Here is a 57671-nt window from a genome sequence, read left to right on the forward strand (position 1 = left end):
GGAGATAAAATCGTTATCCTTGGTGGTGAAAACTACCGTATTGGTATGGGTGGTGCTGCTGTATCATCGGCCGATACTGGTGAATTGGATTCAGGGATTACACTAAACGCCGTTCAGCGTTCTAATCCAGAGATGCAAAAACGTGCTGCCAACGCCATTAGAGGTATGGTGGAAAGCGATGAAAACCATATCGTTTCTATTCATGATCACGGTGCTGGTGGACACCTTAACTGTCTTTCTGAATTGGTAGAAGAAATTGGAGGTAAAATCAACTTGGATGCACTTCCTGTTGGCGACCCTACCCTATCTGACAAGGAAATCATCGGAAACGAATCTCAAGAACGTATGGGATTGGTAATTGCTGAAAAGCACTTAGAAAACCTTCATAGAATTGCAGACCGTGAGCGTTCTCCAATGTACACTGTTGGTGATGTGACAGGAAATGATAGATTTACATTTGAGTCGGCTACTAAAGGTAATAAGCCTATGGACTTGGCTTTAAGCGATATGTTCGGTAGCTCTCCAAAAACGTATATGTACGATACAACAATAAATCGTACTTATAATGATGTTAGCTATAACAAAGAAGATTTTTACAACTATTTAGATCAATTATTACAATTGGAGGCTGTAGCCTGTAAAGATTGGTTAACAAATAAAGTAGACCGTTGTGTTGGCGGTAAAGTAGCCAAACAACAGTGTGCTGGGCCATTGCAATTACCACTTAACAACTGTGGTGTAATGGCATTGGATTTTAAAGGTAAGGAAGGTATTGCTACTTCTATTGGACACTCTCCTATTTCTGGATTGATCGACCCAATAGCAGGTAGTAGAAACAGTATCACTGAAGCCTTAACGAACATTATTTGGGCACCACTTAAAGATGGGTTAAAAAGTGTAACACTTTCAGCTAACTGGATGTGGCCTTGTAAAAACGAAGGTGAAGATGCTCGTTTATACGAAGCGGTAAAAGCTGTTTCTGAATTCTCTATCGATTTGGGCATTAACGTACCTACAGGTAAGGATTCATTATCAATGAAGCAGAAATATGCTAACGAAGAGGTTATCTCTCCTGGAACTGTTATTATTTCTGCTGCTGCAAACTGTAATGACATCAATAAAGTTGTTGAACCAGTATTGCAAAAAGATGGTGGCAACATTTACTACATCAACTTGTCGAAAGACAACTTTAAACTAGGAGGTAGTTCATTTGCTCAGATATTGAATAAAATTGGAAATGAAGCTCCTAATATTAACGATACTGCTTACGTAAAAACTGTTTTCAACACTATCCAACAATTAATTAGAGATGGTCAAATCGTAGCTGGTCACGATGTTGCTTCAGGAGGTTTGATTACCACTTTGTTGGAAATGTGTTTTGCAGATGTAAACCTTGGAGCTGAATTAGATCTTACAGTTCTTAACGAACAAGATTCATTCAAAATCTTGTTTGCAGAAAATGCTGGTATCGTAATTCAAGCCATAGACAACACTATTGAAACTGCTTTGAAAAATGCAGATGTTGAGTTTTTCAACATTGGATCTGTTACAAACAGTGATATCTTAAGTATCATTAACAATACAGATGTGTTTACCATGTCTGTTTCTCGTCTACGTGATATGTGGTACAAGACCTCTCACTTGTTAGACAGAAAACAAACAGCCAATAACTTGGCCGATGCTCGTTTTGAAAACTATAAAGCACAACCATTACAGTATTATTTCCCAAGCCACTTTACTGGTAAAAAACCAGAAATTGACGGTTCTCAACCAAGACCTAAAGCAGCTATTTTAAGGGAAAAAGGAAGTAACTCAGAGCGTGAGATGGCAAATGCCATGTACTTAGCTGGGTTTGATGTAAAAGACGTTCATATGACCGATTTAATTTCTGGTCGTGAAACGCTTGAAGATATCCAATTCATTGGTGCTGTTGGAGGATTCTCCAATTCCGATGTATTAGGTTCTGCTAAAGGATGGGCTGGTGCTTTCCTTTACAATGAAAAGGCCAACACAGCACTTAAAAACTTCTTTAAACGCGAAGACACTTTATCTGTTGGTATTTGTAACGGATGTCAGTTATTCATGGAACTGGAAGTAATTAACCCTGACCATGATGTTCATGGGAAAATGCACCATAACGATTCGCATAAGCACGAAAGCTCATTTACTTCAGTAGAGGTACAGGAAAACAACTCGGTAATGCTTTCAACACTAGCTGGAACTACTTTAGGGGTTTGGATTTCACACGGAGAAGGTAAATTCAACTTACCATTAAGTGAAGATCAATACAATATTGTAGCCAAGTATGGTTATGAAGCATATCCTTCAAACCCTAATGGATCTGACTTCAACACAGCTATGATGTGTGATAAAACTGGTCGCCACTTGGTAACTATGCCACACATTGAGCGCTCTATTTTCCAATGGAACTGGGCTAATTACCCTAACGGTCGCAAGGACGAAGTTTCGCCTTGGTTAGAAGCTTTCATTAATGCAAGAAAGTGGATTGAATCTCACAAATAATCTTAAGAATAAAAAGCTGCCTAAATAGGCAGCTTTTTATTTCTACTGCTATAGTCTTTATTATCAGGGTTTTTATTAAATTTATATAACTCTACTCTACCGGTTTTCATAAACAATCTACTCGACATTCATCAAACTAATCCGAAAACTCATGAAACCTGTAGAAAAGTATTTTGAAACTCATAGCCCAGAGTACTTGACCGAAGATGCCGAATTCACAGACATGCATACCATGGAAGTTACCAAAGGCAGAGACGCTATCGGGAAAATGCTCCATTATATGTACCATGAAGCCTTTGACGCTCAAGCAATAGTTGAAAACACAATTGTAACCGATGATAAAGCTCTCTTAGAAGCTACATTTAAAGGTCGACATATCGGGGAATTTTTGGGAATCCCTGCTACAAAAAAAAAGGTAGAAGTACCTTTGATAGTGAGTTACGATTTAGAAGGCAGTCTTGTAAAAAAAGCTAGGATTTATCTATTAAAAAGTGTCTTAATCAAACAACTTATAGACGAAGGTTAATTTCTACAATCTAAAATTAATTATTGAACTTTTTGATTTAAAACCACTTAAGAACACTCTTTTTATAAAGTTTCACTGGATTTGTCTTTGTATTGTAAAATGAGTTAGAATTTCATACTTTGCAGTATACCTAACTTGAACAGTACATATGACCGAAGTAACCCGTCTTTTCGACTTTCCATATTACCAATTGGAAACCTATAATTTAGACAATGCCCTTAACACAAAATACAATGGAAAATGGGTAAAAACATCTACAAAGGAATATATCGACAAAGCCAATGCGGTCAGCAGAGCTCTTCTAAAATTGGGTGTTCAAAAAAATGATAAAATAGCTATCATCTCTACCAACAACAGAACAGAGTGGAATATCATGGACATTGGTATTCTACAGGTTGGTGCACAAAATATACCTATCTATCCTACAATATCTTCCGAAGATTATGAATATGTTCTTAATCACAGTGAATCGAAGTATTGTTTTGTATCTGATGAAGAAGTTCTTGCTAAGGTAAATGCCATAAAAGGTAATACTCAACTAAAAGATGTTTATTGCTTTGATCATATTGAAGGTTGTAAACATTATTCAGAACTGTTCGAATTAGGAAAAGACACAAGTAATCAAGCTGAATTGGATCAACGAAAGTCTGAGGTAAAGCCTTCAGATCTTGCTACGATTATTTACACATCTGGAACAACAGGAAAACCTAAAGGTGTCATGCTTTCTCATAATAATTTAGTGAGCAATGCCTTGGATAGCATTCCTCGTCTTCCTGAAATAAATGATCAAACAAGAGTGTTGAGTTTCTTACCTGTTTGTCATGTATTCGAACGCGTTCTTATCTACATTTACCAATATGCAGGCGCTTCGATTTATTATGCTGAAAGCATTGATAAAATTGGTGATAATACAAAGGAAGTACAACCTCATTTAATGAGTGTCGTTCCTAGGCTTCTTGAGAAGGTTTTCGATAAAATATATGCAAAAGGCCAAGAGCTTAGTGGTATTAAGAAAAAACTATTCTATTGGTCCGTTGAATTAGGAGAACAATACGAACCTTATGGTAAAAATGGGGCTTGGTATGAATTCAAACTAAGCATTGCCCGTAAACTTGTATTTAGTAAATGGCAAGAAGCCTTAGGCGGTAAATTAAATACTATGGTTTCTGGTAGCGCCCCGTTACAACCCCGTTTATCACGTATTTTCTGTGCCTCTGGTATTATGGTTATGGAAGGCTATGGATTAACTGAAACCTCTCCCGTAGTTTCTGTGGGTAAATATGCCAACCATATGTTTAAAATAGGTACCGTTGGAAAGCCAATTAGAAATGTAGAAGTCAAAATTGCCGAAGATGGCGAAATTCTAATAAAAGGGCCTAATGTAATGCAGGGCTATTATAAAGATCCTGAGCGTACGGCTTCAGTAATGACTGGAGAATATTTTCACACTGGAGACAAAGGACTCATTGATAATGATGGCTTCCTAAAAATAACAGGGCGTAAAAAGGAAATGTTCAAAACTTCAGGAGGAAAGTATGTTATTCCTACTTTATTAGAAAACGAACTCAAACAATCTCGTTTTATTGAACAGGTAATGGTTATTGGTGAAGGCGAGAAAATGCCTGCTGCATTTATTCAACCTAACTTTGACTTTATCCGAGAATGGATAGACCGTAAACAGAAAAATATCGGAAAAACAGACTCAGATATTGCTGCTTCCCAAGAAGTAATCGACCGTATTCAGCGCGAAGTTGATTCTTGTAATAAACACTTTGGTAAATGGGAACAAATAAAACGTTTTGAGCTTACACCAGATGTGTGGAGTATTAGCGGAGGACAACTTACACCAACAATGAAAATGAAAAGGGATGTTATTAAATCCCTTTACAAAAACCTTTATGATAAAATTTACAAATAAAAACTAGAATACGCGGGTAAGATTAAAACCAAAAAATATATCACCTTCTCCCCAATCTCCAGATGCTTCTGTTAAAAAGGCATTAGTATTCATTGGTTGGGCATTGGAAAACAACAATTGGAATACATGACCACCTGTTTCGATATCCACTCCTATTGACAAAGGATTTCTATAAGGGGAATCACTAGCTCGACTAAAATTATAGCCATAATCAGCATTAACAGACCAACGGTTTCCTAATTTGTATCGACCTCCAACTCCCAATGCAAATTGAGAATTAGATTGATCATCCATAACAACATAATTATTATGAATAAATGTAGGCGCCAACTCTAAGGATAATTTAGTATTCACTTTTCTTGACACCAATAATTGAGTAGTATACCCCAAACGATCCACAAACTCTAATTTCGGAAGGTTATCTTTCTCCAAAGCTGTATTTATGGTCAAAGAATTATACCCAACTACTGTAAAGGGAAATTCGCCATCCTCTTGGGTAAGTAGTCTATACTTTAAAGCTCCTTCATAAGTTTTTTGATAGGAACTACGTGATAGACTTATGTTGAAACCATCACAAATACCATAAATAAAGTTCAATCTCGTTAGAGCATCATCCAATCCAAAAAAGGTATCTAAACCATATTTCACACTTCCAAAACGATGGGCCACATTAAAAATTAGTTCCTTTTTTGTAGCCAATTTAGTAGATTCAAAGTTTACTATTTTCAGTCCTTTGAACACAGCTGATTCGGGTATAGTCCAAGTACTATCAGAGTCAATCTCATCAAGTAAATCGTCTTGGGATAAAGAAATAAAAGGAATTAAAATTAGTATTAGAAAAAGGCAAAGGTTCTTCATGTTGGGCAATAAAAAAGACAAGCCATTAAAGTACTTTAATGGCTTGTCTGAGGTTAAATATTCTTATTGTTTAATAAATCGTTTGGTCGTAACCTTGTCATTAGACATTAGCCTAACAATGTAAACACCTTTATTCCAGCTACTCACATTAAGCTCAGCTTGAGAAGAACTACCTAAAAACTGGCTATGTACCAATTTACCTAGCACATCATAAATCTCAACAGACGTATTATCCATATTACCAGGTAATTCTAAGTTCAATGTGTTTCTCACGGGGTTAGGAGAAATAGTGAAGTCTGAATAATGTCTATCTTCAATACCCATAGTTCCTTGAACAGTTATCGTACCAAACATTGTGCTCTGATGATAGTTACACTGATAATCATTTTCCCCCTCAGTATTAAAGACTACACTATACGTATCCCCTGGGTTCATATTTCCACTATCAAAAACTTGAGTACTCCCTGATAAACTTGTGACTGTGTGAGGAATAGCATCCGTTACTGTCCAAGTAACTGTATCTCCTACATCAATTGTCAAGCTTGCAGCTGCACCATTGACATTTAACTCCCAATCAATAAAATGCTCTGTTTGTGCTTGCAAAGCAAAGGCAGTTAATAAACATAAAAAAAGTAGTTTTGTCTTCATAAAAATTATTTTTCGGTTATTTGGGTTAATGGTTAATTGTTAATGGTTAAAACAGTACATTGATCTAACTTCACTACTTCCAACAAATCATCATATCCAATGCAACGCCCTTTCACGCTAACATACTCATTAATTTGAAATGACGAATTTAGGCTTCCTTCAAATTGACAAAACACTAAAGTATTCAAAGTCAAATCCATTAGGTTCAATTCAGTAATTTTACCGTCAACCCTAATAGTTTTGTTTAAATACTTCTTCATAGCTAAATCGTTTTGAGATGCGAAAGCACTATGCAATTCCTGAGTATTTACAGTAAATTCGGGAACTTCTTCAGAAATGTTACGGTGGTCTTGGTATATGTAATTGTAAAAAACAACCACACCTATCACGAATAACAATCCGACAATAAATATACGCTTTTTATTCATTTAGCCTAAATTTATTCGTTAAAGTACGAAATATTTACCATAAATTTAGGCGTTTTAAAACAAAACCATAATATGATTTTTTCATGAAAACCCACTTTATTTTAGTCTCTGTTATAAGTATTACCTTTATGCTAAATTGCTCCAGCAATAGCGAATCAGATTTAATTGAAGACAATAATACACCTGAATTGGTCACCTATAATGGTGATATAAAAACTATAATTGACAATAATTGTATCGTTTGCCATAGCAACCCTCCACAAAATGGAGCCCCTATGCCCCTTACAACCTACGCAAATGTTAAGGAAGCTGTATTAAACCGTGACCTTATTGATCGCATATCTAGTACAGATCCAGCCTATTTAATGCCATTGGGCGGACAGCGTCTACCTCAAAATTTGATAGATACGGTTATTCAATGGGAGGAAGATGGGCTGCTAGAAGAATAACTCAAAAACCTTATACCATGAAAACCATATTATTTCTTATCGTTTTTTCTCTGTGTTTTTCCAGTACTATAGCTCAGGAAAAATATCTTACAAAAACAGGTACTGTGGGATTTGAAGCATCGGTACCCACGTTTGAACCCGTAGCAGCAAAAAACAAAACTGTAACAGCCATTTTTGATACTAGCAATGGGGAAATTGCTGCATTGGCACTTGTTAAAGGGTTTAGGTTTGAAGTTGCCCTGATGGAAGAACACTTCAATGAAAATTATGCTGAATCCGACAATTATCCGAAAATTACATTTAAAGGAACCATTAAGAACTTTAATATCGGTGAATTGAACAACCAATCTGAATACACGATTGACGGTGATATTACTTTTCATGGACAGACCAAATCCTATCAAGATATCCCAGTTACCATTTCACAGAATAGAAACCAATTAACTATAAAAGGAAGGTTTACGAGTTACGCCTCCGATTTTGATATAAAAATCCCTAAAGTAGTACGTAGCAAAATCGCCGAAGAAGTTAATGTCTATTTTGAATTTGTTATGACTCCTAAATAGTAGTTCCTATTTACATAAAACAAAAAAAGCTGGGACATGCCGGCTGTTTTTTTATCTGTTTTTTGAGACTAATGAGAATGTTCTGCCTCTCCTTTTTTCATTTCTGCTATGAGATAATAGGCATTATTCATAGCAAATAAACTTTTAGGTTCTACAGGCTCTAAAAAATTTATTTCGACCCATTTCCCATCTCTGGCACCAAGTATAACCTCTACAGGCTCAAAACTCCATTTATCATTTTCCTTTACAGCTTTGAACGCATAATAACGTTCCCCTTCTTTAACCATAGCACTTTCTGGAAAAACTTGAGTCATTATGGTATCAGCTTTAATCCTTCCTTGGATATACATTCCAGGAATAAGGTTTTCTGTTTTATTTTTAATTTCAGCGTGAACATGCAAAGCCTTAGGGTTATCTTCAAAAGTTTTGCTTACAGAATAAATTTCCGCTATCAGTTCCTTATCAGGAACAGACTGTACACTAAAGCTAACACTTTGCCCCTTTTTAACTTTATGCACATCCTTTTCGAAAACCATTAAATCGGCATGGATATGATGTGTATTTACAATTTCAAAAAGTTCGGTTTGTGGTTCAACATACTGCCCTGTTTTCACCTCTACTTTTTGTACAAACCCTTCAATTGGACTTTTTAAAGCAACACGTTGATAAATGGTTCCGTTTTGAACTTTTACAGGATTAATGTTCAACATTTTTAATTGAGCAGACAAACCGCTTACCATTGCTTTAGATGCCAAATATTCCGCTTCACTTCTTTGGAAATTAGCTCCTGAACCTACACCTTCTTCGTACAGCTTCTTTTGACGTTCAAAATCTTTTTTCAGAAAAATACTGTTACTGAACGCATTCAAATATTCTGTTTGTATTTCAATAATATTGGGATGGGATAAATAAGCTATTGCTTGGTTTTTGTTTACTTTATCCCCCTCAATAACTTCAATTGAGACCACATTTGCTCCAACCACAGAAGTGACGGACGCCTCATTTTGAGGAGGAACCTCCAAAGTTCCGTTGGCCTCTATGTAACTAGACATATTTCGATTTGAAATTGTATCAATTTGCATTTGAAGGGCTTCAAATTGCTGTTGACTCAGTAAAATTTCTTCTTCATCATGGTGGTCTTTTTCTGTTTCTTCTGAAACTTCATTACCATGATAGTGTCCATCTTCATTAGAATGATTCTCCTTGTTATTGCACGCAAGTACAAATAAAACAAGCGTTAGGACTATTATATGTTTCGATGTATTCATTGTTATTGTTTAAAATATTGTAACTCAAATAAACTGTCAAAATATTTCGAAAGAGACTCAATAGCATCTACTTCCGAACGAATTGCATTTTCCATTAGTTGAATAAAACCTATATAATCTATGGCTCCTTCACTATACGCCAACAAAGCTCCCCTACGCTGCTCTAAAGCTAAGGGTAAGACGTTTTCTTTGTAATATAACCATGTATTCTTCCACTTCTCGTATTGCTGCTGTGCCTGAATAAGAGCTATCTTAACCTCCCGCTGCTTTAACTCAAGATTAGTCTCGGCCATTTGCTTATCAATTTTTGCAGTTTTAACATTAGCTCTTTTAGTTCCTGACAAAAATGGGATTGATAAACCAGCTTGATAACTATAGAATCCCGAATTCCCGCTTATCTCTTGAATTCCTCCTTGAAAATTTAACTTTGGCAACTTATCGGCTTTAGCTGTATTGTAAATTGCTGCAGCTACATCAACTCTATTTTGAGCCATCAAAAAGGCAGGATGACTTTCTATTTCTGAATTGAGAGATATAGAATCTTGTACCATAGAATTTTCTGTAACCGAATAAAACTCATCCGAAAACAACCAAAGATTAAGTTGCTGTAGCGCTATAGCATACTCTCTATAAGCTTGGTCTTTTCGCAATTTGACTTGAAACGATTGATTCTTAGCTGTAGAATATTCCAACTTAGAAATAGCTTCCAATTCATAGTTAAGACTCACTGCCTTTTCGAATTTGGTGTAAATTGAATCCAACTCCTTATACAAATCATATTTTAACCGCTGTTCGTAAGCATAGGCCCAAGCTTTTTTTACTTCCAATTCTAATTGCAAACCTGACAATTCATACCCTTTTTGAGCCAATTCAATTCGTCGGTCTTGTAGTTTTCGTTTTGCCCCAATACCAAACACATTTATTTGAGATTGACCAACACCTAAAATGGTATAAACTCCCACATCTCCTTTAATTTCTTCTCCTCCAGTAAATATTTGAGTTGAACCTAAATCAAAAGCCGTTTGTTTTAATTGTTCCTGCTTTTCAATTTCCAGCTGCTTTACTTTCATCAAAGGGTAATTCTCTTTAGCCATAAGCACAGCCTCGTCAATACTAATCGTATTTAACGAATCTATACCTTCTTGTGCACTAATATTTAAAGACCATAACCCAATTAAAATTACTGAAACAAAAGCCAGCTTATTCTTTGAAGTAATTGCTCTTTTTTCTGTTTTCTTTTCAACCCACTGATAAAGTATAGGCAATACAATAAGGGTTAATAAAGTCGCTGTAAATAAGCCCCCTATTACTACTGTTGCAAGAGGGCGCTGTACTTCTGCTCCAGCCGAAGCAGAAATAGCCATAGGTAGAAATCCAAATATATCGGTCAATGCCGTTAACATAATCGGTCGAATACGTCTTTTGGTTCCTTCTATAATTCTATCATTAAGATTTGTTACTCCTTGTTCTTTTAATTCATTTAACCCACTAATCATGACCAACCCATTCAAAACAGCAACTCCAAAAAGCACTATAAATCCAACTCCTGCTGAAATACTAAAAGGCATCCCCCTTAACCATAATGCAAGTACTCCGCCTATAGTCGCCATCGGTATTGCAAAATAAATCATAAGGGTTTGTGGCAATGATTTTAGAGCAAAATAGATTAATATGAAAATCAAGGCCAGAGCTAAAGGCACTACAAATAATAATCGGCTACTTGCTCTTTCTAAATTTTCGAAAGCACCTCCGTAACGGATATAATATCCAGGTGGTAAATTTAACTTATCATCTAAAATTTCTTGAATATCCTTAACTACCGATTTCACGTCCCTGTCTCGAATATTGATTCCAACATAAGTTCTTCTGTTGGTATTATCCCTACTAATTTGCATGGGCCCAGCCTGATAACTAATCTCTGCAACTTCACGTAGCGGAATTTGGGCGCCTGAAGGAAGGGTAACATAAAGTGATTGAATATCGGAAATATCCCGTCTCTTAGATTTATCCAAACGAACAACTAGATCAAAACGCTTTTCCCCTTCAAATATAACTCCGGCTATGCCTCCAGCAAAAGCTGTTTGTACCGTTTCATTAAGGGTGTTGATTTGAAGTCCATATTGAGCCAATTTATTACGATTGTAATAAATGGAAATTTGCGGTTGTCCAGTAGTTGCTTCAACTTTTAAATCGGCAACACCAGGAACACTGCTTACCAACTTCCCTATTTCTTCAGCTTTATCTGCTAAAACCTGTAGATCCTCCCCGAAGAGTTTTATAGCAACATCTTCCCGCACTCCAGTAAGCAACTCATTAAAACGCATTTCTATAGGTTGGGTAAATTCATAATTTACTCCTGGCACGATGCTTATGGCTTCTTTTATTTTATCCACTAGCTCTTCTTTAGTCTTAGCTGCCGTCCACTGGCTCTGAGGTTTTAAAATGGCAAACATATCGGCTATATCCATTGGCATTGGGTCTGTTGGAACATCAGCCACGCCTATTCTTCCCAAAACAGTTTCCACTTCATTTGGAAACTCAGCTTTAACAATACGTTCAATTTTGGTGGTAGTTTGTATGGTTTCGGACAATGAACTTCCGGGTTTTAAAATAGCATGAAAAGCAATATCACCCTCATCTAACTGAGGCATAAATTCTCCTCCCATTCTGGTAAACAAAAAAATAGTAACTGCAAATAACCCCAATGCAATTCCCATAACTAGTTTACTGCGTTTTAAAGTGATTTTAAGAATTGTTTCGTATTTATTTTCTACCCATATAACAAATTTATCTCCATAGGAATCTTTTGTATTTCTCGGAACCCTTAAAAAGAATGAAGACACCATCGGTACATATGTTAAACACAGTACCATTGCCCCTATCATAGCAAAAATAAAAGTCAGGGCCATGGGGTGAAACATTTTACCTTCAACACCTTCTAATGCTAAAATGGGAATGAAAACAATCAAAATGATAAGCTGTCCAAAAAAAGCCGCATTCATCATTTTTTTTGTTGACTTAGAAGCTATTTTATCTCTCTCGTCTGAGGTGATTTTTTTGATTTTAGAAAGTTTAGACACCATCAGAAACACTGTGCTTTCAACAATTATCACAGCGCCATCAACAATAATTCCAAAGTCGATAGCCCCCAAACTCATAAGATTTACCCAAACATCAAAAATATTCATCAGTATAAAGGCGAAAAGCAGCGACAAAGGAATCGTTGAAGCCACGATCAATCCGCCTCTCCAATTCCCCAAAAGCAAGACCAATACGAAAATCACTATTAATCCCCCTTCCAATAAATTCCCCTTTACGGTATTGGTTGTACTAGAAATCAATTTGCTTCTATCAAGGAACGGTTTGATACTAACACCTTCCGGTAAAGATTTCTGTATTTGGACAATACGCTCCTTAACACTTTGAATTACCTCGTTGGAGTTAGCACCTTTAAGCATTAATATCATACCACCAACAGCCTCTCCTTTTCCATCTTTAGTGAGAGCACCATAGCGAACAGCACTACCAAGCGTTACAGCAGCAATATCCTTAACTTTAACGGGGATATTATTAACATTACTGACCACGATATTTTCAAGATCGGTAATGCTTCGAGCCAACCCTTCTCCCCTAATAAAATTTGCTTGATGATTTTTCTCTATATAGGCTGCTCCAGTATTCTGGTTATTATTCTTCAGCGCCTCAAATACATCGGAAATAGTTAAATCAATAGCTCTTAACTCTTCAGGTTTAACGGTAATCTCGTATTGCTTTTTAGCACCTCCAAAAGCATTTACTTCTACAATTCCAGGAACCATTGCCATTTGTCGACGAACTATCCAATCTTGAATGGTTCGCAAGTCTGAAGTACTGTATCTATCTCTAAAAGCGTTATCCACTTCTAAAGTGTACTGATAAATTTCCCCCAAACCTGTAGAAATAGGACCAATAGCTGGCTTACCAAATCCTTCTGGAATCTGTTCCTGTATTTCTGGTAATTTTTCAGAAACCAATTGTCTTGGAAGATATGTACCTACTCTATCGTCAAAAACAATGGTAACAACAGATAAACCAAATCTAGAAATAGACCTGATTTCCTTTACGTCTGGCAAATTGCCCAATGCCAACTCAATTGGGTAAGTTATAAATTGTTCAATTTCTTCAGTACCCAAATTAGGAGCTTGGGTAATAACTTGAACTTGATTATTTGTAATATCGGGAACAGCATCAATAGGCACTTTTGTCATGCTCCAAATCCCCACTCCTATAATAGCAAGTGTAAACAACCCGATAACAAACTTGTTCCGGATTGAAAAATCAATGATTTTATTTATCATGAGATAAGATTAAATGTTCAACAATATGCTTTAATTCCATTGAAAATTGGAACACAGCAAATCTTAGCTATATTGTAACATTAAACCCTTGGAGGCTGAAGCAAAGGCCTTGTGAAATTTTTGCCCTCACTATTAAAGTGAATGAAAATATTAGTCGGAATATCGAAATTCGGAACCTGATATTCCACTAAATCAAAATGTGTCGCATGTACGTGGCAACAATGGCATTGGCAGAAAGGAGAACAAAGATCAGCATTGGAATGGTCATGATCATCTCCATGATTTGACATTTCAATTTTAACCTCATTACTGTCCACGACAGCATCACCACAAGGCACAAAGTTCAGTGCCAAAATGTAGAAGGATAATATGAAGGTTAAATATTTCATTGTGCCAAATATACAAAAATATGAATGCCCTTAAATGAGTTAAAATAATCTTCGCAATTGATAAACAAAAAAACGCCGACTTAAAAAGTCGGCGTTTAGAATATTCATTTTTTTGAGTTTTATTATTTACTCAAGTACATTTTGCGTCTTGAATAAAGGTTATAAAACTCATCTTCTTTCAAGCTGTCAATGAACAGGATGCTTTCACCTGTACTCTTCATTTCTGGTCCTAGCTTTTTGTCTACGTTAGGGAATTTGTTGAAAGAGAATACTGGTTGCTTAATTGCATATCCGTCCAAGTGTGGTTTGAAATCAAAATCAGTTACCTTTTTGTCTCCCAACATCACTTTTGTAGCGTAGTTTACGTAAGGCTCTCCGTAAGCCTTGGCTATAAATGGTACGGTACGTGATGCTCTTGGGTTTGCCTCAATAATGTATACCTTATCGTCCTTAATAGCAAACTGAATGTTTATCAAACCTACAGTATTCAATGCCTTGGCAATTTTCACAGTATGGTCTTTAATCTGCTGCATCACAAGGTCTCCTAAGTTAAACGGAGGCAATGTTGCGTTACTATCACCTGAGTGGATACCACAAGGTTCAATGTGCTCCATTATACCGATGATGTATACGTTCTCTCCATCACAGATTGCATCTGCTTCTGCTTCGATAGCACCATCTAAGTAGTGATCCAATAACAATTTGTTGTTAGGAATCTTACGTAGTAAGTCTACAACGTGCTCTTCCAACTCCTGCTTGTTGATCACAATTTTCATTCCTTGTCCCCCTAATACGTATGATGGACGCACCAATATTGGGAAATCTAATTTATCGGCCACTGCAAGGGCTTCATCTGCAGTTTCAGCAGTATCAAATTCTGGATAAGGAATATCGTTTTCCTTCAACAATTTTGAGAAGTGTCCACGATCTTCCGCCAAGTCAAGTGACTCATAACTGGTACCGATGATATTGATACCGTAACGATCTAGTTTTTCGGCTAATTTAAGAGCTGTTTGTCCACCAAGCTGAACGATTACACCTTCTGGCTTTTCGTGTTTAATGATATCATAAATATGTTCCCAGAATACAGGTTCGAAATAAAGCTTATCTGCTGTATCAAAGTCGGTAGAAACCGTTTCTGGGTTACAGTTAATCATGATAGTTTCGTAACCAGCTTCTGCAGCTGCCAATACTCCGTGTACACAACAGTAATCGAACTCAATTCCTTGACCAATACGGTTTGGACCAGACCCTAGTACAATGATTTTCTTCTTGTCTGTAACTACACTTTCGTTAGCTGCATAACGCTCACCATTTGCTGTTTCTACTTCATTTTCAAATGTAGAGTAGTAATAAGGTGTTTGCGCTTTAAATTCTGCCGCACAAGTATCAACCAGTTTGTATACACGGTTGATGTTCATTTCTTCACGCTTTCTGTATACTTGGCTTTCAAGACAGTTAAGCATGTGAGCTATCTGACGGTCACCGTAACCTTTTTGTTTTGCTTCCAATAACAGGTCACGTTCAATAGTATCTATAGTGAACTTAGAAATTTCTTTCTCTAAGAAATAAAGCTCTTCGTATTGCTTTAAGAACCACATGTCGATCTTGGTGATCTCGTGGATGGTACTTAATGGAATTCCAATGTGGATTGCGTCGTAAATAACAAATACACGATCCCAAGAAGCATGAGTAAGCTTTTCAATAATGGTATTGTAATCTTTATACCCTTTACCATCGGCGCCTATACCGTTACGCTTAATCTCCAACGATTGGGTTGCTTTATGCAGTGCTTCCTGGAATGAACGTCCAATTCCCATTACTTCACCTACCGATTTCATTTGAAGCCCTAATGTACGGTCACTTCCTTCAAACTTATCGAAGTTCCAACGTGGTATTTTAACGATTACGTAGTCTAATGTTGGCTCGAATAAAGCTGAAGTAGACTTTGTAATTTGGTTATCTAATTCATCAAGTGTATAACCAATAGCTAATTTAGATGCAATTTTGGCAATAGGATAACCAGTTGCCTTAGAAGCTAATGCAGAAGAACGAGATACACGTGGGTTAATCTCGATAGCAATGATTTCTTCTTCATTATCCGGACTTACAGCAAACTGAACGTTACATCCTCCGGCAAAGTCACCAATGCTACGCATCATCTTGATAGCCATGTCACGCATCTTCTGGAAAGTACGATCAGAAAGCGTCATTGCAGGGGCTACTGTGATAGAGTCTCCAGTATGAATTCCCATAGGATCCATATTCTCGATAGTACAGATAATTACAACGTTATCATTCTTATCGCGTAACAACTCCAATTCATACTCCTTCCAACCCATCATGGCCTTATCGATCATTACTTCGTGGATTGGAGAAATTTCTAAACCATGGCTTAGTTGTTTGTCAAAATCTTCTTTTCTGTAAACGATAGATGCACCCGCACCTCCTAATGTATAAGAAGCTCTAATAACCAAAGGGAATCCAAATTCCTGTGCTATTTCTTTTCCTTGAAGGAAAGAGTTTGCAGTAGCTTGAGGTGCCATTGGCACACCAATTTTGGTCATTAACTCTCTGAACTGTTCGCGATCCTCAGTGATATTGATGGCATCGATGTCTACACCGATAAGCTCAACACCAAAATCTTTCCAAATACCTTTTTCATCAGCTTCAATAGCCAAATTCAATGCTGTTTGCCCTCCCATAGTTGGCAATACTGCATCAATATTTGGATGTTTCTTTAAAATTTCAATAATCGATTTTGTAGTTAGCGGCTTTAAGTAAACATGATCGGCCATAGAAGGATCGGTCATGATGGTCGCAGGATTTGAATTAATCAAAATGGTTTCTATACCATCTTCTCTTAACGATCTTAACGACTGTGTTCCTGAATAATCAAATTCGCAGGCTTGACCAATTACAATGGGACCAGACCCAATAATTAAAACGGATTTAAGGTTTGGATTCTTCGGCATTCTAACAATTATTGTGTTGTATTAATTCTTTTTTAACATCCCTTTTGGGTAGGTATAAAAAAAGGCGTTACGTTTAAAGTAACACCTTTAGTATATTAACTTACGCTAACATTATTTTTTATGTCTTGGTTCAGAAGATACAGACAATTTCTTTCTTCCCTTAGCTCTTCTACGAGCAAGTACTTTTCTTCCATTAGCAGAGGCCATTCTTTCTCTAAACCCGTGCTTGTTTCTTCTTTTTCTTTTCGATGGTTGAAACGTTCTTTTCATTTCTTAAATATCTTTATCTTCTTGAATAATTCTTTTAAAAATCCGTGCACCGGAATACTCTCCCAAAGTGCGGCGCAAATATACGACAAGTTTTCACTTTGACAAACCTTATTATAAAAATATTTTTTCAGTAAAAATTTTAGTTTCTTTGTACCCCAAAAGAAAATTCATCTTAATGGGGCGCCAGAAAAACTATATCGTTATTCTTTCAATGCTTTGCAGCTGTATTGTATTGACCCAAAAACCTTTGCAATATAAACTAAAGATTGGAGACAACCTTAATATAATCCAAAAAATGGTTCAAACCATTGAACAGGATATTGACGGTTCGCAGCATGTAATGACCAATGAATTGGAAAACGAATTTTTGTTTGTGTTTACAAAATTAAACGACAGATGTGTAGATATGGCTCTCCTTTTTGATAAGTTTCGCTTAAAGATTTCGTCTAATCTTTATGGTATCATAACATAAAGTCAAATGGAAAACCAAAAAACACCAACTACAATAACAAGCAAAAACAATATATAAAACCAAATAAACACTTTATGTACAACAAAATAATAAAACTTATAATCGCGGCAGGTATTATAGCTTATGCAATTTGGCAAATGATAGATGGCTATATAGGTAATGGTATCATGCTTATTTTGCTTTCATTAATCTTCATATTCCTATACTTTAAAAATGAGTTTATACTACTTGCATTTTTGAGATTGAGGAAGCAGGATTTTGAAGGTGCAAAAAAGTGGCTTAATAAAATAAAGAATCCTGAAACTGCTTTAGTAAAAAAGCAACAAGGCTACTACAACTACCTTCATGGCATTATGGTTTCACAAACCAATATGAATGATGCTGAGCGTTACTTCAAAAAAGCTGTAGATCTTGGACTATCCATGGATCATGATATGGCTATGACTAAATTAAACCTTGCTGGAATAGCTTTAACTAAAAGAAGAAAACAAGAAGCGCAACGTTTATTGAATGAAGCCCAAAAACTAGACTCAAGAGGTATGCTGACAGATCAAATAAAAATGATGAAAGACAATATGAAGCGTGCACAAATGCCTAACCAGCACTATGGCGGACACAGACAGCAACGCATGAAGAGAAAGTAAAATTTAGATTCTAGATTTTGGACTTTTTACATATTTGAAATATAAATGCCGGGAAATCCCGGCATTTTTTATGTACACTAGATATTTTCTATTTGTAGTGACCTTTTTCAGGTATCTCAATAAAATACTGTTTACGTGATTTATTGTTAAGAAAAGGTTCACGCAGCCAAGGATTATGGATTTTTAAAATCTTATAGTTAATATCAAACTTTTCAGCAAACTTAGTAAAGTCCGTTACGGCAGTATCCACTTCCACTTTATAGGTAGGGACCTCTTTATACAAATCTTTTTCTCTAAAGTTAAATCCGTATTTATCGGGATGGGTTAAAATTTCCTTTAGTGCAACAATTCTAAACACATATCGACCTGTTTCCTCACCTAATAATAAATCGTAATAATCCTTCACATTCTGATCGTCAAGTCGTCTGGATATTCCATTTTTACCTGCATTATAAGCTGCTGCTGCCAAAGTCCAACTACCAAATTCTTCTTTTGATTCCAATAAATATTGACAAGCCGCTTCTGTTGCCTTTTCTAAATTATAACGTTCATCCACATTATCATTAACTTCCAAACCATTCTCCCTTGCGGTTGCCGGCATGATTTGCCAAACACCTCTTGCTCCAGCTGGTGACACCACATTAAGAAGGCCGCTTTCAATTACAGCCAAATATTTAAAATCGTCAGGTACGCCATATTTTTTTAAAATAGGCTCAATGGTCGGGAAATATTTGTAAGCTCTTTTAAACAATAAAAGACCATTAGACTGCCAATAGGTATTCACCAATAATTCACGATCAATCCGTTCATAAATATCTGGATCATTTATAGGCATAGCCTCACCTGCAAATTCTAAGTACTCTGGAACAGGTAATGCATAAACATTATAATCATTGATAAGCTTAGACTCAAAATTTTCATCGGTTGGAGCGTCCTGGAGTGCGTAAATAAATAACGCTGCTAAGCTCAATAATCCTACAAACGCCAGCCCTTTCTGTAATGTTTTCATCATTAGTTCAGTTTATATAAAGTTATAAATAAATTATGTTTTTTCCACGCAATTCTCTTGACAAATCAAGCCTTCTAAATGCTCATTAAACCACTTAAATCTATTGATGATCATGATATGGGTTCCACCCTTAATCACCAAGCAATTTTGAATATATTTTATTGGGAAAACGCCGTCTTTATCACCATGAATATGCACTATATCTTTAATAGGTATCTCTCTATCCCAGCACACTACCTGCTCTATGGCCCAATCTAAATAGCGCTTATCATTAACAGACAGATATTTTTTATACAATTCAACTCGCTTTGAAGCCGTTTTACCTAATGCATATTTAGCCAGTTTTTCTACATCCCCTAATAGTTTTGTTGGTAATAATTTGTAGGTTTTGGTCAAACGTCCCAACTTCATACGTCTAGGAAGTTCATGTCTGGTTTTAACACTTGATATTATTATTATTTTTTTAACATTTAAAAACTGACTCATCTCTTGTACCAATATTCCTCCAAACGAAACCCCTATCAAAACAACATTATCATAAACTACCTTTTTAGACATACGCTGTGCATAGTCTTCAAGAGACTCTTCTTGCTCGGGCATTAACCATTCCAACCAATGCATCTCAAACTTTTCTTTAGGTAATTCTATATGTTCAAAAATTGTAGGGTTTGCCGCCATTCCCGGCATCATATAAACATGTGTTATTTGGTGATTCATAGCGTATTAGACAAATCTCGCCTAAATATTAAGATTTTTTTCGTAATTTTGTGCTGCAAATTAAAAAATAGTACTCACTATTTAAACTCCTTTTATTAAAAACTACGAACACAATGATTGAGGCAGCAGAAGTTATTGACAATGATTTTTTACGTCAATTTGAATTAAAAGTAGACGACCATTTGGCGAAAATTGAATATTCTTTACAGGAGCGAAAGATTTTTTTGACAAAAATTTCTATCCCTGAAGACGTTGAAGTTGAAGAATTTAAAAATGACTTTATCAAAGCTGTTTTTGAACTTATTGAAGATCGCAACTTAAGAGTTGTTCCTACCAGTCCAGATATCGCTAAGTTTATACGCAAAAATAGGCAGTATAAAAGCTTGTTACCTGTTGGAGTAAGAATATAACAAACACTTAATTATACAAAAAAAAACCGAAGCTAATACTTCGGTTTTTTTTTGTTTTTTAATCATCTTACTTTGCCAACACAGTATCAAAATCAAACCTAACCATTCCGTCATCGTCAATTTTGGTTAATTGCACCTCTTGTAGAGTATTAACTAATTCTGGGTTCCATGGAGTCTTCACCTTCACATAGTTTTCAGTAAATCCGTGAATATAACCTTCCTTATTTTCACCTTCAAACAAAACTGTACGTTTAGTGCCTATTTGGCTCTCATAAAAAGCACGACGCTTCTTTACAGAGAGTCCTCTTAACATTTTACTTCGTTTTGCACGAACTTTGTTCGGCACAACACCTTCCATTTGGGTTGCTAATGTATTATCTCGTTCAGAGTAGGTAAATACGTGAAGATAGGATATATCCAGTTCGGTCAGGAAGTTGTATGTTTCTAAGAAATGTTCATCGGTTTCACCCGGAAAGCCAACAATAACATCTACACCAATACATGCATGAGGCATCACTTCCTTTATTCTATTTACACGATCAACATATAACTCCCGTAAATAGCGACGGCGCATCAATTTTAAAATATCATTGTTACCGCTTTGCAATGGGATATGGAAATGTGGCACAAAAGTACGACTTTGAGAAACAAAATCTATAGTTTCATTTTTAAGCAAGTTTGGCTCGATAGAAGAAATACGCAAACGTTCTATCCCCTCTACTTCATCCAACGCCTGAACCAATTCAAAAAAAGTGTGCTCGTGCCTTTTATTACCAAACTCACCTTTACCATAATCCCCAATGTTCACTCCAGTGAGCACTATTTCTTTAATATCCTTCTCTGAGATTTCCTTTGCGTTTTTCAACACGTTTTCTAGTGTATCACTTCGAGAAATACCTCTTGCTAAAGGAATGGTACAATACGTACACTTATAATCACATCCATCTTGAACCTTCAAAAACGCACGAGTTCTGTCACCTATAGAATAGCTTCCCACATAAAAATCGGCTTCTTGAATTTCGCAAGAATGCACCTCACCAAAATCGTTCTTTGAAAGATCGTTGATGTAGTCCGTAATTTTGAACTTTTCAGTTGCGCCTAACACCAAATCCACTCCTTCTACATCTGCCAATTCTTGAGGTTTTAACTGGGCATAACATCCCACAGCCGCTACAAAAGCATTTGGATTTGCTTTCTGTGCCTGCTTAACTATCGTTTTAAAACGCTTATCGGCATTCTCTGTAACCGAACAAGTATTGATAACATATATATCTGCTAATTCAGAAAAATCAACACGGTCAAATCCTTCATCACTAAAATTACGTGCAATAGTTGATGTTTCGGAAAAATTAAGCTTACAGCCTAAGGTATAAAATGCAACTTTTTTTCTATGGTTCATTCTTGTATTTTTACCAAGGCTGCAAATTTACAATTAATAAATGATATGATAAAACTCCCAAAGAACAACCTTTTAAAATCAATCTTCTATATTTCAGTGAGTTGCATTAGCATTTTGGGCCTTTCTTGCTCAAAAGGCAAACAGCCTGATCGTAATCATTTGGTATTTCGCTACAACGAACACAAAAACATAAGTTCTTTAGATCCGGCTTTTTCCAAGGATTTAGCTGATATTTGGGCCACACATCAATTGTTTAATGGATTAGTACAGACAGATGATAGTTTGAGGGTTAAACCTTGTATTGCCAAAAGCTGGGAAATTTCAGAAGATGGCCTTAATTACACCTTTAACCTTAGGAATGATGTCTTTTTCCATAAACATCATCTCTTTGGAAAAGATTCTACTCGTAAAGTTACAGCTAATGATATAGTTTATAGTCTTAATCGTTTGCGAGACAAGCAAACGGCATCACCAGGGAGTTGGGTATTAGCTAAAGTAGACGATTTCCAAGCCCTAAACGATTCTGTATTCCAAATACAATTAATGCAGCCATTTCCTGCATTTTTGGGGCTGCTTACCATGAAATACTGTTCCGTGGTTCCCCAAGAAATAGTTGAACATTACGGTAGGGATTTTCGATCACACCCTATTGGTACAGGGCCATTCAAGTTTAAGCATTGGGAGGAAAACATAAAATTAGTGTTTCGAAAAAACGAAAACTATTTTGAAACCGATAATCAAGGGAAAACGCTTCCGTTTCTCGAAGCTGTAGCCATTACTTTCTTACCAGATAAACAAAGTGAGTTTCTTCAGTTTGCACAGGGTAACATCGATTTTGTATCTGGATTGGATGCTTCTTATAAAGATGATATATTAACTGCAGACGGAAATTTAAGGGAACAATATTTCAATAAAGTGAATATGATTAAAAGCCCTTACCTAAACACGGAATACTTAGCGTTTTTTATGGACGGTAATGTCCCAGAAATTCAATCAGAATTACTCAGAAAGGCTGTAAACTATGGTTTTGACCGAAAAAATATGATGACCTATTTACGCAATGGTATTGGCATTCCTGCCAATGGAGGTTTTATCCCAAAAGGATTGCCTGGATACAACACCTCGATTGGCTATAGTTACAATCCAGAAAAAGCAAAATCACTTATCAAACAATTTAAACAGGAAACTGGTATTTTAGAGCCAAAAATCACCATTACAACAACTGCAAACTATTTAAGTTTTTGCGAGTACATTCAGCGTGAACTACAAAAAACAGGTTTGGAAGTAGCCGTAGATGTTATTCCTGCATCTACATTAAAAGAAGCCAAAGCCAATGGCAAACTAGATTTATTCAGGGCAAGTTGGGTGGCTGATTATCCCGATGCAGAAAACTACCTTTCACTATACTACAGCAAAAACTTTGCTCCAAATGGTCCTAATTACACCCATTATAAAAACGAAATTTTTGACCATTTGTACGAAAAGACATTTACAATTACCAACGAGGATAAACGAGAAGAATTGTATGCTAAAATGGACTCACTGGTAATGCAATCGGCTCCCATTGTACCTCTTTTTTATGATGAAGTTGTACGTTTTAGCAGTAAAAAAGTAAATGGACTTGGTGTAAACCCCGTTAACTTATTGGAATTAAAAAAGGTTTGGAAAGAACGGTAACCTCACCTAAAACCTCACATACGACTATACATCAATAACTTACACTCTCAAAACATTAACTTCATCTTCCAAAAAAGTCTAAATAAGAAAATGCATAACAGTAAGAACTAGCCTATGGTTTTAATAAGTGATAAAGAGATTATAAAAAAGCTCAAGACTAAACACCACAAAATCAAGCCTTTAACAACATTATCTCCTACAAAATGATTACCTTTAGTTCTATATTCGGTAACCATAACATATTCATTATGAAAAATTTAAAATTCCTATTAATCGTTTTTACCCTCGGATTTTTCACTTCTACTCTATCCGCTCAAAACGACAAAGACCAGAAAATTATTGATGATGCTAAAACAGCTAAGGAAACTCTGTTAACTGAAAATCCTGATTTAAAAGACTTTTTCGATAAAGCTGCCGGTTATGTTATTTTTCCTAATGTTGGAAAAGGTGGGTTTATTGTAGGAGGAGCTTCTGGAAACGGTGTTGTTTACGAAAGTGGCGAAATGGTCGGGATGGCTAGCCTAAAAATGGTAGACGTTGGTTTTCAAGCTGGGGGACAAGCTATCATAGAGGTTATCTTCTTCGAAACCCAAAAAGATTTAGATAAATTTAAGGAGGGTAATTTTAATTTTGCTGCAGGAGCTTCTGCAACCGTACTTAAATCTGGTGCCTCCTTCGATGCAAAATATGCCGACGGCATTGCTGTGTTTACTCATGCAAAAGGAGGACTAATGGCTGAAGCAGCTGTTGGTGGTCAGAAATTCAAATATAAACCTCTTAAATAGAGGTAAACGTTTATCGTATTGAAAAACACTCTTCTGTTTAAAGGGTGTTTTTTTTTTTAACTCTAAAAAAATATGTCACTTATCCAATATTATTCTCCAAACCCCATAAAACATAAAACCAATAAAAGTTGCCACAGCATGATATAGATTCCCATATAAAAAAGTGTACATCAACTTGTGTTCTGGATTAAATACGAGAGGAACAAAAACCATGACGACAGTAATTAATCCCCACATTACTACCAACAACCCTTTACTCACAAATGCTATCTTGGAATAGTTAAAATCCTTTTTACTACGCTTAATAGGAATTAACAAAAATGGACTATAAGCCCATATAACACCAGAGGCTCCACTAACCCATTTATCACTAATAAAAGCTGTTGCAGTAAAACCAACCCAAGCTACAATGCTTAGAAACAAAAACCTTTTTCTTCCTAGTATACTTTCTGTTATCCTTCCACAAGTCAACAATAAAATTATATTAAGCACAAGATGTCCTAGAATAGCCAACGGCATTCCTTTAACACCATGCTGAAATGGCAGTATTAAAGATTGCCACCAAAAATGGTGAGGTAGCTCAACATTAAACAATTCGTAATATTCTTCACTAAAAACGCCTGGCAACGTTATTAACAAACAAAGAAAAAGGTAACAATATACTACTGGAGTACTACAATTCATCCACATGCGGTCTTTTGATGGGGATTCTAATTCCCTAAACTTTTAGAACGATTCGAAATCTTGCTTTTCCATCTTCTAAGTGTTTAAAGGCTGCATTAACATTATCCAAAGGAAACTCTTCCACGGATGGATAAATGTTATGTCTTACACAAAACTCCAACATTGTTAGCGTTAGGGCTGGGCTACCTAGAGGACTACCCCCTAAAGTTTTTTGTCCTGCCAAAAGAGTAAAAGCTGGAATTGCCATGGGCTCTAAAACAGCACCAACATTATGAAATCGTCCGTTTGGAGCCAAGGTTTGCAAAAATGAATCCCAGTTTAAAGTGACATTTGTTGTATTTAAAATAAAGTTTAATTTTCCTGCAATGCTTTCCAAATCTTTAGGTTTTCTTGAGTTTATAACTCTTGTTGCTCCCATGTTCAATATTTGTTCCTCTTTTTCAGAATGTGAACTAAAAGCGATTACTTCACACCCCCATGCTTTTAAAAACTTAAGTGCCATATGCCCCAAACCCCCTATTCCAATTACCCCAACCTTATCTGTAGGTCTTACTCCAGCCAACAGAATAGGATTGAACACGGTAATTCCTCCACAAAGTAGAGGTCCTGCTTTAGCCATATTAATTCCTTTGGGAAGCGGAACAGCCCACGACCAGTGACACCTCACATAATCGGCGAAACCTCCATGACGGCCTACGATGGTTCCCTCTGCTGTACCACACAAATGATGATCCCCATTCATACACTGATAACAGCTCATACACGACTGCGAATACCACCCCAAACCTACAAGGTCTCCAACTTTAACTCCTTTTACTTCTTGACCAACCTCAACAACTTCCCCAACAATTTCGTGCCCAGGCACAAAAGGGTATTGAGTTTGCCCCCATTCATTGTTGAGCATACTTAAATCTGAATGGCACATTCCACAATAATGCACCTTTATATCTAATTGTTCGCTGCCTAAATCGGGGAGATCATATAAAAATGGTTCTAATTCAGCTCCTGCCTCCTTAGCCATATAAGCATGTACTTGTCTCATGGATAATCATTTGATTAATAGCTTTATAAATATACAAAAAATCACCCCCAACCATAACTACCAAATTCTTAAAACATAGTAAAAAACATAAACTATTTTCTGTTAGTTTTCATGAAAAAAAAAAAACACCCTTGGGTGTGTTTGGTTTATTAATTAGTACTTTTTTATTGATTCTTGATACTATCCTCAATATTAAAACTTAATGTTTGATATTATGTTTACTACCGACGAAATGATATATTCAACACCAATGGCTATAACAATAAACCCTATAATACGAGACAAACCATTGATTCCTGACGCTCCTAAAAACCTCACAATAAAATGTGCACTTTTTAGAATTAAATAAATGACAAACGTAGTAAGTAACATAGCTGCAAGAATAACAACTATATCCTTCATTTCTCCATATTCCTGATTATAGGTAATCAATAACGATATGGTGCCAGGCCCTGCCAACATGGGAATAGCTAAAGGTGTTAGAGAAATTTGTTCTCGATTTTGAATGTCTTCCTGTACACGCTCTCGCTTCATTCCCTTGTGTTCTCTGAACTTTCCTGTTAAAAGAGCAAACCCGGAAGAAGCAATGATTAATCCACCTGCAATCTTTAATGCATTGAGAGTAATACCGAAAAACGACAAAATGTACTTGCCTGCAAAAAAAGACAGTAGTAAAATCACCAACACATTAATGCAAGTCCAAAAGGCCGTAACTGCCCGCTCTTTTTTAGTGTTATCCTGAGTTAATCCAACAAAAACAGGTACGGTTCCCAACGGATTCATAATTGAGAACAAAGCTCCAAAAGTGATAAAAAATAGTTCCATGTTTTTTTTGGCAAAATCACCACTTTTATCTGAGTTATTGGTTACGGAATTCTTAAGCAATAATTACGCTAGAGTAAAAAATAAAGCGGACATCTAAGCCCACTTTACATTCTCTTAATGTGATATTTATAATAGCTTATCCTCTAATGTTTTCATGAAAAGTACCACATCCTCAATTTCTTTGCTAGTTAAATCTAAAGAGTCTGTTGGTAGTGTTTGATGTTCCAAATTAATTCCTAATCCACTTCCTCCCCCATTGTTATAAAATGTCACAACCTCTTCCAAAGAGTTATAAATACCGTTATGCATATAAGGTGCTGTTAGAGAAACATTACGTATTGTAGGAGTCTTAAAAAAATGTTTGCGTTCTAGAGTATTGAAAACAGCATACCTACCTAAATCAGGACTTATTTCTAATTGATTTTCAATGTTTGAAGGAACACCTATTGCTTCAAATTCAGATTCGGTAAAATTTGGCGGTACCGTACCGTTAAAAACTGGAGCAAAATGACATGTGGCACATTTAGCCTTTCCCATAAACAGATTAAATCCATGGATTTCCCGATCATTCAACGTGTTCTCCAAACCATTGATGTTATTATCAAATTTTGAATTAAAACTCACCATAGTTCTCACATATGAAGCAATAGCATGTCTAATGTTTGCATCAGTTATTTCACCATTGTACAAGTCATTAAAACGACTTTGATAAGCAGTATCTTTTTCGACAGCCTGGGTCATTGCATTTAAATCAGTATGGAATTCATTCTCGTTATTTACCACACCAACAATCTGTCCCTCCAGGCTACCAGCTCTACCATCGTAGAAAAAACTTTGCTGTAAAGCAACATATTTTAAGGTTGGTGTATTACGCTGTTGCTTTGGAAATGTTTTTAATCCATCTGAAAAAGCTTTATCCTTGTTATGACAACTTGCACAGCTCATAGTTCCAGACAAAGACAAGGAGTTATCGTTAAACAAAAGTTCTCCCAACGAGGCTATTCCCATTGCTTTTTCATTCTCTAAGTTGACATCGGTAAAAAAAGACATGTTGAAAGTACTGGGAGAAAACAAACTCAAAGCGTCATTATTGAATGCAAGAGCAAAAGGAAACCTCACTTCCCAATCAGATGCGGTTTCAATCAAAAGTTCCAATTGCTTATGCGTATGGTTTTTAATAAAATTATAACGATCAAATTCATTAAAACTATCATTTAAATCTTCTTGGGTCTCTTGAAGCTCCTTAACCCAATTAGCATAGAGAACCTTATCTTTAAAACGCAATTGATAACCTTCCAAAATATCATTCAAGCGACCATAAACCAACTGAGCCTCATTTAAGGATTGCTCTAGCACTGGGGAGTCGAACCCTGTAACACCTGTCAAAGCTACTCTTGCTATAGCATCTCTTATTAACCAAATGATATGGTGCTCTTTGAATGTTAGAAAAGTATTTTTTAAAATTAAATTCAATCGGTTTTTAGTAACCTCAGCGTTTGTTCTTACTTGAAACATGCTCACTTCATCATGAAACAGCTGCTCCTCCAATACCTGAAACCCAAAAGGTGATTTTATTTTGATGTCTGTAGCATCTTCTTCTTCAACTTTTAGAATGTTAGGTTGATTTAAAGCTTTATAATTATCCTTATCTACAAAAGCTAAAACTGGCTCCGCTTGTTTGAATGCCTGTCTTGCTTTTAAATAATATTTTAGACCACTTTCCTTACCTTCTGATTGTATCAATGAATCCAAAGCATCAATACAATGCTTTAGGTCGTTTTTATAAATAACCTCTATGGCTTTATTTTTTGATCTTTCTTGGGTTTCCACTCTCTTTTTACAACCAAAAACAAGCGTAAACAAAAGACACGTGATACAAACACGTGCCTTTGACTTTTTAACGAAAAAAATAAACATATAAAAACAACTATCTTTCTAAACCATTGATTATATACAACACACTACCTTCGCTCGAAGCGGCATTTGGATTAGCCTTTGAATCGGTAAAACTTGAGTTTTCCCAACCGTGGTTTTGAGTAATTACCAAGAAGGTTTCATCTACACCAACTGTTTCCGAAATATCGATCATACCTGTAATTTCCCAAGGAGAATCAACAGTACCATAACCTAGAGATGCTGCCGTTTGCTGATCACACTCCAATACAGTTTTAAGGGAACCACTGTTTAAATCGTATTGATACATTCTAGCATAATGCGTTTTATCTGCAGTATCAAAATAACCATTAGGGTCTTCTTGAATGTAAGCAAAGTTTTCGGTAACTACTATATTATCTGGGCTATGGAATGCTTTTGCCTTACCATTAAGCAAATCACCGTCCAATACACAAGTAATTGTACCGGCTCCTGTTGGATCGTTTTCATTCAAAACCACTTTGTACACACGTCCGTAGAAAGTCCCCTTACCTGCTAAGCCATCTTTTTTACGACCTGTAACACAAAAATAAATTTCCCTGTTGTTTGCTGCAGAACCACGTCTCCAGTCAATATCTTCCAACCTTGAAAAACCCATTACACCTTTTGCTTTTGCCTCGGCATCCAAAAGATCAATTTGTTTTTCATCCAGCTGAACAAAATCCATAGGGTAACTTACTCCTTCTTGCATATCCATTTCATAAACTACATTACTATCTGTAACTCGTAAACCGAATAGTTGACCACCATACAGGTCGCCTGCATTTCCAACATACATCCCTAACTGTCCAGATGGTATTTCATTATCTGAATGATCATCGCCAATGAAAGCAACTGTTTTATTAAGGTAGGCTTCTTTACCAATAACCACTGCATTTTCTGTAGACCATTGTCCAAATGCATTAAGCATATTAGCAAATCCTGCAGAAGAAGCATCTTTTAATGGATTGGTAACAAACACTCCTTTTGAAGCACCTCCCCACTCTCCTCCAGAAAGATATAATGGACCAAATCCGTGCTCTTCTGGAGTTACCAACGAACCTGAACACTGTGCAGTTTCTGCCGAAGCAGTAGCATTTACGATATATTCACCATGTACTGGCTTAAAAGTTTTGTCTAATGTTATTCGTGCGATAGAATAATCCGCTTCAATATTGTTAATTAGAGTAAACGTTCCATCTGAATTTTTAAGAAGTCCTGCACCGTCTGCCATTGAACCATAAACAAAGTCTGATGATTCCGAAAGCTGATCTTCAGAAGAAATAAGCGGGTAGATATTAACATCTCCAAAGTCAGGGCTTAATTTTAAAAAATTAGGCGTTACAGAATGGGTCTCTAGAGAAACATCATTTTGGTTGTCTTGTCTATTGTTATCATCATCATTGTTGCAGGCTACAAAAGCCAAAGTACAAGCTGTTAAAAAACTTGATTTTAAGATTGATTTCATAAAATGATTATTTAGTTTGTTGATTACAATGCAAATCAACGACACCTCTTTTACCAACAGCTTAGATAATTTTTAAAAGATTGTAAACAGGACGTCAGGAAACGTTATAATATAGTTAAGTCGATCTGTAACTATTTTAGGTAAAAATGTAACATTCCACCAAAGACACCTACAGATAGATAAACCTAAAAAAAAAAAATGTCACTCAAACCAACCAGAATTCTATTAACATCTTTAATTGCCTTAATCTGTTTAACCAGCTGTGAATTTACTGTTCATGACACATCTATTGGCAGCAGCAAACACCCAAAACCAGAATATAAAACAAGTAGAAATTCATTAAAAGAATCTATAGCCAACATAATTGATGCCGACGATGTAAACATTAGCTGGAGGTACCAAAGCAATCCTATGCCAACCAATAAGTTTGTAGTAGAGATTATCAATCCGAATAAAAAATTAATTATGGATGATCTAATTAATGATTTCTCTCAACAGATTAAATCAGTTACTGAAGCTGAAGTAAAAAACATCAATGATTTTGACAGTCTTGTTATCGAATTCAAAAAGGAAGACACAATAAATGACATTGAAAGACAGGTATCGTATAAAAAGACATATGATCTTTAAATATCCATAAAAAACAATTGAAAAACGCCACAAATTTTGTGGCGTTTTTTTATCTATATTAAGCTAAAATGCAATCCTGTTAACTATTATTTATTCAAAGCATGATCAATAATCTCTTTAACCACCTCTGGGTTTAACAACGTGCTGGTGTCTCCTAGATTTGAAGTATCATTATTGGCTATTTTACGAAGAATACGCCTCATTATTTTTCCCGATCGGGTTTTAGGCAATCCACTTGTAAACTGAATTTTGTCAAGTTTTGCAATAGGACCTATTTGCTCTGTAATTAATTGGTTAATTTCCTTTCTAAGATTATTGTGATCTCTTGATTCTCCTGTTTCCCTTAAAATCACATACCCATAAAGAGCGTTTCCTTTTACCTCATGCGAAAAGCCTACAATTGCCGATTCTGCAACAGCTGGATGTTCATTTATGGCATCTTCAATTGGAGCCGTCCCTAAATTGTGACCAGATACAATTATTACATCATCCACACGTCCAGTAATACGATAATAACCAACCTCATCCCTCAAGGCGCCATCCCCTGTAAAATATTTATTTTCAAAAGCCGAAAAATAAGTATCCTTATACCGTTTATGATTCCCCCAAATTGTACGTGCCATCGATGGCCATGGAAACTTTATACATAGTCTTCCCTCCACTTGGTTTCCTTTAATTTCACTTCCTTGTTCATCCATCAGTACAGGTTGAATTCCAGGAAAAGGTAAGGTAGCATATGTAGGTTTCGTTGGTGTTGCATAGGGAATTGGAGAAATCATAATTCCTCCTGTCTCGGTTTGCCACCAGGTATCTACGATTGGGCTTTTCTTTTTTCCAATATTATCATCGTACCAATGCCAAGCCTCTTCATTTATTGGCTCGCCAACTGTCCCCAAGACCTTTAACGAAGATAAGTCGTAGTTTTCAGTATGCTCAATACCTTCTTTGGCAAGTGCTCTAATGGCTGTTGGTGCTGTATAAAACTGATTCACTTTGTGCTTTTCAACAACTTGCCAAAACCTTCCAAAATCAGGATAACTCGGTATACCCTCAAACATTACCGTAGTAGCTCCATTAGCTAACGGCCCATAAACTATATAACTATGACCCGTTATCCAACCAATATCTGCAGTACACCAATACACATCATCTTGTCTGTATTGAAAAATGTTTTTAAACGTGTAAGCCGTATATACCATATACCCACCGGTTGTATGCACCATCCCTTTAGGTTTTCCGGTAGATCCTGAAGTATATAATATGAACAATGGATCTTCGGCATCCATGACTTCTGGCACAAAATCATGATAAGCTTCATTCAACAAAGGTTGAAGCCATTTATCACGCCCTTTAACCATCTCTACTGCTGTATCAGTACGCTTTGCAACCAATACAGTTTCTACTCCAGGACATTCTGATAGAGCCTCATCTACGATACTTTTAAGGTCTATAGTTTTATGTCCTCTGTAACCACCATCGGAAGTTACTACCAACTTACAATCGCAATCGTTAATTCTTGTTGCCAAGGCTGTTGAGGAAAACCCTGCAAACACAACCGAATGGATTGCTCCTATTCGCGCACAAGCTAAAATGGTTATTGCCAATTCTGGAATCATAGGAAGGTACACACAAACCCTATCTCCTTTTTGTACGCCATGATCCTTTAGTACATTAGCCATGGCACAAACCCTATCCTTTAACTGTCGGTATGTGATGTGCTCAGCTTCTTCTTCTGGATTATTGGGTTCGAAAATAATGGCAGTCTTATCGCCTTTGGTATATAAATGGCGATCGATACAATTTTCGGTGATGTTTAATTTTGCGCCTTCAAACCATTTGACTTCTGGTTTTGAAAAATCCCAACTTAAAACTTTATCCCATTTTTTTCGCCACATAAAATGTTCTTCGGCGATTTCCTCCCAAAATACTTCGGGATTTCTAACAGACTTTCTATAAACTTGGAAGTATTCTTCAAGGTGCTTGATGTGGTAGTTACTCATATTGTCTTATTTTCCCTATAAATATAAAAAAAGCATCATTAAATAATGATGCTTTTTATCAGGATAGACAATATTGAAATCTAAATAGTCTCTAAGTAGTTTAGAATATTCTTTTCAATACGGCTATTGATATCTTTTGTATCGGCTTTTACGAAAGCTTCTCCCGTTATATTTTCATACAACTCGATATAACGCTCGCTAACAGTACCTACATATTCATCGCTCATTTCCGGAACAGTTTGTCCTTCTAACCCTTGAAATCCGTTACCGATTAACCACTGGCGAACAAACTCTTTGGATAATTGCTTTTGAGCTTCGCCTTTATCCTGTCGCTCTTGGTAGCCTTCAGCATAAAAATAGCGAGAAGAATCAGGAGTATGAATCTCATCAATCAATACAATCTTGCCGTCTTTGGTCTTTCCAAATTCGTATTTGGTATCTACTAAAATCAATCCGCGTTCTGCTGCAATTTCAGTACCTCTTTGGAACAACTTTCTTGTATAGTCTTCCAATACGTTATAATCCGCTTCAGATACAATTCCTTTGCTTAGGATGTCCTCTCTTGAAATATCCTCATCGTGGTCTCCTTGCTCTGCTTTTGTTGCAGGAGTAATAATTGGTTCAGGAAACTTATCATTCTCCTTCATACCTTCAGGCATAGACACGCCACAAAGCATACGTTTACCAGCATTGTACTCACGTGATGCATGACCAGACAAGTATCCTCTAATAACCATTTCAACTTTGAAAGGTTCACACAAATGCCCAACAGCAACGTTAGGATCTGGTGTTGCAACCAACCAGTTAGGTACCAAATCCTCGGTATCCTTCATCATTTTGGTTGCAATCTGGTTAAGGATCTGCCCTTTATAAGGAATTCCCTTTGGCATGATTACATCGAAAGCCGATAAACGGTCGGTAGCCACCATTACCAATAAATCGTCATTGATGTTATAAACCTCTCTTACCTTTCCCTTGTACAAGCTTTTTTGACCGGGAAACTCAAAATTAGTATCTGTAATTGTATTGTTCATGCCGCAAAATTACTCTCTATTCTCGATACTTTTGTACGCTTCAATAATTTTTTTCACAAGTTTATGACGGATTACATCCTTATCGTCCAAAAATATCATACCTACACCCTCAACATTCTTCAGAATAAGTAACGCTTCCTTTAAACCAGAAATGGTTCTTCGAGGTAAATCTACCTGCCCCGGATCCCCTGTTAACAGGAATTTTGCGTTTTTTCCCATACGTGTCAAAAACATTTTCATCTGGTTGTGCGTGGTATTTTGTCCTTCATCCAAAATCACAAAAGCATTATCCAATGTACGTCCACGCATAAAAGCCAGTGGCGCAATCTGAATAGTTCCGTTTTCAATATAATGTGCTAACTTCTCAGCCGGTATCATATCACGTAGCGCATCGTATAACGGTTGCATGTATGGATCAAGCTTTTCTTTAAGGTCTCCAGGCAAAAATCCAAGGTTCTCCCCAGCTTCGACAGCAGGTCGTGTTAAAATGATACGCTTAACCTCTTTGTTCTTTAAGGCCTGTACAGCCAGAGCTACTCCAGTATAGGTTTTACCAGTTCCCGCAGGCCCAATGGCAAAAACCATATCATTTTTACGCATACTCTCTACCAATTTTCGTTGATTAACTGTTTGCGCACGAATAACACGACCAGAAACACCATGAACAATGACTTCCCCACTTTCAGCAGAAGTCGCATAGTCATCCTTTGTTTGACTGGTCAGTACACGCTCAATACCATTTTCATCTAGTTTGTTGTACTTGGCATAATGATCCAGTAACATAGAAAATTTTCTATCGAACTCCTCAAGAAGATCTTCATCCCCTAAAGCTTTAATTTTATTGCCTCGAGCAACGATTTTGAGTTTAGGAAAGTATTTTTTTATAAGTTCAATATTTACATTTTGTGCTCCAAAAAACTCCTTTGGGGCAATCTCTTCAAGTTCAATAACTATTTCGTTCAAATTGCGGAGTGATTTAATTAAATTAATCTTTAGACTTTTATTAGTTTTGTCCTTTAACAAATCTACACAATTTTTGTGTGCATTGTTTTAAAAAAATATCAACAATCCATCTATGCCTTTTATCACATTAACGACTGATTTTGGAGAAAAAGATCACTTCGCCGGTGCTATTAAAGGGGCTATTTACAGTGAACTACCCGATGTGAGAATTGTTGATATCTCGCATTCGGTTTCCCCTTTTAATATTCCAGAAGCGGCTTATATCATTCAAAATGCTTTTAGTAGTTTTCCAAAGGGAACCATCCATATTATCGGAATAGACTCTGAAATCAGCCCAGAAAACAAACATATTGCTGTCAAGCTGGACGATCATTACTTTATTTGCGCCAATAATGGAATAATGAGTATGATTTGTAGTGATATTGTTCCGGAAAAGATTGTTGAAATAAATATTCATGATAAAACCCAAGGCAGTTTTCCTGTACTGGATGTTTTTGTGAAAGTGGCCTGCCACATTGCAAGAGGAGGAACCTTAGAGGTTATTGGCAAATCCATCAACCAAATAAAACCTATCAAGAATATTGTACCTTATGTAAATGACGAGCAAACACAACTTATTGGTAGCGTTATTTACATAGACAACTACGGAAATGTAATCACTAACATTAAACGCAAGTTTTTTGAGTCGATCCAGAAAGGACGTGATTATGAAATATCGGCAAGAAACTATAAGTTCAAAACCATTCATAACAGTTACAGTGATATCGTAAACTTCGATATCCCTGAAGAAAAACGCCATGATGAAGGACGTGGTTTAGTTGTTTTCAATTCGTCTAACTACCTTGAAATTGCCGTTTATAAAAGTAACAGTGCCACCGTTGGTAGTGCCTCGTCTCTTATGGGACTTAACCTGAGGGATACGGTAACCATAAACTTTAACAAAGTATAATATGTTTGTAAGAATAGTAAAAATGAGTTTTGCCGAAGAGAATATCGATTCGTTCTTGGCAAATTTTGAAGAGAAAAAAGAATATATAAGAGGTTTTGAAGGCTGCCAGTTTTTAGAACTTTACCGCGATAAGCACAATACAAATGTATTTTTCACGTATAGCTTTTGGGAAACTGAAGCTCATTTAGAAGCATACCGCCATTCGGATTTGTTCAAGGACGTGTGGTCTAAAACCAAACCTTTGTTCAACGACAAACCTGAAGCTTGGAGTGTGGATAAACTTGTAAGCTTAAACTAGCCCTAATCACCAACTAACCAAAAATAAAAGTAGATGTTTGCCATTTTTAAGAAAGAGATTAATTCATTTTTTGCTTCACCAATTGGCTATTTGGTAATTGCTATTTTCCTTTTGCTCAACGGATTGTTTCTTTGGTTATTTAAGGGAGAATTCAATGTTTTGGATTATGGCTTTGCCGATCTTTCGTCTTTCTTTTTATTAGCGCCTTGGATTCTTATTTTCCTTATCCCTGCAGTTTGTATGCGCAGTTTTTCCGATGAGAAAAAACAAGGCACCCTAGAGCTTTTGTTAACGAAACCAGTTTCCCACTTTCAGATTGTTTTTGGAAAATATTTAGGCGCTTTATCACTTATACTTTTAGCACTGCTCCCCACCCTGCTTTACGTTTATACCGTTTACCAACTTGGAAATCCAACAGGTAATTTGGATATGGGAAGTACTTTAGGATCGTATTTTGGTTTGTTATTTTTGGTTATGGCTTACACCTCAATAGGAATTTTCGCCTCAACCTTAAGTGATAATCAAATTGTAGCTTTTATTACTGCTGTATTTCTTTGCTTTTTCTTCTACATAGGTTTTGAAGGTATTGGAGATTTTACATCGAGTACTTTTATTGAACAGCTAGGTATGAGTTCTCATTTTAAGAGTATGGGGCGTGGCGTTATAGACACCCGTGACCTGATTTACTTTTTGAGTATTACAACTTTTTTTATTTTCCTTACGGTAAAGCAAATCAATAATAAGCATAAAGGAATGAAATCTTGGCTTCATTTCTTACCGTTACCAATTGGACTTATCGTTTTGAACATCTTTACCCATGGGATTTACAAACGTTTCGACCTTACTACCGACAATCGTTACACTTTAAGTGATGCTGTTATAGAAATTATTGAAGCTGCTAATGCTCCCATTATTGTAGATGTATTCCTTAAAGGTGATGATTTCCCAGCTGAGTTCAGAAGGCTTCAAGCAGAAACCAAGCAAATGTTGGAAGAGTTCGCTTCATACAACAGCAATATCAAATTCAGTTTTATCAATCCACTGGAAGACGAATCAACTCGTGAAAGAAATATTGAACAACTTAACCAACGTGGTTTAACACCTATGCAACTAAGTGTTCAGCAGAGCGGTAAAACAAGTCAGGAAGTTATTTTTCCTTGGGCTTTGGCTAGTTATGGTGATGTAACCATAAAAATCCCATTGGTAAAAAATACTTTGGGAGCTACACAGCAAGAATTGGTCAACAACTCTGTTCAGCATTTGGAATATGCTTTTGCTGACGGATTCAGCAAACTGATTTTCCCTAAAAAAAGAAAAATTGCCGTTCTTAAAGGTAACGGTGAGTTACCAGACCAAAATATAGCCGATTTCATATCTACACTAAAGGATTATTATTTCATTGCTCCATTTACTTTAGACAGTGTAGCTACTGTACCTCAGAAGAGTTTAGATGCTCTTGAGGAATTCGACATGGTTATTGCGGCAAAACCCACAAAAGCATTTACCGAAGAAGAAAAGTTTGTTCTGGACCAATACACCATGAACGGTGGAAAAAGCCTTTGGTTGGTAGACGCTGTTGCTATAGATAAGGATAGCCTTTACAACGATACTGGTACAGCTGTAGCAATTCCTATGGATCTCAACCTAACTGACTACTTCTTTAAATATGGTATCCGTGTCAACCCTGTTATTACAAGCTCGATGTATTCTGCAGCGTTGACATTGGCAATGGGCGAAGGTAGCCAGGCACAATTTAAACCGTTTCCTTGGCCATATTCGCCTTTGGCTACAAGCGAAGACAATCACCCGATTGTTTATAACACCAATTTGGTAAAGTTTGACTTTGCCAACCAAATAGACACTTTAAGCAAAACTGAAAACGTTAAGAAAACTGTTCTTTTAAAAACAGCCCCTTTAACGACTTTGGAAGGAACACCCAAGGAAATCAGTTTGGATGTTGTTACTCAAAAGCCAGACCCTGCCAAATTCAACAAAGGTAGCCAGAATTTAGCTGTACTTTTAGAAGGGCAATTCACTTCGGTCTACAACAACCGAATCCCTCCGCTTGATTTAAATGACAATAAAAAAACAAGTGTTCCAACAAAAATGATTGTTATAGCAGATGGTGACGTCATTAAAAATGAAGTAGGTCGTAGCGGTCCTCAAGAACTTGGTTTCGACAGAAGCACCGGACAGGTATTTGGAAACAAGGAATTCCTCTTAAATGCCGTTAATTACCTTCTAGACGATACCGGACTTATAAACATTCGTTCCAAAGAAGTAGCGATTGCATTTCTAGATCAGGAAAAAATAGCTGACCAAAAAAACAAATGGAGGCTCTTAAACATCGCATTACCACTATCTTTATTGGCACTCTTTGGTTTTATATTTAATTTCTTGAGACGAAAAAAATACGCTCACTAGATGTTGATAAGTTTGTTTCCTAGATTAGTATTGAAAGGATATATTTGTAATAATCAACCTAGAACATTAATTTTTTACAGATACAAATGAAGTTTATAGTATCCAGTACGTATTTATTAAAACAGTTACAGGTATTGGGTGGCGTTATTAACAGTTCGAACACCCTACCTATTTTAGACAACTTCCTTTTTGAACTTAAACAATCCCAACTAATCGTATCGGCCAGTGATTTAGAAACGACTATGTCGGCTACATTAGACGTGGAAAGCGACAGCGAAGGCAGCATTGCCATTCCTGCCAGATTGTTATTGGATACCTTAAAGACATTTCCAGAGCAACCGTTGACTTTTATCGTAGAGGATAACAATACGATTGAAATCAGTTCAAATCACGGTAAATATGCTTTAGCATACGCTGACGGAAACGAATTCCCTAAGGCCGTTACTTTAGAAGACCCAAGCTCTACAACCATTTTAGGAGACGTATTGGCTACTGCTATCAGCAAGACCATTTTTGCTGCTGGTAACGACGATTTACGCCCTGTGATGAGTGGTGTGTTCTTCCAGTTCTCAACTGAAGGATTAACGTTTGTTGCTACCGATGCCCACAAACTTGTAAAATATACTCGTGAAGATGTTAAAGCATCTCAGCAAGCGGAATTCATCATGCCTAAAAAACCTTTGAATCTTTTAAAAGGTATTTTGGCAGGAAGTGAAGAAGAAGTAACTATTGAGTACAACAACTCAAACGCTAAATTTACTTTTGAAAACACTGTATTGATCTGTAGATTGATTGATGGGAAATATCCTAACTACGAAGCAGTAATCCCTAAGGAAAATCCTAACAAACTTACAATAGACCGTTCTCAGTTCTTAAGTTCTGTAAAGCGTGTTTCTATTTTCTCTAACAAAACTACGCACCAAATTCGTTTAAAAGTTGCTGGTGCCGAACTTAATATTTCTGCTGAAGACATTGATTACAGCAATAAGGCTGAAGAGCGCTTAACTTGTGACTATCAAGGTGACGATATGCAAATTGGGTTCAACTCACGTTTCCTCGTAGAAATGTTGAACAACTTAAGTTCAGACGATGTACAGTTGGAAATGAGTTTACCTAACCGTGCCGGTATCCTTACTCCTATTGACGGCTTAGAGGACGGTGAACAGGTTATCATGCTTGTAATGCCAGTAATGCTTAACAGCTAAAACACACCAACTATCATATAAACAAAAAGCTCACCAAATGGTGAGCTTTTTTATTTTCCTCGATAATAATATAATTTAACTAACTAATAAAATTAAGAGAAAGAGGATATTTGGGCACTTCGCCGTTACTCGCTTTTATCGCATTAATAATAGGGAAAATGAACCCTATAAGTCCTATTATAATCAATCCTATAATACCAAGACCTAATAAGAATATCAATGGTATACAGATAATGGCATAGATTAACAGGCTTAATTGAAAATTCACAATGCGCTTACCGTGATCATTCATTTGAAATACTTTATCCTTCTGGGTAACCCAAATAACCAACGGCACCAATAAACTTCCACAACCAACCACTAAAGTTAATAGTTGTGTTAGATGGGTAATAACTATAAGTTGACGGTCTTCTCGCATCATTGAAAAAATTTCTATTTATCAATTTGACGCAAGTTTTGCCTAAATGTTACGCTCTCTTTCTAAATTATTAGTGTGGCAGCTTATTTTTAACCAATCCGTACACTAAAGTTCCTAGAGTAGCTCCTATCAAAACTAAAATAACCGGATAAAATCCCGCTCCTATCAAAATGAATATAGGTCCTGGACAAGCACCTACCAAGGCCCATCCCAAACCGAAAATAATTCCACCAAACATATAGCGGTAAAACGATTTGTCTTTAGGAGAAATAATAATTGGGTTTCCATCAACAGACTTTACCTTGAACTTCTTAATCAATGTAGTAAACAATACCCCAAATGCCAAAGCTGTTCCAATTATCCCATACATATGAAATGATTCAAATCGGAACATTTCATAAATTCTAAACCAAGAAGCTGCTTCCGACTTGTACAGTACAACTCCAAAAATCAATCCAATAATAATGTATAATAACTTTTTCATCTGCTTAGAAAATTAAAGGGAACAACAAGTGAACCATTACCAATCCACCAATAAAAAATCCAACAACGGCAATTAACGATGGTAATTGTAGATTACTCAATCCTGAGATAGCGTGACCAGAAGTACATCCTCCAGCATAACGCGCTCCAAAACCAACCAAGAAACCACCTATCAACAAAATGGCCAATACCTTAATGTCTCCCAATGCTTCCAATGAGAATAGCTCTAAAGGTAAATAGGCGTTATCTGCAGATATGTTCAATTGTCCCAACGAAGCTTTTGTAGCTTCACTAATAGCAGGCATGTCACCTCCCGATAAATAGTGAGCTCCAATAAACCCACCAACAGTAGCACCAACAACTACTAGCAGATTCCAGATGTCGGCCTTCCAGTCAAATCGGAAAAAGTCACTTACTTTTCCTGCTCCTCCAATAGAACACAAAGTTCTTAAGTTAGACGACATTCCAAATCGTTTGCCTACTAAAAGCAGGGCCAGCATAATCAATGCAATTAAAAATCCCGACACATACCATGGCCAGGGCTGTAAAATAAACTCCATACTTATTTTTAAAATTAGTCTACAAAAATACGTCCTTTCAAATGCTCTTAAAAGGATTCTTTATAAGATTTACAGTTGAAAAGAGCGCAAAAATAAAGCAGAGTAATGGCCTTTATTGTAACTTAGGTTACACTTGGTAGTGAAATAAAAAAATCCATGATATGCCTAGAGCCATATTCATGGATTTTGATTTGTTAAATGATTAATCTAATTAATCTTTAACCTTGAACACTTTTTCCAAAATAGTATCCATCAAACACCATTTGGTCAAGGAAGACTGCAATAGGTTTGCCCCCACAAAGGCAGTAAACCAAAGCCAGTTTTTGCTAACATATATGGCCAATAAAAGACTTATTAAAATAAAGGTTCCGGCTATTCCTCTAACAATTCTATTCTTCATAATTTTTGTGTATTAAAGTTGTTTTTCAATAGGAACCACTATGGCTCTTATTAAATTTTCTGAATCGAGATTCTCATTATAGGATTTCAAATAATCAAAAAGCACCTCAATTTTATCGCTATCAGTAAAGGAAAACATCAATACCGATTCCGCTCCACTTTGTTCACCTGGAAACCAACTGTTTATCTTTAGTAGCGCGCCAGCCAACTTATGTCCAGCAATATCAGCACTGCTAAAACTTTCAATATCTGCTTTTTTAAACAGTTTAAGAACAACTTCTTTATACTCTTCAACAGTAGTGACTATAACTAATTTTATGTCTTTCATTTTATCTGTGATTTTTTCTTTCTATTAGATAATATATTAATGGAACGACGAGCAAAGTCAATATTGTAGACACAATGGTACCTCCCATTAAGGAGATGGCTAACCCTTGGAAAATAGGATCAAACAGAATAACGAAAGCGCCAATTACCACGGTTCCTGCAGTAAGCAATATTGGTGTTGTCCTAACCGCTCCTGCTTCAATAACAGCTTGTTTTAATGGTACTCCTTCATCCAATCTTAAATTGATAAAATCAATAAGCAGCACAGAATTTCTAACCATTATCCCAGCAAGGGCAATCATACCTATAAATGAAGTAGCTGTAAAAAACGCTCCTAACATCCAGTGCCCTAGCACAATTCCTACCAAGGAAAGAGGTATAGCTACCATCATTACTATTGGTGCCTTAAAGTTTTGGAACCAACCTACAATAAGCATATAAATAATAACAATCACCCCAAGGAAAGCCATACCTAAATCGCGAAACACTTCTAGGGTTATTTGCCATTCTCCATCCCACTTTACAGTAAAATCATTCTCAAAATCAGGTTGTTTTATGTAAAGTTCATTGATATTATAGCCTTCTGGCAATTCAATGGCCTTGAGTTTATCTTCCATTCCCAAAATCGCATATACTGGGCTTTCCAGTTTACCAGCCATATCGGCCATAACATAGACTACTCGTTTTTGGTTTTTTCTGTAAATGCTCTTATCTGCAATTTTTTCCTTAACTTCTACAAAATCACCAATAGGTGCCATATTCCCTTGCTGTGTTTTTACTTTCAAGCCTTTAATATCACTTAGAGCAGACTTTTCTTTTTCATCCAAAGCCAACACTAAACCTATTTGATTTGAAGCCTTTTCATCGTACAATGTGGTAATGGAACGCTCCCCTAAAACCATATTCATGGTATAAACAATCTGCTGTGGTGTTACCCCATATAACATGGCTTTTTCCTTGTCGACAACAAACTCATACTCTGTTTGATTCCCTTCCACCATCCAGTCAACGTCTACTACATCAGCAGTATTTGTTAAAATATCTTTAACCTGTTGAGCTACTTCCATTTGCTTATCATAATCTGGACCATAAATCTCGGCAACAATGGTAGAGAGAACTGGAGGTCCAGGTGGAACCTCAACCAATTTCACATTGGCGTGATACTTAGCTGCAATACGCTGAATTTCGGGTCTGAATTCTTTAACAATATCATGACTTTGTTTACTTCTATCATGCTTATCGGTAAGGTTCACTTGAATATCGGCCATATTACTTCCTCCACGTAAATCATAGTGACGCACCAACCCGTTAAAGGTTATTGGCGCAGAGGTTCCCACATAACTTTGGTAATTAACCACCTCTGTTCTAGTGGCCAAATATTGCGAAATCTCTTTAGCAACTACTGCTGTACGTTCTAAAGTAGTTCCTTCGGGCATATCGATAACTAGCTGAAATTCATTTTTATTATCGAAAGGGAGCATTTTTACCGCTACAGAATTCGTAAAAAACATGCTAAGCGATCCTAACAGCAGGACTATAGTAACTGCTAAAAATGTCCAACGTTTAAACCTACTTTCAATTAATGGACGCTCCATTTTGTTGTAGATTCTGTAGATGACGCTATCTTCTAAAGGTTTTTCTTTTTTCTCTTTCTTAGTTCCTTTTTTATCTTTTTCTCTTAAGAACAAGTATCCTAAATAAGGAGTAATTGTCAAGGCTACAAATAGAGAAAGAATCATAGCTATTGAGGCCCCTATCGGCATAGGGCTCATATAAGGCCCCATCAAACCCGAAACAAATGCCATGGGTAAAACCGAAGCTATAACAGTAAACGTTGCCAGAATAGTTGGGTTACCCACTTCATTAATTGCATATAAGGCTGCCTGTTTAAACGGTAAACGTTTCATCTTAAAATGCCTATGCATATTTTCGGCAATGATAATAGAATCGTCGACGACAATACCCGTTACGAACACCAAAGCAAAAAGCGTAATACGGTTTAAGGTATAATCCAGCATATAATAGCTCAGCAATGTTAATGCAAACGTGATTGGTACCGATAAAAATACAACCAATCCACCTCGCCAGCCCATGGCCAGCATTACAACAAGTGTTACAGCTACGATGGCTCCTATTAGGTGCATTAACAGTTCCGACACCTTTTGAGATGCTGTTTCCCCATAATTTCTGGTCACTTCAACATGCACATCATTAGGTAACAATTCTGCTTTAAGATGTTCCACCTTTTCCAGAATAACATCAGAGATTTTCATAGCATCTGCCCCTTTTCGCTTGGCTATGGAAATAGTTACAGCTGGATACTCAGAATTATATTTTGAAACCTTTTCACTGGCTTGACCAAAACCATGACTCACATAGTCTTTTGGAACCTCTGGACCATCTATCACTGTAGCAATCTGCTTTAAATAAACGGGCTGATTTTGATTTACACCGACAACTAAGTTCTCCACATCGGTAGCAGATTCTAAAAAACGCCCGGTCTTTACTAAAAATTCACTATCACCCTTATCAAAAGCCCCAGAATTGAGTTGCTGATTATTAGCTTTAATCATTTCTGTAATAGAAAGCATATCCAAACCACTTTCGGCCATCTTCTCCTTATTAAGAATTACACGAAGCTCTCTACTGCGCCCGCCTATCTGCTTGGTAATGGCCACGTCGCCTACCTTTTCTATTTCGTCTGTCAGCTCTTCAGCTATTTGCTTAAGTTGATAGTCATCATAATTTTCACTCCAAAGAGTAAGTCCCAACATAGGCACATCGTCGATGGCTCTTGTTTTTACCAATGGCATTGTTACCCCTTGGGGCATCATATCCATATGCTTGCTTATCTCATTATACAGCTTAACAAATGAACGTTCTATATCTTCACCCACGTAAAACTGTACAATGACCATTCCCTGTTCTTTCATAGATGTGGAATACACGTATTCAACCCCATTAATATTGGAGATGATTTTTTCTAAGGGTTTCACCACCCGTGATTCAACCTCTTTAGGGCTTGCCCCTGGATATCCCACAAATATATCTGCCATAGGCACATCGATTTGCGGCTCTTCTTCTCTCGGGATTAAAAACGAACTGTACACTCCGATGGCCATAAAAACGACCATCAGCAAAACCGTCAGTTTTGACCCGATGAAGCCTTTTGCTATTTTCCCTGCTAATCCTTCTTTCATCACCTATTTCTTATTGTTGAACATTTACTTTCACTCCATTGTAAAGTTTTCCCTGAGCGTTAACAATATAGGTTTCATTCAAACCTAACCCAGAAAGCACTTCCACTTGTTTACCATAGGTTCTTCCCAGTCTCAGCCACCTTAAAATAGCTGTCCCCTTCTCACTTACTGTATACACACCATTTAACTGTCCTTTGTTTACCAAAGCGCTGGTAGGGATAAGAACAGCTGTTTGATTTGATACCTTCTCTACAGGAATTTTCACAGTAGCATACATTCCAGACATCAAATTCTTTCCTGATGAATCTAGAGCTACTTTTACTAAAAATTGTCCACCTGTATGCTGAGCAGAAGTACTCACCTCTGATATGGTTCCTTTCAAATCTGTACCTGTCGAGGTTATCGTAACAGAAACACTATCTCCTAGTTTTACAGAAGCTATTTCTGACTCTGGAATACTAGCTTGAATCTCAAAACCTTTTCCTGAGGATTCTAAAGCAACAAGAGGCCTACCAGGATTGGCTAAATCTCCTTTTTCCACAAAAGTATTGGTTACCACCCCGCCAAATGGTGCACGTATATTACTGTATGCAAACTGGGCCTCTACTTCCTTTTTCATTTCACGAGCAGATTCTAGTCTTGCCTGAGCCATTTCGTATCTGGCCGTAATATCGTCGAGTTCCTTTTGTGTGGCACTCTGTTCTAAAAACAAGTTTTTAAATCGATTATAATCCTTTTCAGCATTCTTAAATGCTGCTTCTGCTTCCGAGATACCAGCATTCACTTGAGCTCGTTTTGCAACTAAATCTGAATTATTGATAACCACCAACAGCTCTCCTTTTTGGACTTTCTCTCCTACTTTTGCAGGTAATTGTTCCACAAATCCCATCATTCTCGTACTTAATGTTGCATGATTTGTTGCTTCCACCTTTCCACTGGCAGCAATAAAGGCGTTGGATTTGTTACTCTGAACCTTTCCGACCTCCACCTCTACAGCAGGGGTATCTATCATAGTTTTAGGTTCCTTGTCTTTCCCACAAGAGGTCGCTAGGGCTATCATTAAAACTGCTATTGTTAATTGTTTTATGCGTATCATGATCTTTTTATTCTTTGGTTAAAAATTCTAAATATGCCAAGGCATAATTATATTGATATAATGTTTGATAATATTCAAGTTGTTTTTTTGCATAAAGGCTTTCTGCCATCAATACGTCGGTAGTTTTTTCCAAGCCTTCTTTGAATCGGTTTGTTCTAATCCTCATTGATTCTTCAGACTGTTCTAGTGCCAAAGCCATTACATTCAAATTATTCTCTGCATCGTTCAACATGCGCTTTGCACGATCCAACTCCATTCTACTTTGAGAGAGATACTGATCATATTCCAATTTAGAGCGCTCATAAGCTGCTTTACTCTTTTGACTTTTCCCAAAACGCTTCGAGCCTTGAAATAAATCCCAGCTTAATTGAGCTCCGACAAGATACCCTGAAGCATCAGCTTGAAAAATATGGTCATCATAAAGCTGATAGCTTCCAAAAGCGTTCAATCTTGGTAAAAACGCCATTTTATTTGATTTATAGAGCTGATTGTGAGCTTGGGTCGCTTGTTCCATAGCCTGAATATCGGCTCTTGAACTAGGCACTTCCTGTACTTTCAATAAAGATTCAGCAACAACCAAACTATCTGATGGTTGAATAAGCTCCCCTTGAGGTTCATCTATTAAAAAAGCTAGGTAATCTGAAGCATTTTGCACATTGCTTTTTGCCTTTTGCAACTGACTCTTAACTTCCCCAACACGAACTTCTACTTCCAAAACATCTGCTCGTTGTAAATACCCTTGCTCAAAGCTATTATTGGCTAGATTTAGGTTCTCCTCAGCAGTTATTTTGACCTTTTCCAAAACACTTACGGCCTTATAAGCCAACTGAAGTTGCATATACGCCTTAGTAACCTCCAATTCCAGATATTCGCCTGAACGCTGAGATTTAAGTGCCATGGCTTCCATTTTGCTTTTAGCAGCCTTTCGTTGATAAACCCCATCTATATTTATTAATGGTTGCTGAAACTCCATTACTGTCGCGTAATTCTGAACTTGATCGGGATCGTTAAGAGTGATTGGATTAAAATCGTTAGCAGATATAATCTCTTGGTTTAACTTAGACCCAAAAGCCATCAATGGATTGGTTGTGGCCGTTGCAGTATAAGATACCGACACATTCGGAAGAAACACTGAATTTGTCTGTCGATAATCTGCTCGTGATTCTAAATACTCCTGTTGGGAAATTTTAAGACCTGTATTCTGTTCCATCGCTTTTTTTATTGCCTCATCCTTGCTTATTGGCTTCCCTTCTTGAGCAAAACCAATAAGCTGAAACAATAAAGTTGTAGATGTAATTATATAAGATGCTATTTTCATCATTTGTTAAATTTTGTTAATGCAAAGTTATACCTTAGAGACATCACGATCAGTAACATAAGTTACCTACATCCTCAATCGTGACCTATACATTTAAGAGGTGCTATTAATAATAGCATACGAAAGGCGCTACAAAACACCTTATTATTTATATTTAGCAATCAAAATTTTCACTGATGAAGAAAACACTTAAATGGAGTGGCTTACTACTGCTTGTTGTCGTTATTACTGCCGTTTACTTTAATTATCCCAAACTGAACATCATTACCGGCTTTGCAGCTAAAAGTGTTTGTTCCTGTACATTTGTTGCTGAAAGAGACCTAGCTTCAATTGAAAACGGTGATAACGATTTTAAACCTATACTCTATGCTACTAACACAATAAATGAAGAAGAACAATCGGTTACCTCAACCATTTTCGGACTTAATCCACGTAAGGCGATTTACAAAAAAGGATTAGGCTGCGTATTGGTTCCAAAAAACAATAAAAAGGAAGACAGCAGACCGATCCCAAAAAGAGACACATCAGCTATAGCTTTGCCCTTTCCTTATGGCAACTTACCTCAAAAAGACACCATTTTTTCAAATATAAATTACAATGCACTCCAAACAGCTGTAAGTAACGCATTTGATGTTCCTGGAGAAAAAAACAAACGTACCCGTGCCGTTGTAGTTGTTTACAACAACCATATTGTTGCTGAACAATACGCTTCCGGATTTAACAAAGACATAAAAATATTGGGATGGTCCATGACCAAAAGTATTACCTCAGCTGTTTTGGGAACTCTTGAGAGAGAAGGAAAAGTTGACTTAAATCAAGACCAACTGTTTACGGAATGGAAAGATGATGAACGTGCTAACATTACTCTTAATAATTTGGTACAGATGAATAGTGGATTGGAGTGGGTTGAAGATTATAATAAACTATCGGACGTTACCAACATGCTGTTTATGGATGCCAGCATGCCCAATGTGCAACTTAGCAAATCCCTTACCGGATCTCCAAACGCCAGCTGGAACTACTCTTCTGGAACCACAAATTTACTGTCCGGTTATATGAGAAACCAATTCCAAAGCTCTCAAGATTATATGGATTACTGGTATAGTGCTTTAATTGATAAAATTGGTATGCACAGTATGGTTGTTGAAACCGATTACTTAGGCAACTTTGTAGGTTCTTCTTATGCTTGGGCAACCGCTCGAGATTGGAGTAAATTTGGTCTTTTATACTTACACAATGGAAATTGGAATGGAGAGCAAATCCTAACCCGAGAATGGGTTGAGTATACCAAAACTCCTACCCCTACTTCCAACGGTTCTTATGGAGCCCAATTTTGGCTAAATGCTGGTGGTGATTTCCCTGGCGTTCCAAAAGACATGTTCTCATGTAATGGTTACCAAGGACAAAAAGTAAGCATTATACCATCTAAAGATGTTGTAATCGTTCGCTTTGGTCTTACAGAAAATCCAGAATTCGATTTTAACGGATTTCTTTCTGGAATAATAAGTGCAATAGAGTAAATAAAGACGCTTAGAACAAAACGAGAGCTCCAAATTTGTTCAGGGCTCTCGTTTATCATCTATCCAATGTAAGAAACATTAAAATCTATTATCTCCATCCAATAAATCGCCAAGCCCCCCAAGAATACTGCCTTCTCCTTTATCCTTTCCTCCGGCTCGAGGTGCGGCTGCAAGTACTCGACCAGCTAAACGGCTAAACGGTAAAGACTGAATATAAACTACTCCAGGCCCTCTAAGTTTGGCAAAAAACAAACCTTCACCTCCAAAAATAGTGTTCTTGATTCCTCCTATAAATTCGATATCGTAATCAATATCTTGAGTAAAACCAACAATACAACCAGTATCTACCCTTAAAGTTTCGCCGGTATGAAGTTGACGTCTAGCTAAAGTTCCACCTGCATGAACAAATGCCATTCCATCTCCTTCCAACTTCTGCATAATAAAACCTTCCCCTCCGAAGAAACCACGTCCTAAACGCTTACTGAATTCAATTCCTATACTCACACCTTTGGCTGCACATAAAAAAGCATCTTTTTGGCAAATAAATTTCCCTCCGTATTGTGTCAAGTCTATTGGCACTATCTTACCGGGATATGGAGAAGCAAAAGAAACTTTGCGTTTTCCACTTATGTTGTTATAAAAGGCTGTCATAAAAAGACTCTCCCCTGTTAGGATACGCTTCCCCGCTCCTAGTATCTTCCCCATAAAACCAGTATCCTTATGAGAACCATCTCCAAAAATGGTTTCCATTTGAATACCATCATCCATCATCATGAAACCACCGGCTTCTGCTATAACGCCTTCCTGAGGATCGAGTTCTATTTCTACATATTGCATTTCCTCACCATAAATATGGTAATCAATTTCGTGTGCTGTCATGGTTACTCTATATTACAATTTAACTACTTTATAAGTACGTTAATCCTTAGGATTGTTACACCTGTTAATAAAGTTAAAGAATTACCAGATAAAATAAATGCTAAATACGGAACCTAAAGACTTTTAAGGTTTCTTTTAATGTAAATGTAGCGAACCAATAATGCCACGTATAATGGTAAAACCCCAATAGGAAACTGTTGTACTCCCATAACCCAATGAAGTCCCATCAATCCAAGCATAATAATTAAGAAGCTGATGTAATTTGTAAACCAACGCTTTGGTAATGCTTTTGCAGCTTGTAAAAGAGCGAAAAGATTTATTGGAAAAGCCCAAAGTAAGTTATAGTTCTGTGCCGTCGCGGTATGGTCTGTAGCAAACCATAATAAAAGTAAAAATACCCCCAAGACTCCTGTAAAGGAAAAAATAACTCCATCAAGAATTCGGTTACGCTTTCCTCGCTTAATATCTAAATAAGTTAACCAAAGAACAATACATGCCAGTATTCCGAAAACAACTAACGGACTTACCAACCAACTATTTTGAACTTTTTGATGAGCTGGTTCAAAAATAACCTTAGTTTCCTTAACCAGTGGGTTTCCTTGGTGAGTTGCATTTGCGAAAAAGTCAAATATGTACTTAGGCAAAAACATATGCTCTTCGGGTTTAGCTGTTCTGTCTATTATGCTTCCCAAAGCCAAGTCTATTCCCAAACTTCCCCAGCTATTCTGATTTACATGGTCATGAATATTTTCACGAAATGTCTTCGGCTGAAAATCATTAGGAGCATGGAATTTTATTTCATTATTAAGAGATATTTGAGATACATCCCTAATTTTTGTAGCACAATTATCATAGAAAAAATCATAGAGATACGCTCTGTTTTCAGGTTTAGCATTGTTATAGAGATAATCAGCAAATGCCTGTTTTTGTTCCTTACTGATGGCCAAAATCTGCTCTCGAATCAGTCGATTTTGCTGCATATAACTGTTAAGCATATCAGCATACCTATTTACCCCCAATAGATAGTTTAACTTCCCCTGTGCAAACTTACCATAAAAATTAGGTGTACTAAAATCGTAAACCCCATAATTAAATACTATATCCAATTGATATAAAGGGTCTTTTATCCTAATAGCATTATGGCCAAACGCATCGTTTAGATTTTGCCCAGGCCCCATGGTCAGTATACTCACCTGTGCCCTATCGGACAATTCAGGAGCCTTGCCTTGAGCCCTTATAGCAACAATATTAAACAAACATAGAATAAGTGCTAACTTGGTTTTTAAGGCTGTTATCATATTATCTAAAAATGCTGAAATCCAGTTTTAATGAGAAAACATTTGAATACAAAGCCACACTCTGATCTCCAATATCTGTAAAGGCATAATCAATTTGTATTCCTTTATAGTTGAAACCTACTCCTAGACTAGGTTGAAAGCTAAGTTGCTCTGTGTTGTCAATTTGAATTTCATTTTGGAAATTCCCCATGCCTGCACGTAAGAATACCATATCCAAATAAGCAAACTGTAACCCTAAAGCTGGATTGATACTTGTTGCAGATGTAGAAATAATATCATTGGTTTCTGCAAAACGCATGTTTAAATCAACCTCAGCCAAAAGGCTGTAGTCATAACGAAAGCGGAATTCCTTAGATACCCCTAACTGTAATTTTGGAATTGTAATTTCTGTTGTTTCTGGCAATTCTTGATTTTGACCTTCCACAGCACCACTAATTTTCTCAAATTCTCCCTTATCAATACTCCAAGCATTGAATGTGGTCGTAATATCACGAGCCATAACTCCAAACTTCCAATTACTATTTGTTTGATATTGAATAGCTGCATCCAACCCGAAGCCCCATGAATTGGCAAAATCTCCAATAATTCTACGAATCACTTTAGCATTTACACCATACCTTATCTTATCCAAAGGTGATTTACGTGCATATGAAAAAGTCACACCATAATCGGCTGTTGAAAACAAACTAATACGATCGTAATTAATGTTACCTTGATTGTCTATTAACTGTGTGGTATTAAGGATATCATCAACTGCAAATCGAATTAGCGATACAGCTATAGCACTTCTATTATCTTCCAATGGCATAGCAAAAGCAGCATAATCGTAATTGGCAATATTGGCAAAATAACTAGAATGCATTAAAGCTAATTGGTTATCTCCTATATAGGTAAGACCTGCTGGATTCCAATAACCAGAATTCACGTCATGGGTATTTGCTATTACAGCATTACTCATTCCCAGTGCAGCTGCATCAACTCCAATGTTCATGAATTCATTGGAATATTTTCTAGCTGTTTGTCCTGTGATTAAAGCTGTTACAAACAATAAAAAAACAGTGATATATTTTCTCAATCGCAAAATTTTTACAAATATGCATATAAAAATTCAAATTAATTAACATGAAAAGTTAATAGATATTGTATTAACATAGCTTTAGACCGAAATTCTTTATTAATTTTACCGAAAACACTTAAAAAATGACCATTAAACGACATATTCCTAACTTTCTGACACTTATGAACTTGTTTTGCGGCAGCTTAGCAGCTATCTATGCAGTCCATAATTGTTTTGTTGCAGCAGCTCTTTTTGTGTTTTTAGGAATATTCTTTGACTTTTTTGATGGTTTTTTTGCTAGAGTTCTAAAAGTGCAAAGTGAGTTAGGTCTTCAACTAGACTCTCTAGCCGATATGGTAACAAGCGGTCTCGTACCTGGAATTGTTTTATTTAAGCTTATTTCAATGTCGAGTGGTGTAGCTAATATTGAGCCAGAATCATTTAACGATTGGACTTCTGTAAGCCATTGGTATGGTTTTAAATTCCCATTGATTGCATTAACAGGGATCTTGGTAACGCTTGGCGCAGGCTATAGATTGGCTAAATTTAATATTGACGACGAACAAAAAGATAGCTTTGTTGGTCTTCCAACGCCTGCTAACGCTATTTTAATATTGTCACTCCCCTTAATTATGGAATTTCAAAATAGTGACAAGATTAATGCTATAATACTCGATACTCGTTTTTTAATAGTCCTTAGCTTGCTAAGTGCCTACATAATGAATGCTAAGGTTAAATTATTTGCTCTTAAGTTTAAAACATGGAATTTTAAAGATAATAGCACGCGATACATCTTTCTTATTTTATGTATTGTTTTGCTAGTACTTCTTCACTTCGCTGCTATCCCTCTAATCATCCTTTTATACGTTTTAATGTCTTTAATAACCAAAAAGTCTTGACAGTAAAATACTAACAAACTAAAACATACCGTTTTCGTTTAGAAGGTTTTCAGGTATTGTCTGACCAAAATCCCAGAGTTCGGCTATTTCCCCACCTTCAAACCTAAAAATATGCATAACAACAGTTCCTATATCTGCTGGATATTGCTTAATATGGGAATGGACAGCCACCATATGACCATCGGCTATTACATGCTTAATATAAAATTCTTTATTGGGATTTTGTTTAGCATCAGCATCCATTGCTGCTATAAGAGTTTTAGCGTCTCCTTTAAAAAAAGCATTATGATGTTTGAAGTTCGGAGCTGCATATCTTGAAAAGGCATCCTGAGCCTCACCAAATGCACATAACTTTAAAAAATCTTGAGTTATATGTTTATACATAGATTGCACATTTAACCTCGGTAACCCTAATCCTCACACAAAGATACACTACTGATCTTAAAATGATTTAAACCAATTCATTTTAACACAAACAGTTATGGATTAATTCTGTTTATCGCTAAAATTTGGATTTCAGCTACAATCCTGTTATTCAACGAATAATACATTTAAGACAACTAATTTATAAACAACCTGTTAGCTTAATATTGTATATTTACTGTTAATGAAAAACGACCTATAATGGGTCGTTTTTTTGCCCTTCAACAATCGTATTAGCCTCTACCTATAACCTACTGCCTAAATCGTTGAAGCATGGAAAACGTATTGAATTACAGATTTCGGAGACGATCCAAAAACTACTATGATTGGATGCTTAACATCATCAAATCTGAAAAGTACCACCAAACTGAAGCGATGATTGCAGATAATAGTACGCGCCAATACTTTAAAGTTGGATAATGCCTATGCCAATCATTACGCTTTAACACTTTTGAATCACTCATAATCTGTAAAAAACCTAAGCACTTTACAGAATAACTTTTATGCCCACTACTATCTGATGTAGCTGGGCTTTTTGTACTGTAATTAATTTAGCAATTTGATTATCTAGATTGAAAGACTAGAATATGTCTAAGCTCCCTTTTCCTTCACGAACTATCTCTGGAACATCTTCTGATAAATCTATAACGGTCGAGGCTTCATTATCTCCATAACCTCCATCTACAACAATATCAACCAAATTATCCCATTTCTCCAAAATGAGCTCAGGGTCGGTAGTATACTCCAAAATCGCATCATCATCATGTATAGAAGTAGACACGATAGGGTTACCCAGTGCTTTTACAATTTCTAAAGCAATATTATTTTCTGGCACACGAATTCCAACAGTTTTACGTTTTTTAAACGGATTGGGCAAAGTTTTAGCTCCAGGTAAAATAAACGTATAGGGACCTGGTAGGGCACGTTTTAAAATTTTGAAGGTCGTAGAGTCAATTTGCTTAACATAATCGCTAAGATTACTTAAATCATGGCACACAAAAGAAAAATTAGACTTTTCCAACTTCACCCCCTTTAATCGCGCAATACGCTCTAAAGCCTTGATATTGGTAATGTCGCATCCCAAACCATAAACCGTATCGGTGGGATAAATAATAACACCACCACGTTTTAACGTTGCTACAACCTGAGCTACAGCTTTAGGGTTGGGGTTTTCTTCATATATCCTTATAAACTCTGCCATAATTAGTATCTTGCTGATATTGTACTACAAATTAACCATAATTTATGATAAAGCCCAGCATAAAACAGTTCTTCTTGTGGCTAATAATAGGAGTAATAACTTATTCATGTTCTGATGACTCTATTGACTCTTCTCAAGACAACACACCTGAACCACTTGAATATGCTGAATTATTAAACCTTACATACGGGATTGATCCCGAACAGGTTTTGGATATCTATTTACCAGCTAATAGAAGTGAGGACACCAAAACAATTATATTAGTTCATGGTGGCGGTTGGACTTCTGGCGACAAATCAGATATGGAGGCCATTCGACTATTTATCCAATCAGCTCTTCCTGAAATTGCTTTGGTTAATATGAACTATAGACTGGCAAATGAGAACGCCCCTCCCTACCCAATGCAAATAGATGATATTAGCTTAGCAGTTGATTTTTTAGAATCAAAAAGCAAGGATTATGTAATTTCTGAAACCTTAGGCTTTGTAGGCGTAAGTGCCGGAGCCCATTTATCGTTATTATGGAGTTATGCATTTGATGAGGATCAGGATGTTGCTATGGCCTGTAGCATTGTTGGACCAGTTAATTTTACCGACCCGGCCTATTTGGAAAGCGAAGATGGGAACATTCAAGCATATCTTGAATTATTTGGAATAGATCCAACAATCTCCTATTTAGAAACTATAAGCCCTTTTCACCAAGTTACCACTATCTCTCCTCCTACCATTTTGTTTTATGGCGGCCAGGATCCTTTGGTGCCAATTTCGCAAGGCATAGACATGGCTGAAAAATTAGAAAGTTTAGACGTTCCTTTTGAGTTTACTTTATATGAAAATGCCGGCCATGGATGGACCGGCACTGAACTTTTAGATACCTCCAACAAACTGATAGCGTTTATTGAAAACTATTTATTGGAAAATTGATTTTAACTTATCACTTCCAGCTTGGCAAACCTCAACAACAGCTTTTTAACTCCATTGGTTTCAAATTTAATTTCAGCCTTACTATCACCACCAACACCTTCAATAGATATTACCTCTCCTTTTCCAAAACGTTGGTGATCCACCACATTTCCAACAGAAAGAGTCCCATCAAAAGGTTTAGCAGATACAGCCGATGTTTTTGAAACAGGTTTTAAGTTTTTAGGTGTATTTACAACTTTCTTCTTAATCGGTTGTGGTGCCGTCTTCTTTTTAAACTCAGGTTGTTTTGCCTTTTTAAAGCGTATGGTTTTCGATGGAATATCATCTCCAAAAATATCAGCGTCCAACATTGGATTAAATCGCTGCTCTTCTTTAGGGGTTAATATTTCAAGATATTCTTCGTCTATTTCCTGTATAAATCGACTAGGTTCAGCATCAATTAGTTTCCCCCAACGATAGCGTGATAAGGTATAGGTTAAATAAGCTTGCTTCTCTGCCCTTGTTAAAGCCACGTAGAACAAACGACGTTCTTCCTCAAGCTCAGAACGGGTATTCATACTCATAGCACTTGGAAACAAGTCTTCTTCCATTCCTACAATATATACATATGGAAACTCCAACCCTTTAGCCAAGTGAATTGTCATTAACGCTACTTGGTCATCATCTCCTTTGTCATTATCTAAATCGGTAGCAAGAGCAACATCTTCAAGGAATTCAGAAAGAGATGCAGTTGCATCGGCAATTTCCCTCTGTCCTTCCACAAAGTCCTTCATACCATTAAGCAACTCCTCGATATTTTCCATTCTAGCAACACCTTCTGGCGTACTATCTTTATTGAACTCTTTTATAAGACCTGTTGCTTTAGTAACATGTTCAGCCAATTCAAACACATTGGCTGTTTGGTTCATCACCTGAAAGCTTTCTATCATGGTCACAAAATCCTGAAGCTTTCCTTTTGTTCCAGAATTTATTTTAATATCGGTTTTATCGATATTCTTCATAACCTCAAAAATAGAGCGCTTATAGCCATTGGCTGCAACAACTAACCTATCAATTGTAGTCTGCCCTATTCCTCTTCCCGGGTAATTGATTACACGCTTAAGCGCCTCTTCATCTGCAGGGTTAATAATCAACCTTAAATATGAAAGAACATCTTTAATCTCTTTTCTCTGATAAAACGACAGTCCTCCGTAAATACGATATGGAATTCCTCGCTTACGTAACGCATCTTCTATTGCACGTGATTGGGCATTTGTTCTATACAAAACGGAAAAATCACTGTTTTTAAGCTGATTTTGCATTTTGTTTTCAAAAATAGAACCTGCCACATAACGACCTTCATCACCATCAGTAAGCAAACGGTTTACTATAATCTTCCCTCCCTCTTCATTGGCCGTCCAAACTTCCTTGTCCAATTTGGTTTGGTTATGCTCAATTACCGAGTTTGCTGCGTTTACTATATTTTTGGTTGAACGATAGTTCTGTTCCAATCTAAACATTTTCACATCATCGTAATCTCTTTGGAAATTAAGAATGTTGTTAATGTTAGCACCACGGAAGGCATAGATACTCTGAGCATCATCACCTACCACACAAATGTTCTGAAATCTATCTGATAACGCTCTAACTATTAAATACTGAGAATGGTTGGTATCCTGATACTCATCTACCAAAATATAGCGGAATCTGTCTTGATATTTTGCCAATACATCCGGAAAACGTGTCAATAGTTCATTCGTTTTAAGCAATAAGTCGTCAAAATCCATTGCTCCCGCTTTAAAACAACGATCTACATATTCTTTGTAAATATCACCTAATCTGGGACGTTTGGCCATTGTATCGGCTTCAATAAGTTCCGGATTATTAAAATATGCTTTTACAGTTACCAAACTGTTTTTATAAGACGATATTCTGGAAAGTACTTGCTTGTATTTATAAACATCCTTATCCAAATTCATTTCTTTGATAA

Annotated in this window: 52 protein-coding genes (2 of these 52 cut by a window edge); 19 read left to right on the forward strand and 33 right to left on the reverse strand. The window is 36.5% G+C overall.

Features of this window, described 5'->3' with window-relative positions:
- From purL to PWU04_RS08955, 3 genes are all read left to right on the forward strand, one after another.
- On the forward strand, positions 1-2523 hold the 3' portion of the coding sequence (purL, locus tag PWU04_RS08945) for a phosphoribosylformylglycinamidine synthase (protein ID WP_406600950.1). The gene continues 1143 nt to the left of window position 1, outside the view; only the last 2523 of its 3666 coding nucleotides appear in the window; its start codon lies beyond the left edge, outside the window; it ends in the stop codon at positions 2521-2523.
- Positions 2524-2674: 151 nt separating this feature from the next.
- Complete coding sequence (locus tag PWU04_RS08950; protein ID WP_274475725.1) at positions 2675-3049, forward strand: ester cyclase; 375 nt, start codon at positions 2675-2677, stop codon at positions 3047-3049.
- 148 nt (positions 3050-3197) lie between these two features.
- Complete coding sequence (locus tag PWU04_RS08955; protein WP_274475726.1) at positions 3198-4967, forward strand: AMP-dependent synthetase/ligase; 1770 nt, start codon at positions 3198-3200, stop codon at positions 4965-4967.
- 3 nt (positions 4968-4970) lie between these two features.
- Here the strand turns inward: PWU04_RS08955 and PWU04_RS08960 are convergent, their stop codons facing one another.
- The 3 genes from PWU04_RS08960 to PWU04_RS08970 all read right to left on the reverse strand — a co-directional run bounded on the left by PWU04_RS08960 (position 4971) and on the right by PWU04_RS08970 (position 6901).
- Entirely contained in the window at positions 4971-5825 is an 855-nt protein-coding gene (locus PWU04_RS08960) for a DUF5777 family beta-barrel protein (RefSeq protein ID WP_274475727.1), read from the reverse strand.
- A 63-nt stretch (positions 5826-5888) separates the two neighbouring features.
- Positions 5889-6473 carry a T9SS type A sorting domain-containing protein gene (locus PWU04_RS08965; RefSeq protein WP_274475728.1) on the reverse strand — a complete coding sequence of 195 codons (585 nt, stop codon included), beginning with the start codon at positions 6471-6473 and terminating at the stop codon, positions 5889-5891.
- 32 nt (positions 6474-6505) lie between these two features.
- Positions 6506-6901 carry an OB-fold protein gene (locus PWU04_RS08970; protein WP_274475730.1) on the reverse strand — a complete coding sequence of 132 codons (396 nt, stop codon included), beginning with the start codon at positions 6899-6901 and terminating at the stop codon, positions 6506-6508.
- Between the two features lie 83 nt (positions 6902-6984).
- Between PWU04_RS08970 and PWU04_RS08975 the strand changes: the two genes are divergently transcribed.
- Positions 6985-7350, forward strand: coding sequence for a hypothetical protein (locus PWU04_RS08975; RefSeq protein ID WP_274475732.1), 366 nt, complete (start codon positions 6985-6987; stop codon positions 7348-7350).
- 17 nt (positions 7351-7367) lie between these two features.
- On the forward strand, positions 7368-7916 hold the full coding sequence (locus tag PWU04_RS08980) for a YceI family protein (protein WP_274475733.1): 549 nt from the start codon (positions 7368-7370) through the stop codon (positions 7914-7916).
- A gap of 68 nt (positions 7917-7984) precedes the next feature.
- Here the strand turns inward: PWU04_RS08980 and PWU04_RS08985 are convergent, their stop codons facing one another.
- The 5 genes from PWU04_RS08985 to rpmH all read right to left on the reverse strand — a co-directional run bounded on the left by PWU04_RS08985 (position 7985) and on the right by rpmH (position 17155).
- Entirely contained in the window at positions 7985-9184 is a 1200-nt protein-coding gene (locus tag PWU04_RS08985) for an efflux RND transporter periplasmic adaptor subunit (protein WP_274475734.1), read from the reverse strand.
- A gap of 2 nt (positions 9185-9186) precedes the next feature.
- Positions 9187-13521 carry a CusA/CzcA family heavy metal efflux RND transporter gene (locus tag PWU04_RS08990; protein ID WP_274475735.1) on the reverse strand — a complete coding sequence of 1445 codons (4335 nt, stop codon included), beginning with the start codon at positions 13519-13521 and terminating at the stop codon, positions 9187-9189.
- An 80-nt stretch (positions 13522-13601) separates the two neighbouring features.
- Positions 13602-13910 carry a DUF6660 family protein gene (locus PWU04_RS13295; protein WP_319946481.1) on the reverse strand — a complete coding sequence of 103 codons (309 nt, stop codon included), beginning with the start codon at positions 13908-13910 and terminating at the stop codon, positions 13602-13604.
- Positions 13911-14032: 122 nt separating this feature from the next.
- On the reverse strand, positions 14033-16885 hold the full coding sequence (gene carB, locus PWU04_RS08995) for a carbamoyl-phosphate synthase large subunit (RefSeq protein ID WP_274475736.1): 2853 nt from the start codon (positions 16883-16885) through the stop codon (positions 14033-14035).
- A 111-nt stretch (positions 16886-16996) separates the two neighbouring features.
- A complete protein-coding gene (rpmH, locus tag PWU04_RS09000) occupies positions 16997-17155 on the reverse strand; it encodes a 50S ribosomal protein L34 (RefSeq protein WP_088342410.1) in 159 nt (52 codons plus the stop codon).
- Positions 17156-17330: 175 nt separating this feature from the next.
- On the opposite strand from rpmH, the gene PWU04_RS09005 reads away from it, so the two are divergent.
- On the forward strand, positions 17331-17627 hold the full coding sequence (locus tag PWU04_RS09005) for a hypothetical protein (protein WP_274475737.1): 297 nt from the start codon (positions 17331-17333) through the stop codon (positions 17625-17627).
- A 74-nt stretch (positions 17628-17701) separates the two neighbouring features.
- A complete protein-coding gene (locus tag PWU04_RS09010) occupies positions 17702-18271 on the forward strand; it encodes a DUF2892 domain-containing protein (RefSeq protein ID WP_274475738.1) in 570 nt (189 codons plus the stop codon).
- Positions 18272-18359: 88 nt separating this feature from the next.
- Here PWU04_RS09010 and PWU04_RS09015 read toward each other — a convergent pair whose 3' ends face one another.
- Positions 18360-19280 (reverse strand): lytic transglycosylase domain-containing protein, encoded by a 921-nt coding sequence (locus tag PWU04_RS09015; RefSeq protein WP_274475907.1) that lies wholly within the window; start codon positions 19278-19280, stop codon positions 18360-18362.
- 33 nt (positions 19281-19313) lie between these two features.
- Entirely contained in the window at positions 19314-19997 is a 684-nt protein-coding gene (locus PWU04_RS09020) for an alpha/beta hydrolase (protein WP_274475739.1), read from the reverse strand.
- Positions 19998-20110: 113 nt separating this feature from the next.
- Between PWU04_RS09020 and PWU04_RS09025 the strand changes: the two genes are divergently transcribed.
- On the forward strand, positions 20111-20407 hold the full coding sequence (locus PWU04_RS09025; protein ID WP_274475740.1) for an N-acetyltransferase: 297 nt from the start codon (positions 20111-20113) through the stop codon (positions 20405-20407).
- Positions 20408-20474: 67 nt separating this feature from the next.
- On the opposite strand, the gene mtaB is transcribed toward PWU04_RS09025, so the two are convergent.
- Entirely contained in the window at positions 20475-21806 is a 1332-nt protein-coding gene (mtaB, locus tag PWU04_RS09030; RefSeq protein WP_274475742.1) for a tRNA (N(6)-L-threonylcarbamoyladenosine(37)-C(2))-methylthiotransferase MtaB, read from the reverse strand.
- A 45-nt stretch (positions 21807-21851) separates the two neighbouring features.
- On the opposite strand from mtaB, the gene PWU04_RS09035 reads away from it, so the two are divergent.
- Both PWU04_RS09035 and PWU04_RS09040 read left to right on the forward strand, forming a co-directional pair.
- A complete protein-coding gene (locus PWU04_RS09035) occupies positions 21852-23483 on the forward strand; it encodes an ABC transporter substrate-binding protein (RefSeq protein WP_274475744.1) in 1632 nt (543 codons plus the stop codon).
- A 248-nt stretch (positions 23484-23731) separates the two neighbouring features.
- A complete protein-coding gene (locus PWU04_RS09040; protein ID WP_274475745.1) occupies positions 23732-24268 on the forward strand; it encodes a lipid-binding SYLF domain-containing protein in 537 nt (178 codons plus the stop codon).
- Positions 24269-24343: 75 nt separating this feature from the next.
- Here the strand turns inward: PWU04_RS09040 and PWU04_RS09045 are convergent, their stop codons facing one another.
- From PWU04_RS09045 to PWU04_RS09065, 5 genes are all read right to left on the reverse strand, one after another.
- Positions 24344-24907: a rhomboid family intramembrane serine protease gene (locus tag PWU04_RS09045; protein WP_274475747.1), complete on the reverse strand. Its 564-nt coding sequence runs from the start codon at positions 24905-24907 to the stop codon at positions 24344-24346.
- Positions 24908-24986: 79 nt separating this feature from the next.
- Positions 24987-25994 carry an NADPH-dependent aldehyde reductase Ahr gene (gene ahr, locus PWU04_RS09050; protein ID WP_274475749.1) on the reverse strand — a complete coding sequence of 336 codons (1008 nt, stop codon included), beginning with the start codon at positions 25992-25994 and terminating at the stop codon, positions 24987-24989.
- 192 nt (positions 25995-26186) lie between these two features.
- Positions 26187-26819, reverse strand: a complete 633-nt coding sequence (locus tag PWU04_RS09055; RefSeq protein ID WP_274475750.1) for a MarC family NAAT transporter — start codon at positions 26817-26819, stop codon at positions 26187-26189.
- Between the two features lie 126 nt (positions 26820-26945).
- The gene (locus tag PWU04_RS09060) at positions 26946-28649 is read right to left on the reverse strand and encodes a cytochrome-c peroxidase (protein WP_274475751.1); all 1704 of its coding nucleotides are present in this window, start codon (positions 28647-28649) and stop codon (positions 26946-26948) included.
- A 97-nt stretch (positions 28650-28746) separates the two neighbouring features.
- A complete protein-coding gene (locus PWU04_RS09065) occupies positions 28747-30198 on the reverse strand; it encodes a PhoX family protein (RefSeq protein ID WP_274475752.1) in 1452 nt (483 codons plus the stop codon).
- 198 nt (positions 30199-30396) lie between these two features.
- On the opposite strand from PWU04_RS09065, the gene PWU04_RS09070 reads away from it, so the two are divergent.
- A complete protein-coding gene (locus tag PWU04_RS09070; RefSeq protein ID WP_274475753.1) occupies positions 30397-30828 on the forward strand; it encodes a hypothetical protein in 432 nt (143 codons plus the stop codon).
- Between the two features lie 86 nt (positions 30829-30914).
- Here PWU04_RS09070 and acs read toward each other — a convergent pair whose 3' ends face one another.
- From acs to PWU04_RS09085, 3 genes are all read right to left on the reverse strand, one after another.
- Positions 30915-32828, reverse strand: coding sequence for an acetate--CoA ligase (acs, locus tag PWU04_RS09075; protein WP_274475754.1), 1914 nt, complete (start codon positions 32826-32828; stop codon positions 30915-30917).
- Between the two features lie 80 nt (positions 32829-32908).
- A complete protein-coding gene (locus tag PWU04_RS09080) occupies positions 32909-33862 on the reverse strand; it encodes a phosphoribosylaminoimidazolesuccinocarboxamide synthase (RefSeq protein ID WP_274475755.1) in 954 nt (317 codons plus the stop codon).
- 9 nt (positions 33863-33871) lie between these two features.
- Entirely contained in the window at positions 33872-34825 is a 954-nt protein-coding gene (locus PWU04_RS09085) for a PhoH family protein (RefSeq protein WP_274475756.1), read from the reverse strand.
- 112 nt (positions 34826-34937) lie between these two features.
- Between PWU04_RS09085 and PWU04_RS09090 the strand changes: the two genes are divergently transcribed.
- From PWU04_RS09090 to dnaN, 4 genes are all read left to right on the forward strand, one after another.
- A complete protein-coding gene (locus tag PWU04_RS09090; RefSeq protein ID WP_274475758.1) occupies positions 34938-35774 on the forward strand; it encodes an SAM hydrolase/SAM-dependent halogenase family protein in 837 nt (278 codons plus the stop codon).
- A gap of 1 nt (position 35775) precedes the next feature.
- Positions 35776-36072, forward strand: coding sequence for a putative quinol monooxygenase (locus tag PWU04_RS09095; protein WP_274475760.1), 297 nt, complete (start codon positions 35776-35778; stop codon positions 36070-36072).
- A 33-nt stretch (positions 36073-36105) separates the two neighbouring features.
- Entirely contained in the window at positions 36106-38496 is a 2391-nt protein-coding gene (gene gldG, locus PWU04_RS09100; RefSeq protein ID WP_274475762.1) for a gliding motility-associated ABC transporter substrate-binding protein GldG, read from the forward strand.
- 86 nt (positions 38497-38582) lie between these two features.
- Positions 38583-39701 (forward strand): DNA polymerase III subunit beta, encoded by a 1119-nt coding sequence (dnaN, locus tag PWU04_RS09105; protein WP_274475763.1) that lies wholly within the window; start codon positions 38583-38585, stop codon positions 39699-39701.
- Positions 39702-39780: 79 nt separating this feature from the next.
- On the opposite strand, the gene PWU04_RS09110 is transcribed toward dnaN, so the two are convergent.
- The 8 genes from PWU04_RS09110 to PWU04_RS09145 all read right to left on the reverse strand — a co-directional run bounded on the left by PWU04_RS09110 (position 39781) and on the right by PWU04_RS09145 (position 47502).
- A complete protein-coding gene (locus PWU04_RS09110; RefSeq protein ID WP_274475908.1) occupies positions 39781-40119 on the reverse strand; it encodes a DUF4870 domain-containing protein in 339 nt (112 codons plus the stop codon).
- 70 nt (positions 40120-40189) lie between these two features.
- Positions 40190-40603 carry a DUF6691 family protein gene (locus PWU04_RS09115; RefSeq protein ID WP_274475764.1) on the reverse strand — a complete coding sequence of 138 codons (414 nt, stop codon included), beginning with the start codon at positions 40601-40603 and terminating at the stop codon, positions 40190-40192.
- Positions 40604-40607: 4 nt separating this feature from the next.
- Positions 40608-41162, reverse strand: a complete 555-nt coding sequence (locus tag PWU04_RS09120) for a YeeE/YedE family protein (protein WP_274475766.1) — start codon at positions 41160-41162, stop codon at positions 40608-40610.
- Between the two features lie 211 nt (positions 41163-41373).
- The gene (locus PWU04_RS09125; protein ID WP_274475767.1) at positions 41374-41562 is read right to left on the reverse strand and encodes a YgaP family membrane protein; all 189 of its coding nucleotides are present in this window, start codon (positions 41560-41562) and stop codon (positions 41374-41376) included.
- A gap of 12 nt (positions 41563-41574) precedes the next feature.
- A complete protein-coding gene (locus PWU04_RS09130) occupies positions 41575-41889 on the reverse strand; it encodes a hypothetical protein (RefSeq protein WP_319946482.1) in 315 nt (104 codons plus the stop codon).
- 1 nt (position 41890) lies between these two features.
- The gene (locus PWU04_RS09135) at positions 41891-45088 is read right to left on the reverse strand and encodes an efflux RND transporter permease subunit (RefSeq protein ID WP_274475768.1); all 3198 of its coding nucleotides are present in this window, start codon (positions 45086-45088) and stop codon (positions 41891-41893) included.
- Positions 45089-45098: 10 nt separating this feature from the next.
- Positions 45099-46184: an efflux RND transporter periplasmic adaptor subunit gene (locus PWU04_RS09140; protein WP_274475769.1), complete on the reverse strand. Its 1086-nt coding sequence runs from the start codon at positions 46182-46184 to the stop codon at positions 45099-45101.
- A gap of 7 nt (positions 46185-46191) precedes the next feature.
- The gene (locus PWU04_RS09145; RefSeq protein WP_274475910.1) at positions 46192-47502 is read right to left on the reverse strand and encodes a TolC family protein; all 1311 of its coding nucleotides are present in this window, start codon (positions 47500-47502) and stop codon (positions 46192-46194) included.
- Between the two features lie 176 nt (positions 47503-47678).
- Here PWU04_RS09145 and PWU04_RS09150 point away from each other — a divergent pair, with 176 nt between their 5' ends.
- Complete coding sequence (locus PWU04_RS09150) at positions 47679-49022, forward strand: serine hydrolase domain-containing protein (RefSeq protein WP_274475770.1); 1344 nt, start codon at positions 47679-47681, stop codon at positions 49020-49022.
- Positions 49023-49100: 78 nt separating this feature from the next.
- Here the strand turns inward: PWU04_RS09150 and PWU04_RS09155 are convergent, their stop codons facing one another.
- The 3 genes from PWU04_RS09155 to PWU04_RS09165 form a co-directional block, all read right to left on the reverse strand.
- Positions 49101-49901: a TIGR00266 family protein gene (locus PWU04_RS09155; protein WP_274475771.1), complete on the reverse strand. Its 801-nt coding sequence runs from the start codon at positions 49899-49901 to the stop codon at positions 49101-49103.
- Between the two features lie 113 nt (positions 49902-50014).
- A complete protein-coding gene (locus PWU04_RS09160) occupies positions 50015-51199 on the reverse strand; it encodes a lipoprotein N-acyltransferase Lnb domain-containing protein (protein ID WP_274475773.1) in 1185 nt (394 codons plus the stop codon).
- 1 nt (position 51200) lies between these two features.
- Complete coding sequence (locus tag PWU04_RS09165) at positions 51201-52274, reverse strand: putative type IX sorting system protein PorV2 (protein ID WP_274475775.1); 1074 nt, start codon at positions 52272-52274, stop codon at positions 51201-51203.
- Between the two features lie 125 nt (positions 52275-52399).
- Here PWU04_RS09165 and PWU04_RS09170 point away from each other — a divergent pair, with 125 nt between their 5' ends.
- The gene (locus PWU04_RS09170; RefSeq protein ID WP_274475776.1) at positions 52400-53155 is read left to right on the forward strand and encodes a CDP-alcohol phosphatidyltransferase family protein; all 756 of its coding nucleotides are present in this window, start codon (positions 52400-52402) and stop codon (positions 53153-53155) included.
- 18 nt (positions 53156-53173) lie between these two features.
- Here the strand turns inward: PWU04_RS09170 and PWU04_RS09175 are convergent, their stop codons facing one another.
- Complete coding sequence (locus PWU04_RS09175; RefSeq protein ID WP_274475778.1) at positions 53174-53539, reverse strand: nuclear transport factor 2 family protein; 366 nt, start codon at positions 53537-53539, stop codon at positions 53174-53176.
- Positions 53540-53851: 312 nt separating this feature from the next.
- Between PWU04_RS09175 and PWU04_RS09180 the strand changes: the two genes are divergently transcribed.
- The gene (locus tag PWU04_RS09180; protein WP_274475779.1) at positions 53852-53998 is read left to right on the forward strand and encodes a hypothetical protein; all 147 of its coding nucleotides are present in this window, start codon (positions 53852-53854) and stop codon (positions 53996-53998) included.
- Between the two features lie 160 nt (positions 53999-54158).
- On the opposite strand, the gene PWU04_RS09185 is transcribed toward PWU04_RS09180, so the two are convergent.
- A complete protein-coding gene (locus PWU04_RS09185; RefSeq protein ID WP_274475780.1) occupies positions 54159-54779 on the reverse strand; it encodes an L-threonylcarbamoyladenylate synthase in 621 nt (206 codons plus the stop codon).
- A gap of 44 nt (positions 54780-54823) precedes the next feature.
- On the opposite strand from PWU04_RS09185, the gene PWU04_RS09190 reads away from it, so the two are divergent.
- On the forward strand, positions 54824-55702 hold the full coding sequence (locus PWU04_RS09190) for an alpha/beta hydrolase (RefSeq protein WP_274475781.1): 879 nt from the start codon (positions 54824-54826) through the stop codon (positions 55700-55702).
- 2 nt (positions 55703-55704) lie between these two features.
- Here PWU04_RS09190 and PWU04_RS09195 read toward each other — a convergent pair whose 3' ends face one another.
- A protein-coding gene (locus PWU04_RS09195) for an ATP-dependent helicase (protein WP_274475783.1) crosses the window boundary here: on the reverse strand, positions 55705-57671 show its 3' portion. Its footprint extends 370 nt past the window's final position; 1967 of the gene's 2337 nt are visible here — the last part of the coding sequence; its start codon lies beyond the right edge, outside the window; it ends in the stop codon at positions 55705-55707.

Source organism: Mangrovimonas aestuarii (genome assembly GCF_028767185.1).
Taxonomy (GTDB): Bacteria; Bacteroidota; Bacteroidia; order Flavobacteriales; family Flavobacteriaceae; genus Mangrovimonas_B; species Mangrovimonas_B aestuarii.

Excerpts from the sequence above, each read along its gene's own strand:
- PWU04_RS08950 (WP_274475725.1), top strand. The coding sequence starts at position 2,675 with ATGAAACCTGTAGAAAAGTATTTTGAAACTCATAGCCCAGAGTACTTG.
- PWU04_RS08955 (WP_274475726.1), top strand. The coding sequence starts at position 3,198 with ATGACCGAAGTAACCCGTCTTTTCGACTTTCCATATTACCAATTGGAA.
- PWU04_RS08960 (WP_274475727.1), bottom strand. The coding sequence starts at position 5,825 with ATGAAGAACCTTTGCCTTTTTCTAATACTAATTTTAATTCCTTTTATT.
- PWU04_RS08965 (WP_274475728.1), bottom strand. The coding sequence starts at position 6,473 with ATGAAGACAAAACTACTTTTTTTATGTTTATTAACTGCCTTTGCTTTG.
- PWU04_RS08970 (WP_274475730.1), bottom strand. The coding sequence starts at position 6,901 with ATGAATAAAAAGCGTATATTTATTGTCGGATTGTTATTCGTGATAGGT.
- PWU04_RS08975 (WP_274475732.1), top strand. The coding sequence starts at position 6,985 with ATGAAAACCCACTTTATTTTAGTCTCTGTTATAAGTATTACCTTTATG.
- PWU04_RS08980 (WP_274475733.1), top strand. The coding sequence starts at position 7,368 with ATGAAAACCATATTATTTCTTATCGTTTTTTCTCTGTGTTTTTCCAGT.
- PWU04_RS08985 (WP_274475734.1), bottom strand. The coding sequence starts at position 9,184 with ATGAATACATCGAAACATATAATAGTCCTAACGCTTGTTTTATTTGTA.
- PWU04_RS08990 (WP_274475735.1), bottom strand. The coding sequence starts at position 13,521 with ATGATAAATAAAATCATTGATTTTTCAATCCGGAACAAGTTTGTTATC.
- PWU04_RS13295 (WP_319946481.1), bottom strand. The coding sequence starts at position 13,910 with ATGAAATATTTAACCTTCATATTATCCTTCTACATTTTGGCACTGAAC.
- carB (WP_274475736.1), bottom strand. The coding sequence starts at position 16,885 with ATGCCGAAGAATCCAAACCTTAAATCCGTTTTAATTATTGGGTCTGGT.
- rpmH (WP_088342410.1), bottom strand. The coding sequence starts at position 17,155 with ATGAAAAGAACGTTTCAACCATCGAAAAGAAAAAGAAGAAACAAGCAC.
- PWU04_RS09005 (WP_274475737.1), top strand. The coding sequence starts at position 17,331 with ATGGGGCGCCAGAAAAACTATATCGTTATTCTTTCAATGCTTTGCAGC.
- PWU04_RS09010 (WP_274475738.1), top strand. The coding sequence starts at position 17,702 with ATGTACAACAAAATAATAAAACTTATAATCGCGGCAGGTATTATAGCT.
- PWU04_RS09015 (WP_274475907.1), bottom strand. The coding sequence starts at position 19,280 with ATGAAAACATTACAGAAAGGGCTGGCGTTTGTAGGATTATTGAGCTTA.
- PWU04_RS09020 (WP_274475739.1), bottom strand. The coding sequence starts at position 19,997 with ATGAATCACCAAATAACACATGTTTATATGATGCCGGGAATGGCGGCA.
- PWU04_RS09025 (WP_274475740.1), top strand. The coding sequence starts at position 20,111 with ATGATTGAGGCAGCAGAAGTTATTGACAATGATTTTTTACGTCAATTT.
- mtaB (WP_274475742.1), bottom strand. The coding sequence starts at position 21,806 with ATGAACCATAGAAAAAAAGTTGCATTTTATACCTTAGGCTGTAAGCTT.
- PWU04_RS09035 (WP_274475744.1), top strand. The coding sequence starts at position 21,852 with ATGATAAAACTCCCAAAGAACAACCTTTTAAAATCAATCTTCTATATT.
- PWU04_RS09040 (WP_274475745.1), top strand. The coding sequence starts at position 23,732 with ATGAAAAATTTAAAATTCCTATTAATCGTTTTTACCCTCGGATTTTTC.
- ahr (WP_274475749.1), bottom strand. The coding sequence starts at position 25,994 with ATGAGACAAGTACATGCTTATATGGCTAAGGAGGCAGGAGCTGAATTA.
- PWU04_RS09055 (WP_274475750.1), bottom strand. The coding sequence starts at position 26,819 with ATGGAACTATTTTTTATCACTTTTGGAGCTTTGTTCTCAATTATGAAT.
- PWU04_RS09065 (WP_274475752.1), bottom strand. The coding sequence starts at position 30,198 with ATGAAATCAATCTTAAAATCAAGTTTTTTAACAGCTTGTACTTTGGCT.
- PWU04_RS09070 (WP_274475753.1), top strand. The coding sequence starts at position 30,397 with ATGTCACTCAAACCAACCAGAATTCTATTAACATCTTTAATTGCCTTA.
- acs (WP_274475754.1), bottom strand. The coding sequence starts at position 32,828 with ATGAGTAACTACCACATCAAGCACCTTGAAGAATACTTCCAAGTTTAT.
- PWU04_RS09080 (WP_274475755.1), bottom strand. The coding sequence starts at position 33,862 with ATGAACAATACAATTACAGATACTAATTTTGAGTTTCCCGGTCAAAAA.
- PWU04_RS09090 (WP_274475758.1), top strand. The coding sequence starts at position 34,938 with ATGCCTTTTATCACATTAACGACTGATTTTGGAGAAAAAGATCACTTC.
- PWU04_RS09095 (WP_274475760.1), top strand. The coding sequence starts at position 35,776 with ATGTTTGTAAGAATAGTAAAAATGAGTTTTGCCGAAGAGAATATCGAT.
- gldG (WP_274475762.1), top strand. The coding sequence starts at position 36,106 with ATGTTTGCCATTTTTAAGAAAGAGATTAATTCATTTTTTGCTTCACCA.
- dnaN (WP_274475763.1), top strand. The coding sequence starts at position 38,583 with ATGAAGTTTATAGTATCCAGTACGTATTTATTAAAACAGTTACAGGTA.
- PWU04_RS09110 (WP_274475908.1), bottom strand. The coding sequence starts at position 40,119 with ATGCGAGAAGACCGTCAACTTATAGTTATTACCCATCTAACACAACTA.
- PWU04_RS09115 (WP_274475764.1), bottom strand. The coding sequence starts at position 40,603 with ATGAAAAAGTTATTATACATTATTATTGGATTGATTTTTGGAGTTGTA.
- PWU04_RS09120 (WP_274475766.1), bottom strand. The coding sequence starts at position 41,162 with ATGGAGTTTATTTTACAGCCCTGGCCATGGTATGTGTCGGGATTTTTA.
- PWU04_RS09125 (WP_274475767.1), bottom strand. The coding sequence starts at position 41,562 with ATGAAGAATAGAATTGTTAGAGGAATAGCCGGAACCTTTATTTTAATA.
- PWU04_RS09130 (WP_319946482.1), bottom strand. The coding sequence starts at position 41,889 with ATGAAAGACATAAAATTAGTTATAGTCACTACTGTTGAAGAGTATAAA.
- PWU04_RS09135 (WP_274475768.1), bottom strand. The coding sequence starts at position 45,088 with ATGAAAGAAGGATTAGCAGGGAAAATAGCAAAAGGCTTCATCGGGTCA.
- PWU04_RS09140 (WP_274475769.1), bottom strand. The coding sequence starts at position 46,184 with ATGATACGCATAAAACAATTAACAATAGCAGTTTTAATGATAGCCCTA.
- PWU04_RS09145 (WP_274475910.1), bottom strand. The coding sequence starts at position 47,502 with ATGAAAATAGCATCTTATATAATTACATCTACAACTTTATTGTTTCAG.
- PWU04_RS09150 (WP_274475770.1), top strand. The coding sequence starts at position 47,679 with ATGAAGAAAACACTTAAATGGAGTGGCTTACTACTGCTTGTTGTCGTT.
- PWU04_RS09155 (WP_274475771.1), bottom strand. The coding sequence starts at position 49,901 with ATGACAGCACACGAAATTGATTACCATATTTATGGTGAGGAAATGCAA.
- PWU04_RS09160 (WP_274475773.1), bottom strand. The coding sequence starts at position 51,199 with ATGATAACAGCCTTAAAAACCAAGTTAGCACTTATTCTATGTTTGTTT.
- PWU04_RS09170 (WP_274475776.1), top strand. The coding sequence starts at position 52,400 with ATGACCATTAAACGACATATTCCTAACTTTCTGACACTTATGAACTTG.
- PWU04_RS09175 (WP_274475778.1), bottom strand. The coding sequence starts at position 53,539 with ATGTATAAACATATAACTCAAGATTTTTTAAAGTTATGTGCATTTGGT.
- PWU04_RS09180 (WP_274475779.1), top strand. The coding sequence starts at position 53,852 with ATGGAAAACGTATTGAATTACAGATTTCGGAGACGATCCAAAAACTAC.
- PWU04_RS09185 (WP_274475780.1), bottom strand. The coding sequence starts at position 54,779 with ATGGCAGAGTTTATAAGGATATATGAAGAAAACCCCAACCCTAAAGCT.
- PWU04_RS09190 (WP_274475781.1), top strand. The coding sequence starts at position 54,824 with ATGATAAAGCCCAGCATAAAACAGTTCTTCTTGTGGCTAATAATAGGA.